63 protein-coding genes (1 of these 63 cut by a window edge) are annotated in these 56,674 nt (G+C 73.1%); 60 read left to right on the plus strand and 3 right to left on the minus strand.

The genetic code is table 11. The features are described 5' to 3' along the window. The first annotated feature begins 374 nt into the window (after positions 1-374). The 45 genes from rplJ to ACRYM0_RS02310 all read left to right on the plus strand — a co-directional run bounded on the left by rplJ (position 375) and on the right by ACRYM0_RS02310 (position 37,503). Positions 375-938, plus strand: a complete 564-nt coding sequence (rplJ, locus tag ACRYM0_RS02090; RefSeq protein ID WP_432496529.1) for a 50S ribosomal protein L10 — start codon at positions 375-377, stop codon at positions 936-938. A 71-nt stretch (positions 939-1,009) separates the two neighbouring features. Then, positions 1,010-1,396, plus strand: coding sequence for a 50S ribosomal protein L7/L12 (gene rplL, locus ACRYM0_RS02095; RefSeq protein WP_432501658.1), 387 nt, complete (start codon positions 1,010-1,012; stop codon positions 1,394-1,396). Positions 1,397-1,789: 393 nt separating this feature from the next. After that, positions 1,790-5,275, plus strand: coding sequence for a DNA-directed RNA polymerase subunit beta (gene rpoB / locus ACRYM0_RS02100; protein WP_432501660.1), 3,486 nt, complete (start codon positions 1,790-1,792; stop codon positions 5,273-5,275). A 106-nt stretch (positions 5,276-5,381) separates the two neighbouring features. Beyond that, complete coding sequence (locus ACRYM0_RS02105; RefSeq protein WP_432501662.1) at positions 5,382-9,263, plus strand: DNA-directed RNA polymerase subunit beta'; 3,882 nt, start codon at positions 5,382-5,384, stop codon at positions 9,261-9,263. A gap of 274 nt (positions 9,264-9,537) precedes the next feature. Beyond that, complete coding sequence (rpsL, locus tag ACRYM0_RS02110; protein ID WP_012084987.1) at positions 9,538-9,912, plus strand: 30S ribosomal protein S12; 375 nt, start codon at positions 9,538-9,540, stop codon at positions 9,910-9,912. Next, positions 9,912-10,382, plus strand: coding sequence for a 30S ribosomal protein S7 (gene rpsG, locus ACRYM0_RS02115; protein ID WP_432483624.1), 471 nt, complete (start codon positions 9,912-9,914; stop codon positions 10,380-10,382). Before rpsL ends, rpsG begins: the two co-directional genes overlap by 1 nt. Positions 10,383-10,438: 56 nt before the next feature. Continuing rightward, complete coding sequence (gene fusA / locus ACRYM0_RS02120; RefSeq protein ID WP_432501664.1) at positions 10,439-12,541, plus strand: elongation factor G; 2,103 nt, start codon at positions 10,439-10,441, stop codon at positions 12,539-12,541. A gap of 134 nt (positions 12,542-12,675) precedes the next feature. Continuing rightward, on the plus strand, positions 12,676-13,869 hold the full coding sequence (gene tuf, locus ACRYM0_RS02125) for an elongation factor Tu (protein WP_432496520.1): 1,194 nt from the start codon (positions 12,676-12,678) through the stop codon (positions 13,867-13,869). Between the two features lie 433 nt (positions 13,870-14,302). Beyond that, complete coding sequence (gene rpsJ, locus ACRYM0_RS02130) at positions 14,303-14,611, plus strand: 30S ribosomal protein S10 (RefSeq protein WP_012084982.1); 309 nt, start codon at positions 14,303-14,305, stop codon at positions 14,609-14,611. A gap of 13 nt (positions 14,612-14,624) precedes the next feature. Further along, entirely contained in the window at positions 14,625-15,284 is a 660-nt protein-coding gene (gene rplC / locus ACRYM0_RS02135) for a 50S ribosomal protein L3 (RefSeq protein ID WP_432501666.1), read from the plus strand. A gap of 4 nt (positions 15,285-15,288) precedes the next feature. Next, positions 15,289-15,984 (plus strand): 50S ribosomal protein L4, encoded by a 696-nt coding sequence (gene rplD / locus ACRYM0_RS02140; RefSeq protein WP_432501668.1) that lies wholly within the window; start codon positions 15,289-15,291, stop codon positions 15,982-15,984. Beyond that, on the plus strand, positions 15,981-16,292 hold the full coding sequence (gene rplW, locus ACRYM0_RS02145; protein ID WP_432496513.1) for a 50S ribosomal protein L23: 312 nt from the start codon (positions 15,981-15,983) through the stop codon (positions 16,290-16,292). Before rplD ends, rplW begins: the two co-directional genes overlap by 4 nt. A gap of 55 nt (positions 16,293-16,347) precedes the next feature. Continuing rightward, the gene (rplB, locus tag ACRYM0_RS02150; protein WP_432483613.1) at positions 16,348-17,184 is read left to right on the plus strand and encodes a 50S ribosomal protein L2; all 837 of its coding nucleotides are present in this window, start codon (positions 16,348-16,350) and stop codon (positions 17,182-17,184) included. A gap of 18 nt (positions 17,185-17,202) precedes the next feature. Continuing rightward, entirely contained in the window at positions 17,203-17,484 is a 282-nt protein-coding gene (gene rpsS / locus ACRYM0_RS02155; RefSeq protein ID WP_432501671.1) for a 30S ribosomal protein S19, read from the plus strand. A gap of 53 nt (positions 17,485-17,537) precedes the next feature. Then, positions 17,538-17,918, plus strand: coding sequence for a 50S ribosomal protein L22 (gene rplV / locus ACRYM0_RS02160; protein ID WP_432496509.1), 381 nt, complete (start codon positions 17,538-17,540; stop codon positions 17,916-17,918). Next, positions 17,918-18,769: a 30S ribosomal protein S3 gene (gene rpsC / locus ACRYM0_RS02165; RefSeq protein WP_432501673.1), complete on the plus strand. Its 852-nt coding sequence runs from the start codon at positions 17,918-17,920 to the stop codon at positions 18,767-18,769. The genes rplV and rpsC overlap by 1 nt, the downstream gene beginning before the upstream one ends. Positions 18,770-18,772: 3 nt before the next feature. Further along, on the plus strand, positions 18,773-19,189 hold the full coding sequence (gene rplP / locus ACRYM0_RS02170; protein ID WP_166609820.1) for a 50S ribosomal protein L16: 417 nt from the start codon (positions 18,773-18,775) through the stop codon (positions 19,187-19,189). Then, positions 19,189-19,437, plus strand: a complete 249-nt coding sequence (gene rpmC, locus ACRYM0_RS02175) for a 50S ribosomal protein L29 (protein WP_432496500.1) — start codon at positions 19,189-19,191, stop codon at positions 19,435-19,437. The genes rplP and rpmC overlap by 1 nt, the downstream gene beginning before the upstream one ends. Continuing rightward, a complete protein-coding gene (gene rpsQ / locus ACRYM0_RS02180) occupies positions 19,434-19,715 on the plus strand; it encodes a 30S ribosomal protein S17 (RefSeq protein ID WP_432501676.1) in 282 nt (93 codons plus the stop codon). Before rpmC ends, rpsQ begins: the two co-directional genes overlap by 4 nt. Positions 19,716-19,824: 109 nt before the next feature. Next, positions 19,825-20,196 carry a 50S ribosomal protein L14 gene (gene rplN, locus ACRYM0_RS02185; protein ID WP_432496496.1) on the plus strand — a complete coding sequence of 124 codons (372 nt, stop codon included), beginning with the start codon at positions 19,825-19,827 and terminating at the stop codon, positions 20,194-20,196. A 3-nt stretch (positions 20,197-20,199) separates the two neighbouring features. Continuing rightward, on the plus strand, positions 20,200-20,571 hold the full coding sequence (rplX, locus tag ACRYM0_RS02190; RefSeq protein WP_432501678.1) for a 50S ribosomal protein L24: 372 nt from the start codon (positions 20,200-20,202) through the stop codon (positions 20,569-20,571). Beyond that, positions 20,571-21,140, plus strand: a complete 570-nt coding sequence (gene rplE / locus ACRYM0_RS02195; protein ID WP_432496492.1) for a 50S ribosomal protein L5 — start codon at positions 20,571-20,573, stop codon at positions 21,138-21,140. The genes rplX and rplE overlap by 1 nt, the downstream gene beginning before the upstream one ends. A gap of 2 nt (positions 21,141-21,142) precedes the next feature. Further along, positions 21,143-21,328, plus strand: coding sequence for a type Z 30S ribosomal protein S14 (locus ACRYM0_RS02200; RefSeq protein WP_369055792.1), 186 nt, complete (start codon positions 21,143-21,145; stop codon positions 21,326-21,328). Positions 21,329-21,410: 82 nt separating this feature from the next. Next, entirely contained in the window at positions 21,411-21,809 is a 399-nt protein-coding gene (gene rpsH, locus ACRYM0_RS02205; protein ID WP_432483598.1) for a 30S ribosomal protein S8, read from the plus strand. Between the two features lie 13 nt (positions 21,810-21,822). Beyond that, positions 21,823-22,362 carry a 50S ribosomal protein L6 gene (gene rplF, locus ACRYM0_RS02210; RefSeq protein WP_432501680.1) on the plus strand — a complete coding sequence of 180 codons (540 nt, stop codon included), beginning with the start codon at positions 21,823-21,825 and terminating at the stop codon, positions 22,360-22,362. Positions 22,363-22,364: 2 nt separating this feature from the next. Then, complete coding sequence (rplR, locus tag ACRYM0_RS02215) at positions 22,365-22,742, plus strand: 50S ribosomal protein L18 (protein ID WP_432496533.1); 378 nt, start codon at positions 22,365-22,367, stop codon at positions 22,740-22,742. A gap of 34 nt (positions 22,743-22,776) precedes the next feature. Beyond that, on the plus strand, positions 22,777-23,421 hold the full coding sequence (gene rpsE, locus ACRYM0_RS02220; protein WP_432501683.1) for a 30S ribosomal protein S5: 645 nt from the start codon (positions 22,777-22,779) through the stop codon (positions 23,419-23,421). Then, positions 23,421-23,603: a 50S ribosomal protein L30 gene (gene rpmD, locus ACRYM0_RS02225; protein WP_432501685.1), complete on the plus strand. Its 183-nt coding sequence runs from the start codon at positions 23,421-23,423 to the stop codon at positions 23,601-23,603. Before rpsE ends, rpmD begins: the two co-directional genes overlap by 1 nt. A 1-nt stretch (position 23,604) precedes the next feature. Next, positions 23,605-24,066, plus strand: coding sequence for a 50S ribosomal protein L15 (gene rplO, locus ACRYM0_RS02230; protein WP_432501687.1), 462 nt, complete (start codon positions 23,605-23,607; stop codon positions 24,064-24,066). Positions 24,067-24,266: 200 nt separating this feature from the next. Next, positions 24,267-25,568, plus strand: coding sequence for a preprotein translocase subunit SecY (gene secY, locus ACRYM0_RS02235; RefSeq protein WP_432501690.1), 1,302 nt, complete (start codon positions 24,267-24,269; stop codon positions 25,566-25,568). After that, on the plus strand, positions 25,565-26,140 hold the full coding sequence (locus ACRYM0_RS02240) for an adenylate kinase (protein ID WP_432501692.1): 576 nt from the start codon (positions 25,565-25,567) through the stop codon (positions 26,138-26,140). The genes secY and ACRYM0_RS02240 overlap by 4 nt, the downstream gene beginning before the upstream one ends. A gap of 9 nt (positions 26,141-26,149) precedes the next feature. Further along, positions 26,150-26,962 carry a type I methionyl aminopeptidase gene (gene map / locus ACRYM0_RS02245; protein WP_432501694.1) on the plus strand — a complete coding sequence of 271 codons (813 nt, stop codon included), beginning with the start codon at positions 26,150-26,152 and terminating at the stop codon, positions 26,960-26,962. A gap of 172 nt (positions 26,963-27,134) precedes the next feature. Beyond that, positions 27,135-27,356, plus strand: a complete 222-nt coding sequence (gene infA, locus ACRYM0_RS02250) for a translation initiation factor IF-1 (protein ID WP_012084955.1) — start codon at positions 27,135-27,137, stop codon at positions 27,354-27,356. Between the two features lie 73 nt (positions 27,357-27,429). Continuing rightward, a complete protein-coding gene (gene rpmJ, locus ACRYM0_RS02255) occupies positions 27,430-27,543 on the plus strand; it encodes a 50S ribosomal protein L36 (protein WP_012084954.1) in 114 nt (37 codons plus the stop codon). Positions 27,544-27,715: 172 nt separating this feature from the next. After that, on the plus strand, positions 27,716-28,096 hold the full coding sequence (rpsM, locus tag ACRYM0_RS02260; RefSeq protein WP_432501696.1) for a 30S ribosomal protein S13: 381 nt from the start codon (positions 27,716-27,718) through the stop codon (positions 28,094-28,096). Between the two features lie 90 nt (positions 28,097-28,186). After that, positions 28,187-28,594, plus strand: coding sequence for a 30S ribosomal protein S11 (gene rpsK, locus ACRYM0_RS02265; protein WP_106209584.1), 408 nt, complete (start codon positions 28,187-28,189; stop codon positions 28,592-28,594). 158 nt (positions 28,595-28,752) lie between these two features. Next, positions 28,753-29,766, plus strand: coding sequence for a DNA-directed RNA polymerase subunit alpha (locus ACRYM0_RS02270; protein WP_432501698.1), 1,014 nt, complete (start codon positions 28,753-28,755; stop codon positions 29,764-29,766). 60 nt (positions 29,767-29,826) lie between these two features. Then, on the plus strand, positions 29,827-30,465 hold the full coding sequence (gene rplQ, locus ACRYM0_RS02275; RefSeq protein ID WP_432501701.1) for a 50S ribosomal protein L17: 639 nt from the start codon (positions 29,827-29,829) through the stop codon (positions 30,463-30,465). An 80-nt stretch (positions 30,466-30,545) separates the two neighbouring features. Next, positions 30,546-31,454: a tRNA pseudouridine(38-40) synthase TruA gene (gene truA / locus ACRYM0_RS02280; protein ID WP_432501703.1), complete on the plus strand. Its 909-nt coding sequence runs from the start codon at positions 30,546-30,548 to the stop codon at positions 31,452-31,454. A 63-nt stretch (positions 31,455-31,517) separates the two neighbouring features. Beyond that, positions 31,518-32,000 carry a SixA phosphatase family protein gene (locus tag ACRYM0_RS02285; RefSeq protein ID WP_432501705.1) on the plus strand — a complete coding sequence of 161 codons (483 nt, stop codon included), beginning with the start codon at positions 31,518-31,520 and terminating at the stop codon, positions 31,998-32,000. Between the two features lie 78 nt (positions 32,001-32,078). After that, the gene (locus ACRYM0_RS02290; protein ID WP_432501706.1) at positions 32,079-33,761 is read left to right on the plus strand and encodes an ABC-F family ATP-binding cassette domain-containing protein; all 1,683 of its coding nucleotides are present in this window, start codon (positions 32,079-32,081) and stop codon (positions 33,759-33,761) included. A gap of 165 nt (positions 33,762-33,926) precedes the next feature. After that, positions 33,927-34,370: a 50S ribosomal protein L13 gene (gene rplM / locus ACRYM0_RS02295; RefSeq protein ID WP_432501708.1), complete on the plus strand. Its 444-nt coding sequence runs from the start codon at positions 33,927-33,929 to the stop codon at positions 34,368-34,370. A gap of 35 nt (positions 34,371-34,405) precedes the next feature. After that, complete coding sequence (gene rpsI, locus ACRYM0_RS02300; RefSeq protein WP_432501709.1) at positions 34,406-34,903, plus strand: 30S ribosomal protein S9; 498 nt, start codon at positions 34,406-34,408, stop codon at positions 34,901-34,903. A gap of 112 nt (positions 34,904-35,015) precedes the next feature. Continuing rightward, positions 35,016-36,371, plus strand: a complete 1,356-nt coding sequence (gene glmM / locus ACRYM0_RS02305) for a phosphoglucosamine mutase (protein ID WP_432501711.1) — start codon at positions 35,016-35,018, stop codon at positions 36,369-36,371. A 79-nt stretch (positions 36,372-36,450) separates the two neighbouring features. Next, entirely contained in the window at positions 36,451-37,503 is a 1,053-nt protein-coding gene (locus ACRYM0_RS02310; RefSeq protein WP_432501713.1) for a GNAT family N-acetyltransferase, read from the plus strand. A gap of 9 nt (positions 37,504-37,512) precedes the next feature. Here ACRYM0_RS02310 and coaA read toward each other — a convergent pair whose 3' ends face one another. Further along, on the minus strand, positions 37,513-38,496 hold the full coding sequence (gene coaA / locus ACRYM0_RS02315; RefSeq protein WP_432501801.1) for a type I pantothenate kinase: 984 nt from the start codon (positions 38,494-38,496) through the stop codon (positions 37,513-37,515). Positions 38,497-38,653: 157 nt separating this feature from the next. Here coaA and glmS point away from each other — a divergent pair, with 157 nt between their 5' ends. The 9 genes from glmS (at position 38,654) to rimI (ending at position 48,174) form a co-directional block, all read left to right on the plus strand. Continuing rightward, the gene (gene glmS, locus ACRYM0_RS02320; RefSeq protein ID WP_432501716.1) at positions 38,654-40,522 is read left to right on the plus strand and encodes a glutamine--fructose-6-phosphate transaminase (isomerizing); all 1,869 of its coding nucleotides are present in this window, start codon (positions 38,654-38,656) and stop codon (positions 40,520-40,522) included. Positions 40,523-40,589: 67 nt separating this feature from the next. Continuing rightward, positions 40,590-40,943, plus strand: coding sequence for a holo-ACP synthase (locus ACRYM0_RS02325; RefSeq protein ID WP_432501718.1), 354 nt, complete (start codon positions 40,590-40,592; stop codon positions 40,941-40,943). Positions 40,944-41,031: 88 nt separating this feature from the next. Beyond that, entirely contained in the window at positions 41,032-42,513 is a 1,482-nt protein-coding gene (locus ACRYM0_RS02330; RefSeq protein ID WP_432501721.1) for an NAD(P)H-hydrate epimerase, read from the plus strand. Between the two features lie 62 nt (positions 42,514-42,575). Then, positions 42,576-43,820, plus strand: coding sequence for an alanine racemase (gene alr, locus ACRYM0_RS02335; RefSeq protein ID WP_432501723.1), 1,245 nt, complete (start codon positions 42,576-42,578; stop codon positions 43,818-43,820). Then, positions 43,817-44,854, plus strand: a complete 1,038-nt coding sequence (locus tag ACRYM0_RS02340) for an alpha/beta fold hydrolase (protein WP_432501726.1) — start codon at positions 43,817-43,819, stop codon at positions 44,852-44,854. Before alr ends, ACRYM0_RS02340 begins: the two co-directional genes overlap by 4 nt. Next, a complete protein-coding gene (tsaE, locus tag ACRYM0_RS02345) occupies positions 44,851-45,378 on the plus strand; it encodes a tRNA (adenosine(37)-N6)-threonylcarbamoyltransferase complex ATPase subunit type 1 TsaE (RefSeq protein ID WP_432501729.1) in 528 nt (175 codons plus the stop codon). The genes ACRYM0_RS02340 and tsaE overlap by 4 nt, the downstream gene beginning before the upstream one ends. A gap of 10 nt (positions 45,379-45,388) precedes the next feature. Beyond that, complete coding sequence (gene tsaB / locus ACRYM0_RS02350; RefSeq protein ID WP_432501731.1) at positions 45,389-46,066, plus strand: tRNA (adenosine(37)-N6)-threonylcarbamoyltransferase complex dimerization subunit type 1 TsaB; 678 nt, start codon at positions 45,389-45,391, stop codon at positions 46,064-46,066. Positions 46,067-46,219: 153 nt separating this feature from the next. Further along, complete coding sequence (locus ACRYM0_RS02355; protein WP_432501733.1) at positions 46,220-47,716, plus strand: GntP family permease; 1,497 nt, start codon at positions 46,220-46,222, stop codon at positions 47,714-47,716. Next, complete coding sequence (gene rimI, locus ACRYM0_RS02360) at positions 47,713-48,174, plus strand: ribosomal protein S18-alanine N-acetyltransferase (protein ID WP_432501734.1); 462 nt, start codon at positions 47,713-47,715, stop codon at positions 48,172-48,174. The genes ACRYM0_RS02355 and rimI overlap by 4 nt, the downstream gene beginning before the upstream one ends. 4 nt (positions 48,175-48,178) lie before the next feature. Here the strand turns inward: rimI and ACRYM0_RS02365 are convergent, their stop codons facing one another. Beyond that, positions 48,179-49,360, minus strand: a complete 1,182-nt coding sequence (locus tag ACRYM0_RS02365) for a THUMP-like domain-containing protein (RefSeq protein ID WP_432501736.1) — start codon at positions 49,358-49,360, stop codon at positions 48,179-48,181. A 237-nt stretch (positions 49,361-49,597) separates the two neighbouring features. Between ACRYM0_RS02365 and groES the strand changes: the two genes are divergently transcribed. Continuing rightward, a complete protein-coding gene (gene groES / locus ACRYM0_RS02370) occupies positions 49,598-49,894 on the plus strand; it encodes a co-chaperone GroES (protein WP_166615173.1) in 297 nt (98 codons plus the stop codon). Between the two features lie 93 nt (positions 49,895-49,987). Continuing rightward, entirely contained in the window at positions 49,988-51,604 is a 1,617-nt protein-coding gene (groL, locus tag ACRYM0_RS02375) for a chaperonin GroEL (RefSeq protein ID WP_432501739.1), read from the plus strand. A 200-nt stretch (positions 51,605-51,804) separates the two neighbouring features. On the opposite strand, the gene ACRYM0_RS02380 is transcribed toward groL, so the two are convergent. After that, positions 51,805-52,107: a WhiB family transcriptional regulator gene (locus ACRYM0_RS02380; protein ID WP_432501741.1), complete on the minus strand. Its 303-nt coding sequence runs from the start codon at positions 52,105-52,107 to the stop codon at positions 51,805-51,807. Positions 52,108-52,499: 392 nt separating this feature from the next. Between ACRYM0_RS02380 and ACRYM0_RS02385 the strand changes: the two genes are divergently transcribed. From ACRYM0_RS02385 to ACRYM0_RS02400, 4 genes are all read left to right on the plus strand, one after another. Then, positions 52,500-53,549 carry a MerR family transcriptional regulator gene (locus tag ACRYM0_RS02385; protein WP_432501803.1) on the plus strand — a complete coding sequence of 350 codons (1,050 nt, stop codon included), beginning with the start codon at positions 52,500-52,502 and terminating at the stop codon, positions 53,547-53,549. 151 nt (positions 53,550-53,700) lie between these two features. Next, positions 53,701-54,312 (plus strand): response regulator transcription factor, encoded by a 612-nt coding sequence (locus ACRYM0_RS02390; RefSeq protein ID WP_432493995.1) that lies wholly within the window; start codon positions 53,701-53,703, stop codon positions 54,310-54,312. A gap of 4 nt (positions 54,313-54,316) precedes the next feature. Then, positions 54,317-55,114: an RNA polymerase sigma factor ShbA gene (gene shbA, locus ACRYM0_RS02395; protein ID WP_432501743.1), complete on the plus strand. Its 798-nt coding sequence runs from the start codon at positions 54,317-54,319 to the stop codon at positions 55,112-55,114. Further along, on the plus strand, positions 55,111-56,674 hold the 5' portion of the coding sequence (locus ACRYM0_RS02400) for a hypothetical protein (RefSeq protein WP_432501745.1). Its footprint extends 101 nt past the window's final position; only the first 1,564 of its 1,665 coding nucleotides appear in the window; the start codon lies at positions 55,111-55,113; its stop codon lies beyond the right edge, outside the window. Before shbA ends, ACRYM0_RS02400 begins: the two co-directional genes overlap by 4 nt.

The raw sequence follows: 56,674 nt of genomic DNA on the forward strand, positions 1-56,674 counted from the left end.
CGCCCCGGGCGCCCCCCCCCCGCCGCGCGGCCCCCCCCCCCCCCCCCGCGCCCCCCCCGCCCCCCCCCCCCCCCGCGGGGGGGGCGGCCCCCCCCCGCCCCCCCCCCCCCACGTCGCGTCCGGGGGCGGGCGCCGCGTGGTCGGGGCACTCCTGTGCGGCGTGTAGGCTTGACGGGTACCGAAGACCGCCGGTCGCCGCCCGCTCCGCACGGAGGGGTGGCAGAAGGTCCCGCTCGCGGACGACCTGCGCAGGTGTGCACGTGCTTCAGCTCGGGCCCGACGAGGGCCCGGCCCGACGCCCCGCGCTCCTGCGCCGGGGCGTTTCTCGCGTTCAGGGCCGGCCGGCTCCCCGAGACAACGGAAGGAGGGCACACATGGCACGGGCAGACAAGGCAGCGGCCGTGAAGGAGATCACGACGCTGTTCAACGAGTCCACCGCCGCGGTGCTCACCGAGTACCGGGGGTTGACCGTCTCGCAGCTCACGCAGCTGCGCCGGTCGCTGGGTCCTGACACGACCTACGCGGTCCTGAAGAACACGCTCGCCACCATCGCGGCGAAGGAGGCCGGTGTCACGGCCTTCGAGGGGCAGCTCGTCGGCCCCTCCGCGATCGCCTTCGTCTCCGGTGACCCGGTCGAGGCGGCCAAGGGCCTGCGTGACTTCGCCAGGGCGAACCCCCAGCTCATCGTCAAGGGCGGACTGCTCGAAGGGCGCGCGATCAGCGCGGCCGACGTCACCGCCCTCGCCGACCTCGAGTCCCGCGAGGTGCTCCTCGCGAAGGTCGCGGGCGTCCTCAAGGCGTCCCAGGCCAAGGCCGCGGCCCTGTTCCAGGCGCCGCTGTCGAAGACCGTCCGCACCGTGGAAGCGCTGCGGGAGAAGCAGGCCGCGGGCTCGCCCGCGCCGGTCGAGGCCCCCGAGGCCGAGACCGCCGACGCCTGAGCACCGCCCAGCGCGACCCCGCTCCGCGGGCCGACCGCGGAACCACCCCAGACACAGGAAGGACCGCCACCATGGCGAAGCTCAGCACCGACGAGCTGCTCGACGCGTTCAAGGAGCTCACCCTCATCGAGCTCTCCGACTTCGTGAAGAAGTTCGAGGAGACCTTCGACGTCACCGCGGCCGCCCCCGTGGCCGTCGCCGCCGGTGGCCCGGTCGGCGGCGCGCCCGCCGAGGCCGCCGAGGAGCAGTCCGAGTTCGACGTCATCCTCGAGTCCGCCGGCGACAAGAAGATCGGCGTCATCAAGGAGGTCCGCGGCCTGACCTCCCTGGGCCTCAAGGAGGCCAAGGACCTCGTCGACGGCGCCCCCAAGCCCGTCCTCGAGAAGGTCAACAAGGAGACCGCGGACAAGGCCAAGGCCGCCCTCGAGGGCGCCGGCGCCACCGTCACCCTCAAGTGACCCCCTCCCGGGCCTGAACCGGCCCGGGACACCGCCGCGAGGGGTGGCCGGACACGCGTCCGGCCGCCCCTCGTGCGTTCCGCCGGCGCTCGTGGCGCGCCGGGGCCGCGACACGCCCTCCACAGCACGGCCGATCGCCTTGACGCGGAGGCTGCGGGGGACCATCCTCGTCAGCGGTTGTCATCACGTTCCGGTCCGCCCGACACCGACGTCGCCCGGGCTCGAGCGCCGGCGTCGACTGGGCCCCCGCAAGGGGGTGGACAGTCGCGCCTTCACGGGGTACCTTGATGTTTTGCGCTGCCTTCAGTCATATGGCCGGTCGTCGACCAGTGGGACGACCGAGCGGGGCAGGTCAGCGCGTGTCACGTTCGCAGGCCCGTGGAAGGACCCCTCTTGGCCGCCTCGCGCACAGCGTCCGCACCAGGCAACAGCTCTGCTCTGACCGTCTCCGGGCGGTACTCCTTCGGCAAGATCCGCGAACCCCTTGAGGTCCCCGACCTCCTGGCGCTGCAGACCGACAGCTTCGACTGGCTGCTCGGCAACAAGCGCTGGCAGGACCGCGTCGCCGCCTCCCGCGAGGGTGGCCTGGACGTGCCGATGACCTCGGGGCTGGAGGAGATCTTCGAGGAGATCTCCCCGATCGAGGACTTCTCCGGCTCCATGTCGCTGTCGTTCCGCGACCACCGCTTCGAGCCCCCCAAGTACTCCCTGGACGACTGCAAGGAGCGCGACCTCACCTACGCCGCTCCGCTGTTCGTCACCGCGGAGTTCATCAACGGCAACACCGGTGAGATCAAGAGCCAGACGGTCTTCATGGGCGACTTCCCGCTCATGACCGACCGCGGCACGTTCGTGATCAACGGCACCGAGCGCGTCGTCGTCTCCCAGCTGGTCCGCTCCCCGGGCGTCTACTTCGAGCGCGTGCCGGACAAGACCTCCGACCGCGACACCTGGACCGCCAAGGTCATCCCGTCGCGCGGTGCGTGGCTCGAGTTCGAGATCGACAAGCGCGACACCGTCGGCGTGCGCATCGACCGCAAGCGCAAGCAGTCGGTCACCGTGCTGCTCAAGGCCCTCGGCTGGAGCGAGTCGCAGATCCGCGAGGAGTTCGCGGACTACGAGCCGATGATCGCCACGCTGGAGAAGGACCACACCGCCGGCGTCGAGGACGCCCTGCTCGACATCTACCGCAAGCTGCGCCCGGGCGAGCCGCCGACGCAGGAGGCCGCGCGCAACCTGCTCGACAACCTCTACTTCAACCCCAAGCGCTACGACCTCGCGAAGGTCGGCCGCTACAAGGTGAACAAGAAGCTGGGCATGGAGGAGCCGCTGAGCAGCAGCGTCCTCTCCGTCGACGACATCGTCCGCACGATCAAGTTCCTGGTGCGCCTGCACGCCGGTGAGACCGCCATGCCGGGCGTCAAGAACGGCCAGCCCGTCGACGTGCGCGTCGAGGTCGACGACATCGACCACTTCGGCAACCGCCGCCTGCGCAGCGTCGGCGAGCTCATCCAGAACCAGGTCCGCACGGGCCTGTCCCGGATGGAGCGCGTCGTGCGCGAGCGCATGACGACGCAGGACGTCGAGGCGATCACGCCGCAGACGCTCATCAACATCCGTCCCGTCGTGGCCTCCATCAAGGAGTTCTTCGGGACGAGCCAGCTGTCGCAGTTCATGGACCAGACCAACCCGCTGGCCGGCCTGACCCACAAGCGCCGCCTGTCGGCGCTGGGCCCGGGCGGTCTGGCCCGCGACCGCGCCGGCATGGAGGTCCGCGACGTCCACCCGTCGCACTACGGCCGCATGTGCCCGATCGAGACCCCCGAGGGCCCGAACATCGGCCTCATCGGCTCGCTGTCGTCGTACGGGCGCATCAACCCGTTCGGCTTCATCGAGACGCCGTACCGCAAGATCGTCGACGGTGTCGTCTCCGACGAGGTCGAGTACCTGACGGCCGACGAGGAGGACGCCTTCGTCATCGCGCAGGCGAACGCCCCGCTGAACCCGGACGGCACCTTCGCCGAGGCCCGCGTGCTGGTGCGCGCCAAGGGCGGCGAGACGGAGTTCGTCCCGCGCGCCGAGGTCGACTACATGGACGTCGCGGCGCGGCAGATGGTCTCCGTCGCCACCGCCATGATCCCGTTCCTGGAGCACGACGACGCCAACCGCGCGCTCATGGGCTCCAACATGCAGCGCCAGGCGGTGCCGCTGGTCAAGACCGAGGCCCCGCTGGTCGGCACCGGCATGGAGTTCCGCGCCGCCGTCGACGCCGGTGACGTGGTCGTGGCCGAGAAGGCCGGCGTGGCCACCGAGGTGTCCGCGGACGCGGTGACCACGAGCAACGACGACGGCACCACGACCACCTACCGGGTGGCCAAGTTCCGCCGCTCGAACCACGGCACCGCGTACAACCAGCGCGTCGTCATCGGCGAGGGCGACCGCGTCGAGGTCGGCACCGTGCTGGCCGACGGCCCGTCGACCGACGGCGGCGAGATGGCGCTGGGCCGCAACCTGCTCGTGGCGTTCATGCCGTGGGAGGGCCACAACTACGAGGACGCGATCATCCTGTCGCAGCGCCTCGTGCAGGACGACGTCCTGTCCTCGATCCACATCGAGGAGCACGAGGTCGACGCCCGCGACACCAAGCTGGGGCCGGAGGAGATCACCCGCGACATCCCCAACGTCGCGGAGGACGTGCTCGCCGACCTCGACGAGCGCGGCATCATCCGCATCGGTGCCGAGGTGCGCGACGGCGACCTGCTGGTCGGCAAGGTCACGCCCAAGGGCGAGACGGAGCTGACCCCGGAGGAGCGCCTGCTGCGCGCCATCTTCGGCGAGAAGGCCCGCGAGGTGCGCGACACCTCCCTGAAGGTGCCCCACGGCGAGACCGGCACGGTCATCGGCGTGAAGGTCTTCGACCGGGACGAGGGCGACGAGCTGCCCCCGGGCGTGAACCAGCTGGTGCGCGTCTACGTCGCGAACAAGCGCAAGATCACCGACGGTGACAAGCTCGCCGGCCGCCACGGCAACAAGGGCGTGATCTCCAAGATCCTGCCCGTGGAGGACATGCCGTTCCTCGAGGACGGCACCCCGGTCGACGTCATCCTCAACCCGCTCGGCGTCCCCAGCCGCATGAACGTCGGCCAGGTCCTGGAGCTGCACCTGGGCTGGATCGCCTCGCGCGGCTGGCAGATCGAGGGCGAGCCGGACTGGGCGAAGCTCATCCCCGAGGAGATCCGCGAGGCGCCCGCCGGCTCGCGCATCGCCTCGCCGGTCTTCGACGGTGCGCGCGAGGAGGAGATCACCGGGCTGCTCAGCTCGACGACCCCCACCCGCGACGGCGACCGCCTCGTGCAGGGCGACGGCAAGGCGCGCCTGTTCGACGGCCGCTCCGGGGAGCCGTTCCCGGACCCGGTCTCGGTCGGCTACATGTACATCCTGAAGCTGCACCACCTGGTCGACGACAAGATCCACGCCCGCTCGACCGGCCCGTACTCCATGATCACGCAGCAGCCGCTGGGTGGCAAGGCGCAGTTCGGCGGTCAGCGCTTCGGCGAGATGGAGGTCTGGGCCCTGGAGGCCTACGGCGCCGCCTACGCCCTGCAGGAACTCCTGACCATCAAGTCCGACGACGTGCTCGGGCGCGTGAAGGTCTACGAGGCGATCGTCAAGGGCGAGAACATCCCCGAGCCCGGAATCCCCGAGTCCTTCAAGGTGCTCATCAAGGAGATGCAGTCGCTCTGCCTGAACGTGGAGGTGCTCTCCTCCGACGGCATGGCCATCGAGATGCGCGACAGCGACGAGGACGTCTTCCGGGCGGCCGAGGAGCTGGGCATCGACCTGGCTCGGCGCGAGCCGAGCAGCGTCGAAGAGGTCTGACGGGTGCGGGCCGGGGGAGTGCCCCCGGCCCGCCGCCGCCGGCCAACGGGACCGCTGAGTCCCACGGATCAGTCAGACCTCAGGAAACGACAGAAAGAAGATCACGTTGCTCGACGTCAACTTCTTCGACGAGCTGCGCATCGGGCTGGCCACCGCGGACGACATCCGCACGTGGTCGCACGGTGAGGTCAAGAAGCCGGAGACCATCAACTACCGCACCCTGAAGCCGGAGAAGGACGGGCTCTTCTGCGAGAAGATCTTCGGTCCCACCCGGGACTGGGAGTGCTACTGCGGCAAGTACAAGCGCGTCCGCTTCAAGGGCATCATCTGCGAGCGCTGCGGCGTGGAGGTCACGCGCGCCAAGGTGCGCCGTGAGCGGATGGGCCACATCGAGCTGGCCGCGCCCGTCACGCACATCTGGTACTTCAAGGGCGTCCCGAGCCGCCTGGGCTACCTGCTGGACCTGGCGCCCAAGGACCTCGAGAAGGTCATCTACTTCGCCGCCTACATGATCACCTGGGTCGACGAGGAGGCGCGCCAGCGCGACCACTCCTCGCTCGAGGCCCAGATCGAGGTCGAGAAGCGCGAGGTGGAGAATCGTCGCGACGCCGACGTGGACGCCCGCGCCAAGACCCTGGAGACCGACCTCGCCGAGCTCGAGGCCGAGGGGGCCAAGTCCGACGTGCGCCGCAAGGTGCGCGAGTCGGCCGAGCGCGAGATGGCGCAGATCCGCCGTCGCGCCGACGCCGAGATCGACCGCCTGACCGCGGTCTGGGACCGCTTCCGCAACCTCAAGGTCCAGGACCTCGAGGGTGACGAGGTGCTCTACCGCGCCATGCGCGAGCGCTTCGGCATGTACTTCGAGGGCGGCATGGGTGCTGCGGCGCTGCAGAAGCGCCTGCAGAGCTTCGACCTGGAGGCCGAGGCCGAGTCGCTGCGCGAGACGATCGCCACGGGCAAGGGGCAGCGCAAGACGCGCGCGCTCAAGCGCCTGAAGGTCGTCTCCGCGTTCCTCACCACCCGCAACTCGCCCGAGGGCATGGTCCTGGACTGCGTCCCGGTCATCCCGCCGGACCTGCGGCCGATGGTGCAGCTCGACGGTGGCCGCTTCGCCACCAGCGACCTGAACGACCTGTACCGCCGGGTCATCAACCGCAACAACCGGCTCAAGCGCCTGCTGGACCTCGGGGCTCCCGAGATCATCGTGAACAACGAGAAGCGGATGCTGCAGGAGGCCGTCGACGCGCTGTTCGACAACGGCCGCCGCGGCCGGCCGGTGACGGGCCCGGGCAACCGCCCGCTGAAGTCGCTGTCCGACATGCTCAAGGGCAAGCAGGGCCGGTTCCGCCAGAACCTGCTCGGCAAGCGCGTGGACTACTCGGGCCGTTCGGTCATCGTCGTCGGCCCGCAGCTGAAGCTGCACCAGTGCGGCCTGCCCAAGCAGATGGCGCTGGAGCTGTTCAAGCCCTTCGTCATGAAGCGGCTCGTGGACCTCTCGCACGCGCAGAACATCAAGTCGGCCAAGCGCATGGTCGAGCGCGCCCGCCCGGTGGTCTGGGACGTCCTGTCCGAGGTCATCACCGAGCACCCGGTGCTGCTCAACCGCGCGCCCACGCTGCACCGCCTGGGCATCCAGGCCTTCGAGCCGCAGCTGGTCGAGGGCAAGGCCATCCAGATCCACCCGCTCGTCTGCACCGCGTTCAACGCGGACTTCGACGGCGACCAGATGGCCGTGCACGTGCCGCTGAGCGCGGAGGCGCAGGCCGAGGCCCGCATCCTCATGCTCTCCAGCAACAACATCCTCAAGCCGGCGGACGGCCGCCCGGTGACCATGCCCACCCAGGACATGATCATCGGCATCTACCACCTCACCGCCGACCGGGACGACGTCGACGGCGTGGGCCGGCAGTTCTCCTCGCTGGCCGAGGCGATCATGGCCTTCGACGCCAAGCAGATGAACCTGAACGCCAAGGTCAGGATCCGTCTGTCGGGTGTCGTGCCCACGCCCGACATGACGCTGCCCGAGGGCTGGCAGCCCGGTGACGACCTCGTCGTCGACACCACCCTGGGCCGCGCGCTGTTCAACGAGGCGCTGCCGGTGGACTACGAGTACGTCAACGCGGTCGTGGACAAGAAGCGCCTGTCGGCCATCGTCAACGACCTCGCCGAGCGCTACCCGAAGGTCCAGGTGGCGGCGACGCTGGACGCCCTGAAGGAGGCCGGTTTCCACTGGGCCACCCGCTCGGGCACCACCGTGGCGATCTCCGACGTGATCACCCCGCCCAACAAGCAGGCGATCCTCGAGACCTACGAGGCCAAGGCGGAGAAGGTCCAGCAGCAGTACGAGCGCGGTCTGATCACCGACGACGAGCGCCGTCAGGAGCTCATCGAGATCTGGACCCAGGCCACGAACGACGTCGCCAAGGACCTCGAGCAGGCGATGCCGACGCACAACACGATCCACCGCATGGTGAGCTCGGGTGCGCGAGGCAACTGGATGCAGATGCGTCAGCTCGCCGGCATGCGCGGTCTGATGGCGAACCCGAAGGGCGAGATCATCCCCCGCCCGGTCAAGGCCTCGTTCCGCGAGGGCCTGACCGTGGGTGAGTTCTTCATCACCACGCACGGTGCCCGCAAGGGCCTGGCCGACACCGCGCTGCGCACCGCCGACTCCGGCTACCTCACCCGTCGCCTCGTCGACGTCTCCCAGGACGTCATCGTGCGCGAGGAGGACTGCGGCACCCGCCGCGGCCTGGAGATGCCGATCGCGGAGCGCAACACCGACGGCTCGCTGCGGCGTCACGACGACGTCGAGACCAGCGTGTACGCCCGCACCCTCGCCACCGACGTCCTGGTGGACGGCGAGGTGGCCCTGGCCGCCGGCGCGGACCTCGGCGACGTCGTCATCGACGAGCTGGTCGGTCGCGGCGTGGAGTCGGTGAAGGTCCGCTCGGTGCTCACCTGCGAGTCCCGGGTCGGCACCTGTGCCCGCTGCTACGGCCGCTCGCTGGCCAGCGGCAAGCTCGTCGACATCGGCGAGGCCGTCGGCATCGTCGCGGCCCAGTCGATCGGCGAGCCCGGCACGCAGCTGACGATGCGCACCTTCCACACCGGTGGTGCCGCCTCGGAGTCCGGCGACATCACGCACGGCCTGCCGCGCGTGGTGGAGCTGTTCGAGGCGCGCACCCCCAAGGGCAACGCCCCGATCACCGAGTCGGCCGGCCGCGTCCGCGTGGACGACACCGACAAGGGCCGCTCCATCGTCGTCGTGCCCGACGACGGTGGCGAAGAGGTCGCCTACCCGGTCACCCGCCGCCAGCGCCTGCTGGTGGAGGACGGCCAGCACGTCGAGGTCGGGCAGAAGCTCGTCCAGGGCGCGGTCGACCCCAAGCAGATCCTGCGCATCCTCGGTCCGCGCCGGGTGCAGATGCACCTGGTCGACGAGGTGCAGGAGGTCTACCGCTCCCAGGGCGTGTCGATCCACGACAAGCACATCGAGGTCATCGTCCGCCAGATGCTCAAGCGGGTGACGATCATCGAGCAGAACGGCTCCGAGCTGCTGCCCGGTGAGCTGGTGGAGCGTGCTCGCTTCGAGGAGGAGAACCGCCGGGTCATGGCGGAGGGCGGCCAGCCGTCCTCCGGCCGCCCGGAGCTGATGGGCATCACGAAGGCGTCGCTCGCGACGGACTCGTGGCTGTCGGCGGCCTCCTTCCAGGAGACGACGCGCGTGCTGACCAACGCGGCCATGGAGGGCAAGAGCGACCCGCTCCTGGGCCTCAAGGAGAACGTCATCATCGGCAAGCTCATCCCGGCCGGCACGGGGCTGCCCCGCTACCGCAACGTCCGGGTGGAGCCGACCGAGGAGGCCAAGGCGCAGATGTACTCGGTGCCGGGCTACGACGAGGTCGACTACGCCCAGTTCGGCGTGGGCTCCGGCCAGGCCGTGCCGCTGGAGGAGTTCGACTACGGCAGCAGCGACTACCGCTGACGCCACCGGCGCCGCCCCGCTCTCCCGCTCCCGGTGGGGGAGCGGGGCGGCGCCCCGCCGGGGCTCGTTTTGACCCCCAGTTTTGCGGCGGGTAGGCTCGTGTGCGCTTGACACGAGCGTGCCTGCGATCAGGTGACACGACGTCACCGGCTCGGGCCCTCACCGAACGACACGCCCGACCTCGTGGGTCGGCGGCGGGTCGAGCGCCGGCTCACGACGAGCAGCGCGTCCCGAGCAGTACAGCCGACGAACGAGATCGACAGACGGAGACAGGGTGCCCACCATCCAGCAGCTGGTCCGCAAGGGCCGGGAGGACAAGGTCGTCAAGACCAAGACGCCCGCCCTCAAGGGCAGCCCGCAGCGCCGTGGCGTGTGCACGCGCGTGTACACGACCACCCCGAAGAAGCCGAACTCCGCGCTGCGCAAGGTCGCGCGCGTGAAGCTCACGAGCGGCATCGAGGTGACCGCCTACATCCCCGGTGTCGGGCACAACCTCCAGGAGCACTCGATGGTCCTGGTCCGCGGCGGCCGGGTGAAGGACCTCCCCGGTGTCCGCTACAAGATCGTCCGCGGTTCGCTCGACACGCAGGGCGTGAAGAACCGCAAGCAGGCGCGCAGCCGCTACGGCGCGAAGAAGGAGAAGAGCTGATGCCGCGCAAGGGCCCCGCCCCCAAGCGTCCCCTCGTGGTGGACCCCGTCTACCAGTCCCCGCTGGTGACGCAGCTCGTCAACAAGATCCTCCTGGACGGCAAGAAGTCCGTCGCGGAGTCGATCGTCTACGGCGCCCTCGAGGGTGCCCGCGACAAGACCGGCGGCGACCCCGTCGTCGTCCTCAAGCGTGCGCTGGACAACGTCAAGCCGGCCCTCGAGGTGCGTTCGCGCCGCGTCGGCGGTTCGACCTACCAGGTCCCGATCGAGGTGCGGCCCAGCCGCTCCACCACGCTGGCCCTGCGCTGGCTGGTCGGGTACGCCCGTCAGCGTCGTGAGAAGACGATGACCGAGCGCCTGCTCAACGAGATCCTCGACGCCTCGAACGGCCTCGGTGCCGCGGTGAAGCGCCGCGAGGACACCCACAAGATGGCCGAGTCGAACCGGGCCTTCGCGCACTACCGCTGGTGACCCCAGCGGTTCCTCGCCGACTCACCCCCTCGATCCCAGGGAAGAGGCAGTAAACCGTGGCACAGGACGTGCTGACGGACCTCACCAAGGTCCGCAACATCGGCATCATGGCCCACATCGACGCCGGCAAGACCACGACCACCGAGCGGATCCTCTTCTACACGGGGATCAACTACAAGATCGGTGAGGTCCACGACGGCGCGGCCACGATGGACTGGATGGAGCAGGAGCAGGAGCGGGGGATCACCATCACCTCCGCCGCCACCACCTGCTTCTGGGAAGGCACCCAGATCAACATCATCGACACGCCCGGCCACGTCGACTTCACGGTCGAGGTCGAGCGGTCGCTGCGCGTCCTCGACGGTGCGGTCGCCGTCTTCGACGGCAAGGAGGGTGTCGAGCCCCAGTCCGAGACGGTGTGGCGGCAGGCGGACAAGTACGACGTCCCCCGCATCTGCTTCGTCAACAAGATGGACAAGCTCGGTGCCGACTTCTTCTTCACCGTGAGGACGATCACCGATCGCCTGGGCGCCGAGCCCCTCGTGATGCAGATCCCGATCGGCGCGGAGAACGACTTCCAGGGCGTCATCGACCTGGTCTACATGCGCTCCCTGACCTGGAGCGCGGACGCGGCCAAGGGCGAGGCGTACGAGAAGGGGCCGATCCCGGCGGAGCTGCAGGCGCAGGCCGACGAGTACCGCCAGAAGCTCGTCGAGCGCGTCGCGGAGACCGACGAGGCCCTGCTGGAGAAGTACCTCGGCGGTGAGGACCTCACCCCGGAGGAGATCAAGACCGCCGTCCGGAAGCTGACGATCAACAGCGAGGTCTACCCGGTCTTCTGCGGGTCCGCGTTCAAGAACAAGGGCGTGCAGCCCATGCTCGACGCGGTCCTCGACTACCTGCCCTCGCCGCTGGACGTCAAGCCCATGGTGGGTCACAAGGTCGGCGACGAGTCGGTCGAGATCGTCCGCAAGCCGGACGTGGAGGAGCCCTTCTCGGCCCTCGCCTTCAAGATCGCGGCGCACCCGTTCTTCGGCAAGCTCACCTACGTGCGCGTGTACTCCGGGCGCATCGCCGCCGGCTCGCAGGTCGTGAACTCGACCAAGGGCAAGAAGGAGCGCATCGGGAAGCTCTTCCAGATGCACTCCAACAAGGAGAACCCGGTCGACGAGGCGCGTGCGGGCCACATCTACGCGATGATCGGCCTGAAGGAGACCACGACCGGCGACACGCTGTCCGACCCGGCGCAGCAGGTCGTCCTCGAGTCGATGACCTTCCCCGAGCCCGTCATCTCCGTGGCCATCGAGCCCAAGACGAAGGGCGACCAGGAGAAGCTGGGCACCGCGATCCAGCGCCTGGCCGAGGAGGACCCCACCTTCCAGGTCGAGCTCGACCAGGAGACCGGTCAGACCATCATCAAGGGGATGGGCGAGCTGCACCTCGACATCCTCGTCGACCGCATGAAGCGCGAGTTCAAGGTCGAGGCGAACGTCGGCAAGCCGCAGGTCGCCTACCGCGAGACCATCCGCCGCGCGGTCGAGAAGATGGACTACACCCACAAGAAGCAGACGGGTGGGTCCGGGCAGTACGCGAAGGTCCAGGTCACCATCGAGCCGCTGGACACCTCCGACGGGGAGTTCTACGAGTTCGAGAACAAGGTCACCGGTGGTCGCGTGCCGCGCGAGTACATCCCCTCGGTGGACGCCGGCATCCAGGACGCCATGCAGCTCGGCGTCGTGGCGGGCTACCCGCTGGTGGGCATCAAGGCCAGCCTCCTCGACGGTGCGGCGCACGACGTCGACTCCTCCGAGATGGCGTTCAAGATCGCCGGTTCGATGGTCCTCAAGGAGGCCGTCAAGCGGGCGGACCCGGTGCTGCTCGAGCCCGTCATGGCCGTCGAGGTGCGTACGCCCGCGGACTACATGGGTGACGTCATCGGCGACTTGAACTCCCGCCGTGGGCAGATCGAGTCCATGGAGGACGTCAGCGGGGCCAAGCTGGTCAAGGCGACCGTCCCGCTGTCGGAGATGTTCGGCTACGTCGGCGACCTCCGGTCGAAGACGCAGGGCCGTGCGGTCTACTCGATGCAGTTCTCGAACTACTCCGAGGTGCCCCGGAACGTGGCCGAGGAGATCGTGAAGAAGGTCCGCGGGGAGTAACCACCCCGGGAGCCGGTGGGGGGTCCACACCCCCGCCGGCACGACGTCGGTCACCGGACACGGTCGGCCGGCCACACACCCACCCGCCCGATCCTCGGGTCGGGGAAGAAGCGACAGTCCGAGGAGGACCCCCAGTGGCGAAGGCGAAGTTCGAGCGGACTAAGCCGCACGTCAACATCGGCACGATCGGTCACATCGACCACGGGAAGACGACGCTGACGGCGGCGATCACCCGCGTGCTGCACGACAAGTACCCGGACCTCAACCAGGCCTCGGCGTTCGACCAGATCGACAAGGCCCCTGAAGAGCGTCAGCGCGGCATCACGATCTCGATCGCGCACGTCGAGTACCAGACCGAGGCGCGCCACTACGCGCACGTCGACTGCCCGGGTCACGCGGACTACATCAAGAACATGATCACCGGTGCGGCGCAGATGGACGGCGCCATCCTGGTGGTCGCGGCCACCGACGGCCCGATGCCGCAGACGAAGGAGCACGTCATCCTGGCCCGCCAGGTCGGCGTCCCCTACATCGTCGTGGCGCTGAACAAGGCCGACATGGTCGAGGACGAGGAGCTCCTCGAGCTCGTCGAGATGGAGGTGCGCGAGCTCCTCTCCAGCTACGAGTTCCCCGGTGACGACGTCCCCGTCGTGCGGGTCTCCGCGCTGAAGGCCCTCGAGGGCGACGCCGAGTGGGGCGACAAGCTCATGGAGCTCATGAACGCGGTCGACACCGCGATCCCCGAGCCCGAGCGTGCGATCGACCAGCCGTTCCTCATGCCGATCGAGGACGTCTTCACGATCACCGGTCGCGGCACCGTGGTGACCGGCCGCATCGAGCGCGGTGTGCTGAACGTCAACCAGGAGGTCGAGGTCGTCGGCATCAAGCCGACCTCGACCAAGACCACCGTGACCAGCATCGAGATGTTCAACAAGATGCTGGACAGCGGCCAGGCCGGCGACAACGCCGCCCTGCTGCTGCGCGGTCTCAAGCGTGACGACGTCGAGCGCGGCCAGGTCGTGGTCAAGCCCGGCAGCATCACGCCGCACACGGAGTTCGAGGGCCAGGCCTACATCCTGTCCAAGGACGAGGGTGGCCGTCACACGCCCTTCTACAACAACTACCGTCCGCAGTTCTACTTCCGGACGACCGACGTCACCGGCGTCGTCTCGCTGCCCGAGGGCACCGAGATGGTCATGCCCGGTGACAACACCGAGATGAAGGTCGACCTCATCCAGCCCATCGCGATGGAAGAGGGCCTGAAGTTCGCGATCCGCGAGGGTGGCCGCACCGTCGGCGCCGGGCGGGTCACGAAGATCATCAAGTGAGCTGAACCGGCGGGGGAGCGCGCTCTCCCGCCGGGTCGCTCCGCGCGGAGGGGCGGGTCCACCTGGACCAGCCCCTCCGTCGTGGGGGCGCCGCTGAGCGCGGTCGCCCCCTGTCATCCGAGCGCGCGGCCTCGATTCGCCAAGGTGGGGTGCTGTCTGGCAGACTATCGGGGTTGCTGTGCCGCCGCGGGGAGATCCCGCCCGGTGGCCGGCGGCCGCGAACGTCGAACGTCTCGTACGGGCGGCGGACGGTCAACCTGAACAGGACGACCGCCGTGGGTGACCACGGCTAGGGACCACACCGGGCAACCGGGCGAGGGTGCAGAACGTGCGAGAGCGCGACACGCCCGACCTCGGGGGTCGGGGCTCCACCGGGAGCCCCGCGCCGCGCGCGAGTCAGTAGCGGTACGAAGAGAGAGAGTCAGACGACGCCATGGCGGGACAGAAGATCCGCATCAGGCTCAAGGCCTACGACCACGAGGTCATCGACAGCTCGGCGCGCAAGATCGTCGACACGGTGACCCGTACCGGCGCTTCCGTCGCCGGCCCCGTGCCGCTGCCGACCGAGAAGAACGTCTACTGCGTGATCCGCTCGCCGCACAAGTACAAGGACAGCCGCGAGCACTTCGAGATGCGCACGCACAAGCGCCTCATCGACATCATCGACCCCACGCCGAAGACCGTCGACTCGCTCATGCGGCTCGACCTCCCGGCCGGTGTCGACATCGAGATCAAGCTCTGAGGGACTGCACACGATGAGCGACAGGCAAGTGCGAGGGGTGCTCGGCACCAAGCTCGGCATGACGCAGCTGTGGGACGAGGCCAACCGCCTCATCCCCGTCACGGTCGTCAAGGTCGAGCCCAACGTCGTGACCCAGGTCCGCACCACTACCACCGACGGCTACGAGGCCGTCCAGCTCGCCGCCACGGCGATCCCGCAGCGCAAGGCGAACAAGCCGGCTGCCGGGCACTTCGCCAAGGCCGGGGTGGCGCCGCGCCGCCACCTGGTCGAGCTGCGCACCGCGGACGCCGCGTCCTACGAGCCCGGCCAGGAGGTCACGGCCGAGGTCTTCGACGCCGGCGCGACCGTCGACGTGGTCGGCACGACCAAGGGCAAGGGCTTCGCCGGCGTCATGAAGCGTCACGGCTTCGCCGGTGTCAGCGCCTCCCACGGTTCGCACCGCAACCACCGCAAGCCGGGGTCCATCGGTGGCTGCGCCACCCCGGGCCGCGTCTTCAAGGGCATGCGCATGGCCGGCCGCATGGGCGCCGTGCGACAGACCACCCAGAACCTGACCGTGCACGCCGTCGACGCGGAGAGGGGCCTGCTGCTCATCACGGGCGCCGTCCCCGGCCCCCGCGGTGGCGTCGTGCTCGTCAAGACCGCCGCCAAGGCGCGCGTGAAGGAGGCCTGAGCAGATGACCGCGACGACTGAGGCCATCACCGTCCCGCTGCGCACCGCCGACGGCGGCACCAACGGCACCGTCGAGCTGCCCGCGGCGGACTTCGGCCGCCAGGTGAACGTCCCGCTGATCCACCAGGTGGTCACGGCGCAGCTGGCCGCCGCGCGCCAGGGCACCCACGCCACCAAGACCCGCGGCGACGTCCGCGGCGGTGGCAAGAAGCCCTACAAGCAGAAGGGCACCGGTCGTGCCCGCCAGGGTTCGCTGCGCGCCCCGCAGTTCACCGGTGGTGGCACCGTCCACGGCCCGCAGCCGCGCGACTACGCCCAGCGCACCCCCAAGAAGATGAAGGCCGCCGCCCTGCGCGGTGCCCTCTCCGACCGGGTGCGTCACGAGCGTCTCCACGTCGTGGAGGGGCTGACCATCGGCGAGGCCCCCTCGACGAAGACCGCGGTGAAGCTGCTCGCGGCCCTCTCCGAGCGCCGCAACGTGCTGGTCGTCCTCACCCGTGAGGACGAGGTGGCGGTCAAGAGCCTGCGCAACATCTCCGGCGTGCACGTCCTGCCCGCGGACCAGCTCAACACCTACGACGTCGTCAAGAGCGACGACGTGGTCTTCACCCGCGCGGCGCTCGACGCCTTCGTCGCGGGGCCGTCCAAGGGTCGCAGCGCGACCGCGGTGGCGGCGGAGTCGGAAGGGAGCACCCTGTGAGCGCGCTCGGCGGAACCCAGAAGGACCCGCGCGACATCCTCATCGCCCCGGTCGTCTCGGAGAAGAGCTACGGGCTCATCGACGAGGGCAAGTACACGTTCCTCGTGGACCCCGGAGCGAACAAGACCGAGATCAAGATGGCGGTCGAGAGCGTGTTCGGCGTGAAGGTCTCGGCGGTGAACACCGCGAACCGGCAGGGCAAGAGCCGGCGCACCCGGTACGGCACCGGGAAGCGCAAGGACACCAAGCGGGCCATCGTGACGTTGCGCGAGGGCACGATCGACATCTTCGGCGGCTCGGTCGCCTGAGCCCCAGGGCTCGCACGACTGCCGTAGACACCTTCGAACCCGAGGAACCGACGCAATGGGAATCCGCAAGTACAAGCCGACGACGCCGGGCCGCCGCGGCTCGTCCGTCGCCGACTTCGTCGAGGTCACGCGGAGCGAGCCGGAGAAGTCGCTCGTCCGCCCGCTGACCAAGTCCGGTGGCCGCAACTCCACGGGGCGCATCACGACCCGCCACATCGGTGGTGGGCACAAGCGCGCCTACCGCGTCATCGACTTCCGTCGTGACGACAAGGACGGCGTGCCGGCCAAGGTCGCGCACATCGAGTACGACCCCAACCGCACGGCGCGCATCGCGCTGCTGCACTACGTGGACGGCGAGAAGCGCTACATCATCGCGCCGACCCGCCTGAAGCAGGGCGACCGGATCGAGAACGGCCCCACGGCCGACATCAAGCCCGGCAACAACCTGCCGCTGCGCAACATCCCGGTCGGCACCGTGATCCACGCGATCGAGCTGCGTCCCGGCGGCGGCGCCAAGATCGCCCGCTCGGCCGGCGCCAGCGTGCAGCTGGTGGCCCGCGAGGGCCGCTTCGCCCAGCTGCGCATGCCCTCCGGCGAGATCCGCAACGTCGACGTCCGCTGCCGCGCGACGATCGGCGAGGTCGGCAACGCCGAGCAGTCGAACATCAACTGGGGCAAGGCGGGCCGCATGCGCTGGAAGGGCAAGCGCCCGACCGTCCGCGGTGTCGCCATGAACCCGATCGACCACCCGCACGGTGGTGGTGAGGGCAAGACGTCCGGTGGCCGTCACCCCGTCAGCCCCTGGGGTCAGCCTGAGGGCCGCACGCGGCGTCCGGGCAAGGAGAGCGACAAGCTCATCGTCCGTCGCCGCCGCACCGGCAAGAAGCGCTGATAGGGAGTCCAGGCCACCATGCCTCGCAGTTTGAAGAAGGGCCCGTTCATCGACGACCACCTTCAGAAGAAGGTGGACGTCCAGAACGAGGCCGGCACGCACAACGTCATCCGTACCTGGTCCCGCCGTTCGGTCATCACGCCGGACTTCCTGGGCCACACGTTCGCGGTGCACGACGGCCGCAAGCACGTCCCCGTCTTCGTCACCGAGTCGATGGTGGGGCACAAGCTCGGCGAGTTCGCGCCCACGCGCACGTTCAAGGGCCACGAGAAGGACGACCGCAAGGGCCGTCGCCGCTGAGCCTCGGCTCAGCGCAGCGACGTCACAGACTGAGACCAGAAGGCAGGACAGGGATGGAAGCCAAGGCGCAGACGCGGTACCTCCGCGTCACGCCCCAGAAGGCGCGCCGAGTCGTCGACCTCGTCCGGGGCAAGCAGGCCAACGAGGCCGTCGCCGTGCTCTCGTTCGCCCCGCAGTCGGCGGCCGAACCGGTGCGCAAGCTCGTCGAGAGCGCGATCGCGAACGCGAAGTTCCTCGCGGACAAGCACTCGGAGGCGTTCGACCCGGCCGACTACGTGGTGAAGGCGATCCACGTCGACGAGGGCCCCACCATGAAGCGCTTCCGTCCCCGCGCCCAGGGCCGCGCGGGACGCATCCTGAAGCGCACGAGCCACATCACGGTGGTCGTCGCACCCGCCGTGCCCGGCGCCAAGAAGACGAGGAGGACCCGCTAGTGGGACAGAAGGTCAACCCGCACGGGTTCCGACTGGGCATCACCACCGACCACAAGAGCCGCTGGTTCGCGGACTCCACCAAGACGGGTCAGCGCTACGCCGACTACGTCAAGGAGGACGTCGCGATCCGCCGCCTCATGTCCAAGGGCATGGAGCGGGCCGGCATCTCCAAGGTGGAGATCGAGCGCACCCGCGACCGCGTGCGCGTTGACATCCACACCGCCCGGCCGGGCATCGTCATCGGCCGGCGCGGCGCGGAGGCCGACCGCATCCGCGGTGAGCTGGAGAAGCTGACCGGCAAGCAGGTGCAGCTGAACATCCTCGAGGTCAAGAACCCCGAGGTGGACGCCCAGCTCGTCGCGCAGGGCATCGCGGAGCAGCTCGCCAGCCGCGTCTCCTTCCGCCGCGCCATGCGCAAGGGCATGCAGACGTCCCTGCGCTCCGGCGCCAAGGGCATCCGCGTGCAGTGCGCCGGCCGCCTGGGCGGCGCCGAGATGAGCCGCTCGGAGTTCTACCGCGAGGGTCGTGTGCCGCTGCACACGCTGCGCGCGAACATCGACTACGGCTTCTACGAGGCCCGCACGACCTTCGGCCGCATCGGCGTGAAGGTCTGGATCTACCACGGTGACGTCACCAGCCGTGAGCTCGCCCAGTCGCAGGCCGCTGCCCCGCGCGCTCCGCGTCGCGGTGAGCGCAGCGACCGCGGTGAGCGCGGCGGCCGTCGTCCCCGTCCCGCGCAGGACGCGGCCAGTGCTCCCGTGGCCGAGGCCGCGGGCGGTGGCAGCACCTCGACCGGGACCGCCGCGGCCGAGCCGGTCATCGGCAAGGGCAGCAACGGAACGGAGGCCTGAGTCGTGCTCATCCCACGGCGAGTCAAGCACCGCAAGCAGCACCACCCCACGCGTCGGGGTGCGGCCAGCGGCGGCACCCGCGTGACGTTCGGCGAGTACGGGATCATGGCCGTCGAGGGCGGTTACGTGACCAACCGGCAGATCGAGTCGGCCCGTATCGCCATCACCCGCCACATCCGCCGTGGCGGCAAGGTCTGGATCAACATCTACCCGGACCGGCCGCTGACGAAGAAGCCCGCCGAGACCCGCATGGGTTCCGGCAAGGGCTCGCCGGAGTGGTGGATCGCGAACGTGAAGCCGGGAAGGGTCATGTTCGAGTTGTCGTTCCCCAATGAGAAGGTCGCTGCGGAAGCGCTCACCCGCGCCATCCACAAGCTTCCGGTGAAGTGCAAGATCGTGCGCCGCGAGGGTGGTGAGTGATGGCCATCGGGACCAAGGGGCTGAGCCCCGACGAGCTGCGTGACTTCGACGACGCGAAGCTCGTCGAGGAGCTCAAGAAGGCCAAGGAAGAGCTGTTCAACCTGCGCTTCCAGTCCGCGACCGGGCAGCTGGAGAACAACTCCCGGCTGCGGGCCGTCAAGCGGGACATCTCCCGCATCTACACGACGATGCGTGAGCGCGAGCTCGGCATCACCGAGGCGCCGATCACGAAGGAGGCTGCGGAGTGAGCGAGCAGACCGCCGCCGCGACGAGCGAGCGCGGCTACCGCAAGACCCGCCGCGGCTACGTCGTCAGCGACAAGATGCAGAAGACCGTCGTGGTCGAGGTCGAGGACCGCGTGAAGCACCCGCTCTACGCCAAGGTCATCCGCCGCACCACCAAGGTCAAGGCGCACGACGAGGCCTCGGTCGCCGGCGTGGGGGACCTCGTCCTCATCGCCGAGACCCGGCCGCTGTCGGCCACCAAGCGCTGGCGCGTCGTCGAGGTCCTCGAGCGCGCCAAGTGACCTCGGGCGGAGCGCCGTCGCGCACCGCCCCCCGTACCCCATGTCCGTTCCGCCAGGCTCGACCCCCCCTCGCGGGGCGTCGAGAACCGGCGCGACGAAGGAGTAGAGAGTGATCCAGCAGGAGTCGCGGCTCAAGGTCGCCGACAACACGGGTGCCAAGGAGATCCTGTGCATCCGCGTGCTCGGTGGCTCCGGCCGCCGCTACGCGGGCATCGGTGACGTGATCGTGGCCACGGTCAAGGACGCGATCCCCGGCAGCAACGTGAAGAAGGGCGACGTGGTCAAGGCCGTCGTCGTCCGCACCAAGAAGGAGCGCCGTCGCGCCGACGGCTCCTACATCCGCTTCGACGAGAACGCCGCGGTCATCCTCCGGGCTGACGGTGGCGACCCGCGCGGCACCCGCATCTTCGGGCCCGTCGGGCGTGAACTGCGCGAGAAGAAGTTCATGCGCATCATCTCTCTGGCTCCGGAGGTGCTCTGACCCATGGGGAAGATCCGCATCAAGAAGGGTGACCTCGTCCAGGTCGTCACCCGCGTGCGCGGGCGTCGCGAGGAAGACGGCACCAAGACCTCCGACCTCGGCAAGCAGGGCAAGGTCCTGGAGGTCTTCGCCGACACGCAGCGCGTGCTCGTCGAGGGCGTCAACCAGATGAAGCGCCACACGAAGGCCCGTCCGGGTGTGGCCGGCGGCATCGAGGTCCGTGAGGCCCCGATCCACATCAGCAACGTGCAGCTGGTCGACCCGGAGACGGGCAAGCCGACCCGGGTGGGCATCCGCACCGAGCAGGTCGAGCGCGACGGCCGGACCAAGACGAACCGCATCCGTGTCGCCAAGCGTTCCGGCAAGGACATCTGATGACTACTGAGACCGAGACCCGGGCGCTGCCGCGCCTGAAGCAGCGCTACCGCGACGAGATCAAGGGTCAGCTGCACGAGCAGTTCTCCTACGGCAACGTCATGCAGATCCCCGGCCTGGTCAAGGTCGTGGTGAACATGGGTGTCGGTGAGGCCGCTCGCGACTCCAAGCTGATCGACGGCGCCGTGCGCGACCTCGCGACCATCACCGGCCAGAAGCCGCAGGTGACCCGGGCGCGCAAGTCCATCGCCCAGTTCAAGCTCCGCGAGGGCATGCCGATCGGCGCGCACACCACGCTGCGCGGCGACCGCATGTGGGAGTTCCTGGACCGTCTGCTGTCGCTGGCGCTGCCGCGCATCCGCGACTTCCGCGGGCTCTCGCCCAAGCAGTTCGACGGGAACGGCAACTACACCTTCGGGCTCACCGAGCAGTCCATGTTCCACGAGATCGACCAGGACAAGATCGACCGCGTCCGCGGCATGGACATCACGGTCGTGACGACGGCGAAGACCGACGAGGAGGGCCGGGCGCTGCTGCGCGCGCTGGGCTTCCCGTTCAAGGAGAACTGACCGTGGCGAAGACCGCTCTCGTTACCAAGGCCGCGCGCAAGCCCAAGTTCGCTGTTCGCGCCTACACCCGTTGCCAGCGCTGCGGCCGGCCCCACGCCGTGTTCCGCAAGTTCGGCATCTGCCGCATCTGCCTGCGGGAGATGGCGCACCGTGGCGAGCTGCCCGGTGTGACCAAGAGCAGCTGGTGACCTCCAACATCACGACGACGCCGCAGGTCCGCACCGCGCTTCGCGGTGCGGAAACCCCGGCGAGGAAGGGCGGACGAGCCCGATGACGATGACCGACCCCATCGCAGACATGTTGACGCGTCTGCGCAACGCCAACTCGGCGTACCACGACACGGTCTCCATGCCGTACAGCAAGCTCAAGTCCCACATCGCCGAGATCCTCCAGGCCGAGGGCTACATCGCCTCCTGGTCCGTCGAGGACGCCGAGGTGGGCAAGAAGCTGACGCTGAACCTGAAGTTCGGCCCCAACCGCGAGCGCTCGATCGCCGGCCTGCGCCGCGTCAGCAAGCCGGGGCTGCGGGTGTACGCGAAGTCGACCAACCTGCCCCGCGTGCTCGGTGGCCTCGGCGTGGCGATCCTGTCCACGTCCTCGGGGCTGCTGACCGACAAGCAGGCCAACAAGAAGGGCGTGGGTGGGGAAGTCCTCGCCTACGTCTGGTGAGGGAGGAGGACTCATGTCGCGCATCGGTCGACTCCCGATCCCCGTCCCCGCGGGCGTGGACGTGACCATCGACGGCCCCGCCGTCACGGTCAAGGGCCCCAAGGGCACGCTGACGCACACCGTCGCCTCGCCGATCTCGGTGGAGCGCACGGACGAGGGCACGCTGCAGGTGGTGCGCCCGGACGACGAGCGCACCTCGCGCTCGCTCCACGGCCTGACCCGCACGCTGCTGGCCAACATGGTCCAGGGCGTGACGCAGGGCTACGAGAAGAAGCTCGAGATCGTCGGCACCGGTTACCGCGTGACGGCGAGGGGCTCGGACCTCGAGTTCGCCCTGGGCTTCAGCCACCCGGTCGTCATCAAGGCGCCGGACGGCATCAGCTTCGCCGTCGAGAACAACACCCGCTTCTCGGTGTCCGGCATCGACAAGCAGCAGGTCGGCGAGGTCGCTGCCAACATCCGCAAGCTGCGCAAGCCCGACCCCTACAAGGGCAAGGGCGTTCGCTACGCCGGCGAGCAGATCCGGCGCAAGGTCGGAAAGGCTGGTAAGTGACGATGGCTCTCTCCACCCAGCGCACCCAGAAGGGCAAGGCGGCCGGTCTCAAGCGCCGTCACACCCGCGTGCGCAAGAAGGTCGTGGGCACCGCAGCGCGCCCGCGCCTCGTCGTCACCCGGTCGTCCCGGCACGTCTTCGTCCAGGTCATCGACGACGCGGCGGGTCACACCCTCGCGTCGGCCTCGACCATGGAGGCGGACCTGCGCGCGAGCGGCGACGACAAGTCGGCCAAGGCGAAGGCCGTCGGCGTCCTCGTCGGCGAGCGGGCCAAGGCGGCCGGCATCGAGGCCGTGGTCTTCGACCGCGGCGGCAACCGCTACGCCGGGCGCGTGGCGGCCATCGCCGACGGCGCCCGCGAGGCCGGTCTCGCCCTGTGATGACCCGAACTGTCGATGAGATGAGGAACGTCTGATGCCTGGACCCCAGCGCCGAGGCGCCGGCGCCGGTGCGGCCGGCGGCGGCGACAACCGTGGCAACGACCGTCGCGACCGTCGCGACGGCGGCCGCGACCAGCGCGGACGGGGTGACGCGGGTGACCGCGGCAACTTCGTCGAGCGCGTGGTGACGATCAACCGCGTGGCCAAGGTCGTCAAGGGCGGCCGCCGCTTCAGCTTCACGGCCCTCGTGGTCGTGGGTGACGGCGACGGCACCGTCGGTGTCGGCTACGGCAAGGCCAAGGAGGTGCCCGCGGCGATCGCCAAGGGCGTCGAGGAGGCCAAGAAGAACTTCTTCCGCGTGCCCCGCATCCAGGGCACCATCCCGCACCCCATCCAGGGCGAGAAGGCGGCCGGCGTGGTCATGCTGCGCCCGGCCTCGCCGGGTACCGGTGTCATCGCCGGTGGTCCGGTGCGCGCCGTGCTGGAGTGCGCGGGTGTCCACGACGTGCTGTCGAAGTCGCTCGGCTCCGACAACGCGATCAACATCGTCCACGCGACCATCGAGGCCCTGCGCGGCCTGGAGCGTCCGGAGCAGGTCGCGGCGCGCCGCGGTCTGCCCGTGGACCACGTCACGCCGGCTGCGCTGCTGCGCGCCCAGGCCGCGGGGGTGACCGCCTGATGGGCCGCATCAAGGTCACCCAGGTCAAGTCCGGCATCGGTGGCAAGCAGAACCAGCGGGAGACCCTGCGCAGCCTCGGGCTGCACAAGATCGGGCAGAGCGTCGTCAAGGACGACAAGCCCGAGTTCCGCGGCATGGCCAACACGGTGGCGCACCTCGTGACCGTCGAGGAGGTTGACTGACATGGCGAACCAGCCGGGCGAGCACGTCCTGAAGCTGCACCACCTGCGCCCCGCCCCGGGCGCGAAGACGGCCAAGACCCGCGTCGGACGCGGTGAGGCCAGCAAGGGCAAGACCGCCGGTCGCGGCACAAAGGGCACCAAGGCCCGCTACTCGGTGCCCGAGGCCTTCGAGGGCGGCCAGATGCCCCTGCACATGCGCCTGCCGAAGCTGCGCGGGTTCAAGAACCCGTTCCGCGTCGAGTACCAGGTCGTCAACCTCGACAAGCTGACCGCGCTCTACCCCGAGGGTGGCGTCGTCACGGTCGAGGACCTGGTCGCGAAGGGCGCCGTCCGCAAGGGCCAGCCCGTCAAGGTCCTCGGCACCGGTGAGGTGACCGTGGCCCTGCAGGTGAGCGCGGACAAGTTCTCCACCTCGGCCGCCGAGAAGATCGCGGCGGCCGGCGGGACGACGACCACGGTCTGAGTCCCCTCAGCTCCACCAGCGCACGGCGGTAGCGGCGAGTGATCGCCCGCTACCGCCGTGTGCGCGTTGTGGGGGACTGTAGGGTGCTCCGGGGGAGACCTCCGCAGCGTGCTGCGCGTCCGCCCCGCAGGTCCTCCGCAAGTCCGTCCTCGAAGTCCACCCGCCGCGCCCCCGGGGCAGCGGTGGCGCAGGAGGTTCACGTGCTCACCGCATTGGCCCGGGCGTTCCGCACGCCGGACCTGCGCCGCAAGCTGCTGTTCACGCTCGGCATCATCGTGCTCGTCCGCGTCGGCTCCTTCGTGCCGACCCCGGGCGTGGACTACTCCGCGGTGCAGCAGTGCATCGCGCTGGCCGAGTCCGGCAACGACCTGCTCGGCCTGGTCAACCTCTTCTCCGGCGGCGCGCTGCTGCAGCTGAGCATCTTCGCGCTCGGGATCATGCCGTACATCACGGCGAGCATCATCATCCAGCTGCTCACCGTCGTGATCCCCCGCTTCGAGGCGCTGAAGAAGGAGGGCCAGCAGGGCACGACCAAGCTGACCCAGTACACGCGCTACCTGACCATCGCGCTGGCCGTGCTGCAGTCGACGACCTACGTGACGATCGCGCGCGACCCCTCGCGGCTCTTCGGCACCGCCTGCAACGCCGAGGTGGTCCCCGACCAGAGCATCCCGGTCATCGTCCTCATGGTGATGACCATGACCGCCGGCACCGGGCTGATCATGTGGCTGGGGGAGCTGGTCACCGAGCGGGGCGTCGGCAACGGCATGTCCCTGCTCATCTTCACCCAGATCGCCGCCGGCTTCCCCACGTCGCTGTGGAGCATCCAGCGCGAGCGCGGCACCCTGACCTTCGCCGCCGTCCTGCTCATGGGCCTGGTCGTGGTCGCCGCCGTCGTCGCCGTCGAGCAGTCCCAGCGGCGCGTGCCGGTGCAGTACGCCAAGCGCATGATCGGTCGGCGCGTGTACGGCGGGAGCTCCACGTACATCCCGCTGAAGGTCAACATGGCCGGCGTCATCCCGATCATCTTCGCCTCGTCGCTGCTGTACCTGCCGGCGCTGGTGGGGCAGTTCAGCGACCAGAGCGCGGGCTGGGTCGTGTGGATCAACGCGCACCTGGTCACCGGCGACCACCCGATCTACATGGCCGCCTACTTCCTGCTCATCGTCTTCTTCGCGTACTTCTACGTCGCGATCACGTTCAACCCGGACGAGGTCGCCGAGAACATGCGCAAGTACGGCGGCTTCATCCCCGGCGTGCGCGCCGGCCGGCCGACCGCCGAGTACCTCGACTACATCCTCACGCGCATCACCCTGCCAGGCTCGCTGTACCTGGGGCTCGTCTCGCTGCTTCCCCTGATCGCACTGGTGGCGTTCAATGCCAACGCGAACTTCCCCTTCGGGGGCACGTCGATCCTGATCATCGTCGGGGTGGGCCTCGAGACGGTGAAGCAGATCGAGTCCCAGCTCCAGCAGCGCAACTACGAAGGGTTCTTGCGATGACTCGTCTCGTCCTCCTCGGTCCGCCCGGTGCCGGCAAGGGCACCCAGGCCAAGCTCCTGTCCGAGCGGCTGGGCGTCCCGGCCATCTCGACGGGCGACATCTTCCGCGCCAACGTCGCGCAGGGCACCGAGCTCGGCGTGGCCGCGAAGGAGTACCTGGACGCGGGCAAGTACGTGCCCGACTCGGTGACGAACGAGATGGTCCGCGACCGCCTCGCGCAGCCGGACGCCGCCGGGGGCTTCATCCTGGACGGGTACCCGCGCACCGCCGACCAGGTGCGCGAGCTCGAGGACATGCTCGCGGCCGCCGGCGCCAAGCTGGACCGCGTCCTGGAGATCACCGCCGACACCGACGAGCTCGTGCGCCGGCTGACCCGGCGAGCCTCCATCGAGGGGCGCAGCGACGACACCGAGGACGTCATCCGCACCCGCCAGGAGGTGTACGCCGAGCAGACCGCCCCGCTGGTGGCGCTCTACTCCGAGCGGGGCCTGCTGCGCAGCGTGGACGGCCTGGGCGAGGTGCCCGAGGTGACCGCCCGCCTGCTGGACGCCCTCGCCTCCGACGCCGGCTGAGGGGCCGCCTTGTTCGGGCGCGAGCGCATCGAGGTCAAGACGCCGGAGCAGGTCGTCGCCATGCGCCGGGCGGGGCTGCTGACGCACGCGGCCCTGGAGAGCGCCCGGGCCGCGTTGCGGCCGGGCATCACGACGCGGGAGCTGGACGCCGTCGCCGCGGAGGTCATCCGGGCCGGCGGGGGCACCTCCAACTTCCTCGGCTACCACGGCTACCCGGCGACGCTGTGCATCTCCGTGAACCAGGTCGTGGTCCACGGCATCCCCGGCGACCAGGTGCTCGCCGAGGGCGACGTGGTCTCGATCGACGGCGGGGCGATCGTCGACGGCTGGCACGGGGACTCGGCCTTCACCGCGATCGTGGGCGAGCCCGCCGACCCCGCGGACGTGGAGCTCGTGGAGACCACCCGCAGGGCCCTGTGGGCCGGCATCGCCGCGCTGGACCGCCGGGGGCGCGTCGGGGACGTCGGGGCCGCGGTGGAGGACGCCGTCGACGGCCGCTTCGGCATCGTCGACGGGTACACCGGCCACGGCATCGGCACGGCCATGCACATGGCGCCGGAGGTGCTCAACTACCGGGTCCGCGAGCGCGGCCCCAAGGTCCGCCCGGGCATGTGCCTGGCGGTGGAGCCGATGTGCACCCGCGGGGGCGTCGAGACCGACGTGCTCGCCGACGAGTGGACCGTGGTGACCTCCGACGGTTCCCGGGCCGCGCACTGGGAGCACACCGTGGCCGTCATGGAGGAGGGCCTGTGGGTGCTCACCGCTCCGGACGGGGGAGCCTCCGAGCTGCTCCCGCTGGGCATCCACGTGCCTCAGTCGTGAGGCGCTAGTGGTTGCGGTGCAGCGCATCCCACCCACCGGCTGTCGCGGATTTCCTCTGCGGCACGCCGTGGACTAAGCTTGACCGTCGGTTCGCCATGCCCTCGTCCCGGAGCCTCGGGCCTGGGTGGAGCGGGCGGACACTGAACCGACACTTGATGGAAAAGCGGAGGACATGCCGAAGAAGGACGGCGTCATCGAGATCGAAGGCACCGTGATCGAAGCCCTGCCGAACGCGATGTTCCGCGTGGAGCTCAGCAACGGTCACAAGGTGCTCGCCCACATCTCGGGGAAGATGCGGCAGCACTACATCCGCATCCTCCCGGAGGACCGGGTGGTCGTCGAGCTCAGCCCCTACGACCTGTCCCGCGGGCGCATCGTCTACCGCTACAAGTGACCCCCCCACTGGCCGCCGGCCGTACTCCCGCCACGCCCGTGGCCGGGGTCAGGTCTGCACGACCGGAGACACGATGAAGGTCAAGCCGAGCGTCAAGAAGATCTGCGACAAGTGCAAGGTGATCCGCCGTCACGGCCGGGTCATGATCATCTGCGAGAACCTGCGCCACAAGCAGCGCCAGGGCTGATCGCAGCACCCCCGCCGCCGGGCCACGCAGCCGGCGGCACCCATCGCAGCACCAGCTCGTCCCGGTGGACCACCGGGACGGGCGACACCCCCGGTCGGAGGCCGGGGACCCGCCCGAGGAAGGTGGGAGCGGTGCTGCGTCAGACCTCCGCGACAGAAGAGGGACCACCCACATGGCACGCCTCGTCGGCGTCGACCTCCCCCGCGAGAAGCGGCTGGAGATCGCGCTCACGTACATCTACGGCGTCGGGCGCACCCGCGCCAAGGAGACGCTGACCGCCACCGGCGTCAGCCCGGACGTCCGCGTCCGCGACCTGTCGGACGACGAGCTCGTCGCGCTGCGCGACCACATCGAGGGCAACTACCGCGTCGAGGGTGACCTCCGCCGCGAGGTGGCCGCCGACATCCGCCGCAAGGTCGAGATCGGCACCTACCAGGGTCTTCGGCACCGCCGCGGCCTGCCCGTCCGCGGGCAGCGCACCAAGACCAACGCCCGCACCCGCAAGGGCCCCAAGCGCACCGTGGCCGGCAAGAAGAAGGCCGGTCGCAAGTAAGCAGTGCGCGGCCCTCCGGGTCGCCTCGCGGACCGTCCACCGGTTCGCCCTCGAACTCACTCGTCGCAGTCCACCAGGAGTCCGGACACCATGCCTCCCAAGAGCCGCCAGGCCACGGCGACGCGCAAGCCGCGTCGCAAGGAGAAGAAGAACGTCGCGCACGGCCACGCGCACATCAAGAGCACGTTCAACAACACGATCGTCTCGATCACCGACCCCACCGGTGCGGTGATCGCCTGGGCCTCCGCCGGCCAGGTCGGTTTCAAGGGGTCGCGCAAGTCCACCCCGTTCGCCGCGCAGATGGCGGCCGAGGCCGCCGCCCGCCGGGCCCAGGAGCACGGCATGCGCAAGGTCGACGTCTTCGTCAAGGGTCCCGGCTCCGGCCGCGAGACCGCGATCCGCTCCCTGCAGGCCACCGGCCTGGAGGTCGGCGCGATCCAGGACGTCACCCCCAGCCCGCACAACGGCTGCCGGCCCCCGAAGCGCCGGCGCGTCTGACCCGGTGACGACGCCGGCCGCACCCCCGGGGTGCGGCCGGCGTCCCGCCGACCGGCAGGTACCGGTCGAGCCAGAGCCAGAGCCAGACCCCGTCGGTGGACCGATGCTGACGGGCGTGCGGGGCGTCATATGGCGGACGCCCGCGGGAAGGAACCTCCGTGCTGATCGCACAGCGCCCCACCCTGACCGAAGACGTCGTCGACGAGTACCGCTCGCGCTTCGTCATCGAGCCCCTCGAGCCCGGTTTCGGGTACACCCTCGGCAACTCGCTGCGCCGGACCCTGCTGTCCTCCATCCCGGGGGCGGCCGTGACGAGCCTGCGCATCGACGGCGTCCTGCACGAGTTCACCAGCGTGCCGGGGGTCAAGGAGGACGTCACCGAGATCGTCCTCAACGTCAAGAACCTCGTGGTCTCCTCGGAGCACGACGAGCCCGTCGTGATGTACCTGCGCAAGCAGGGGCCCGGCGCCGTGACCGCCGCCGACATCGCGCCGCCGGCGGGTGTCGAGGTGCACAACCCCGACCTGCACATCGCCACCCTGAACGGCAAGGGCAAGCTCGAGATGGAGCTGACGGTCGAGCGCGGCCGCGGCTACGTCTCGGCGGCGCAGAACAAGTCCGGCGAGCAGGAGATCGGCCGCATCCCGGTCGACTCCATCTACTCGCCCGTGCTGAAGGTGACGTACAAGGTCGAGGCCACCCGCGTCGAGCAGCGGACCGACTTCGACCGCCTCGTCGTCGACGTCGAGACCAAGCACGCCATCACCCCCCGCGACGCCGTCGCCTCCGCCGGCAAGACGCTCGTGGAGCTGTTCGGCCTGGCCCGGGAGCTCAACGTCGAGGCCGAGGGCATCGACATGGGCCCCTCGCCCACCGACGCCGCGCTCGCCGCCGACCTCGCGCTGGAGATCGAGGCGCTGGACCTGACGGTCCGCTCCTACAACTGCCTCAAGCGCGAGGGCATCCACACCGTCGGCGAACTGGTCTCGCGCAGCGAGGCCGACCTGCTCGACATCCGCAACTTCGGGCAGAAGTCCATCGACGAGGTGAAGGCCAAGCTGGCCGGCATGGGCCTGCACCTCAAGGACTCCCCGCCCGGGTTCGACCCGAGCACCGCCGTCAACGACTTCGAGGAGGACGACTCGTCCTTCGCCGAGGACGAGCAGCTCTGACCGTCCGCTGACCGTCACCCCGCACCGGGGTGACGGAGACCTTCGAGGAGATCGACAACCATGCCCACCCCCACCAAGGGTCCGCGGCTCGGCGGCGGGCCGGCCCACGAGAAGCTCATCCTCGCCAACCTGGCGACCTCGCTCTTCGAGCACCGCAGCATCACCACGACCGAGGCCAAGGCCCGCCGCCTGCGCCCGTTCGCGGAGAAGCTGATCACCTTCGCCAAGAAGGGCGACCTCGCGTCGCGCCGCCAGGTGATGAAGACGGTGCGCGACAAGTCCGTCGTGCACTTCCTCTTCACCGAGATCGGCCCGGCCATGGCCGAGCGCCAGGGCGGCTACACCCGCATCGTCAAGATCGGCCCCCGCAAGGGCGACAACGCCCCCATGGCGGTCATCCAGCTCGTCATGGAGCCGGTCAGCGCGAAGCAGGCCACCGTGCGCGAGGCCGAGCGGGCCGCCGCCGGTGCCGCTGCGGCCTCCTCGGCCGCCGCGGTCGCCGCCGACGCCGAGGCGGGCGCCGCCGCGGCGGAGGAGCCGGTCGAGCCCGGCAGCGTCGACCAGCCCGACACCCTGCCCGAGGGCGACACCGCCGACACCGGCGTCGAGCTCGACGCCGCCGAGGCGGACCCGGCCGACGAGACCACCGGCACCACGCCGGTGACCGACACCGAGGGCACCACCGAGGACAAGGCCTGAGCGCCACCCCCTCGAGCACCGGCGAGCCCGCCCTCCCCACCGGGGAGGGCGGGCTCGACCGCTCCACGGCCCCGGACGCCGTGCGCGGCGGCACCACCGCGGCGGCGGTGCGGCTGCGCCTGGACCTGGGCTACGACGGCGCCGGCTTCGCCGGCTGGGCCGAGCAGCCCGGCCTGCGCACCGTGCAGGGGGAGCTGACCGCCGCCCTGGGCCGGGTGCTGCGGCTGGAGCCGGCCCCGCGCCTGACCGTCGCCGGACGCACCGACTCCGGGGTGCACGCGAGCGGCCAGGTGGCCCACGTGGACGTCCCGGCCGAGGCGCTGGCGGCCGCGCCCGGCCGTTCCGGTTCCACGCCCGAGGAGGCGCTGCTGCGGCGCCTGGCGGGGGTGCTGCCCGCCGACGTCCGCGTGCACGCGGTCCGCCGGGCCCCGGACGGCTTCGACGCCCGCTTCTCCGCGTCGCGCCGCCGGTACGCCTACCGCGTCAGCGACCACCCCGCCGGGGTGCCGCCGCTGCGCCGCCACGACGTGCTGGGGCACCGCCGCCCCCTGGACGTGGCCGCCATGGACGCCGCCTCGCGCGCCCTGGTGGGGCTGCACGACTTCGCCGCCTACTGCAAGCCCCGCCAGGGCGCCACCACCGTGCGCACGCTCCTGGCCTACTCCTGGCGGCGCGAGGAGGCGGGCCCCGACGCCGGGCTGCTCGTGGCCGACGTGCGGGCGGACGCCTTCTGCCACTCCATGGTGCGGGCCCTGGTGGGCGCGGCGCTGGCCGTGGGGGAGGGACGGCGCGACGCCGACTGGCCCGCGCACGTGCTGCTGCGCGGGCTGCGCGACCCCGCCGTGGCCGTCGTGCCCCCGCACGGGCTGTGCCTGGAGGAGGTCGTCTACCCGCCCGACGCCGACCTCGCCGCCCGGGCCCGGCAGGCGCGCGCCGTGCGCCCGCCGCTGCCGCCGCGCCCCGGTGGGCCCGGCGCGCCGGCGCGCTGAAGCGCTCCCGCGGGGGGCGGGGGTGCCTGCCGCCGGCGCGCAGCGGTGGGGCAGGCTTGCGCCGTGCCCACGCTCGTCCTCGTCCGCCACGCCAAGGCGGACACGCCCCTCGGTCTGCAGGACATCGCCCGCCCCCTCACCGAGCGGGGCCGCGCCGATGCGGCCGCCGCCGGCCGCTGGCTGTCCGAGCACGTCGCCGCCCCCGACCTGCTGGTGACCTCGCCCGCGCGGCGCACCGAGGAGACCACCGCCCGCCTGCTGGACGCCTGGGGCGTCGAGCCCGCGGTCGTCGACGAGGAGCGCGTCTACGAGGCCTCCGTCGGCGACCTGCTGCGCCTGGTGCGCGGGCTGGACACCGACCGCCCCGAGGCCGTCGTCGTCCTCGTGGGGCACAACCCGGGCCTCAGCGACCTCGCCGAGGTCCTCACCGGGCAGGTGCAGCAGCTGCGCACCGCGGGCATCGCCGTGCTGGACGTGTCGGGCGAGTGGGCCGACGCGGACAGCACCGGCTGCGTGCTGCGCGCGGTGCACACCGCCCGGGCGTAGCCACCGCCCGGGCCGACGCCCGCGGCGGGCCCGGGAAACCGGGCGCGTCCCGGCTCGGGGCCGGGGCAGACTGCCCCCGTGGGTCACGTCGACGTCCAGGCCGTCAGTCACGAGCTGCCCGACGGGCGGCCGCTGCTGAACGAGGTGTCCTTCCGCGTCGCCGACGGGACCACCACCGCGCTGGTGGGTCCCAACGGCACAGGCAAGACGACGCTGCTGCGGCTGATCGCCGGTGACGAGCCGGTGCAGGCCGGGGCCGTGGCGCGCAGCGGCGGGCTGGGCGTCATGCGGCAGTTCGTGGGCTCGGTCCGGGACGGCACCACCGTCGGCGAGCTGCTGGTCTCGGTGGCCCCGCCGCAGCTGCGCCGGGCCGCCGAGGCCCTGGACGCCGCCGAGCTGGCGATGCTGGAGACCGACGCGGAGCGCGAGCAGATGCGCTACGCGCAGGCCATCGCGGACTACGCCGACGCCGGCGGCTACGACGCCGAGGTCGGCTGGGACGAGTGCGCCACCGCCGCCCTGGGCGTCGGCTTCGAGGCCTGCCGGCACCGGCTGGTGCGCACCCTGTCCGGCGGGGAGCAGAAGCGCCTGGTGCTGGAGGCGCTCCTGCGCGGTCCCGACGAGGTGCTGCTGCTGGACGAGCCGGACAACTACCTGGACGTGCCCGGCAAGCGCTGGCTGGAGGAGCAGCTGCGCGCCACCGGCAAGTCGGTGCTGCTGGTCAGCCACGACCGCCAGCTGCTGTCCGCGGCGGCGGACCGCATCGTGACGCTGGAGCCGGGGGCCCTCGGCGCGGTCTCGTGGGTGCACGGCGGGTCCTTCGCCACCTACGGCGAGGCGCGCGCCGCGCGGGGGGAGCGGCTGGAGGAGCTGCGCAGGCGCTGGGACGAGGAGCGCGTGAAGCTGCGGGCGCTCGTGGTGACCCTGCGCGAGAGGTCGAAGTTCAACGACGGCATGGCCTCGCGCTACGCCGCTGCGCAGACGCGGCTGGCGCGGTTCGAGGAGGCCGGCCCGCCGCAGGCGCCGCCGGCCGTCCAGGACGTGCGGATGCGGCTGCGCGGCGGGCGCACCGGCAAGCGCGCGGTGGTCTGCGAGCGGCTGGGGCTGACGGGCCTGATGCAGCCGTTCGACGCCGAGCTGCACCTGGGCGACCGCGTCGCCGTCCTGGGCTCCAACGGCTCGGGCAAGTCGCACTTCCTGCGGCTGCTGGCCGCCGGCGGCTCCGACCCGGACGCCGAGCACGCGCCCGTCGACGAGCAGGCCGTCGCACCCGTGCCGCACACCGGCACGGTGCGGCTGGGCGCGCGGGTGCGGCCGGGCTGGTTCGCGCAGACGCACGAGCAGCCGGCCCTGGTGGGCCGCTCCCTGCTGGACGTGCTGCACCGCGGCACCGCGCACCGCGCCGGGCTGGACCGCGAGGCGGCCTCGCGGGCCCTGGACCGCTACGGGCTGGCGGCGGCCGCCGAGCAGCGCTTCGAGCACCTCTCCGGCGGGCAGCAGGCTCGCCTGCAGATCCTGCTGCTGGAGCTCTCGGGCGCCACGCTGCTGCTGCTGGACGAGCCGACGGACAACCTGGACCTGCACTCGGCGGAGGCCCTGGAGCAGGCGCTGGGCGCGTTCGAGGGCACGGTGGTGGCCGTCACGCACGACCGCTGGTTCGCCCGCGGCTTCGACCGCTTCCTCGTCTTCGGCGCCGACGGCAGGGTCACCGAGAGCAGCGAGCCGGTGTGGGACGTGGCCCGGGTGGCGCGGGCGCGCTGAGCCGCCCGGACCCGCGCCACGCAGCCGTTTTGACCCTTCGGCTCATCGCCGGGTAACGTCATGGGTCGTTGTGCCCACGCAGTGCCTGTCAGCCCGGTTCCCGGAGCCGGCGGCCCCGAGCGCGGGCCCGTTCCGCAACTGTTCTCGAGGAGATGGGCAAGCCCCGTGCGCACGTTCACCCCGAAGCCCGGCGACATCGACCGCCGCTGGCTCGTCATCGACGCGGAGGACGTGGTCCTGGGTCGCCTGGCGTCTCAGACCGCCGTGCTCCTCCGCGGCAAGCACAAGCCGACCTTCGCGCCGCACGTCGACGGCGGCGACTACGTCGTCATCGTCAACGCCGCGAAGGTGGCCCTGACGGGCTCCAAGCGCGACCAGAAGATCGCGTACCGGCACTCCGGCTACCCGGGCGGCCTGAAGGCCACCGGTTACACCGAGCTGCTGGAGAAGAACCCCGAGAAGGCCGTCGAGAAGGCCATCCGCGGGATGCTGCCCAAGAACTCGCTGGGACGGCAGATGCTGGCCAAGCTCAAGGTCTACGCCGGCCCGGAGCACCCCCACGCGGCGCAGCAGCCGCAGCCCTTCGAGCTGACCCAGGTCGCGCAGTGAGCACTGCGCCCACTGCGAACTGACTGAGGAGAACCGTGGCCGAGTACACCACCGAGACCGTCGACGACATCACCGAGACCGACGAGTTCACCGGCACCTACACCAGCGAGTCCGCGCAGCCGCAGACCGGCGGCAGCAGCGTGATCGCCCCCAGCGGGGCCACCGGCCGCCGCAAGGAGGCCGTCGCGCGCGTGCGCATCGTCCCCGGCTCCGGCAAGTGGACGATCAACGGCCGTGAGCTGGACAGCTACTTCCCGAACAAGGTGCACCAGCAGCTCGTCAACGAGCCGTTCCGCGTCACCGCGCTCGAGGGGTCCTTCGACGTGATCGCCCGCATCCACGGCGGGGGTTCCTCCGGTCAGGCCGGCGCGCTGCGCCTCGGCGTGGCCCGGGCCCTGAACGCGGTGGACCTGGAGGCGAACCGCCCGGCGCTGAAGAAGGCCGGGTTCCTGACCCGCGACCCGCGCGCCATCGAGCGCAAGAAGGCCGGTCTGAAGAAGGCCCGCAAGGCGCCGCAGTTCAGCAAGCGCTGATCCGCGCCCGCTGCGGCGGGCACGAACGCACGAACACCGCACGGCCCCGGGGTACACGCCCCGGGGCCGTCGTGGTGTCAGGAAGCATTGGACCGAGTGGGGGACGGGCGCAGTGGGACGGCTCTTCGGCACCGACGGGGTGCGTGGTCTGGCGAACGTCGACCTGACGGCGGACATGGCGCTGGGGTTGTCGGTCGCTGCCGCCACCGTGCTCGCCGAGCCCGGCGGTGGGGCCCACCCGCGCGCCCTCGTGGCCCGCGACCCGCGCGTGTCCGGGCAGTTCCTGTCCGCGGCCGTCGTGGCCGGCCTGGCCAGCGCCGGGGTGGACGTGCTCGACGTGGGGGTCGTGCCGACCCCGGCGCTGGCGCACCTGGTCGGCGAGTCCGGCGCCGACTTCGGCGTCATGCTGTCCGCCTCGCACAACCCCATGCCCGACAACGGCCTGAAGATCTTCGCCCGCGGCGGCACCAAGCTGCCCGACGAGGTCGAGGACGCCGTCGAGCGCGAGTTCCGCTCCGGCGCGGGGCGCCGCCCCACCGGTGCGGCCGTGGGCCGCGTGCACTCCGGCCCGGACGTCGAGCAGGACGCCGCCGACACCTACGCCGCGCACCTGCTGTCCACCCTGCCGAACCGGCTGGACGGCCTGCACGTGGTGGTGGACTGCGCCAACGGCGCGGCCAGCGCCATCGCCCCGCGGGTGCTCGCCGAGGCCGGCGCCCGCGTCACCACGCTGTTCGCGCACCCCGACGGGCTGAACATCAACGACGGCTGCGGTTCCACCCACCTGGGCCCGCTCACCGAGGCCGTGCTCGCCCACGGCGCCGACGTCGGCATCGCCCACGACGGCGACGCCGACCGGTGCCTGGCCGTGGACGCCGCCGGGCACGTCGTCGACGGCGACCAGATCCTCGCGGTGCTGGCCCTGGCGCTGCGCGACCGCGGCGAGCTGCGCGAATCCACCCTCGTGGCCACCGTGATGAGCAACCTGGGCCTGCGCCTGGCCATGCGCCGCGAGGGCGTGCGCATGGTGGAGACGGCCGTCGGGGACCGCTACGTGCTGGAGGCCCTGGGAGCCGGTGGCTGGAGCATCGGCGGCGAGCAGAGCGGCCACGTGGTGCTGCCCGCGCACGCCACCACGGGCGACGGCGTCCTGACCGCCCTGCACCTGCTGGCGCGGGTGACGGGCACCGGTCGCTCCCTGGCCGACCTGGCGAGCGTCGTGCAGCGGCTGCCGCAGGTGCTCGTCAACGTGCGCGGGGTGGACAAGTCCCGCGCCGGTGCCGACGAGGAGCTGCGCGACGCCGTCGCGGCGGCCGAGGCGGAGCTGGGGGAGACCGGCCGGGTGCTGCTGCGCCCCAGCGGCACCGAGCCGCTGGTGCGGGTCATGGTCGAGGCCGCGCACACCGCGCACGCCCAGGAGATCGCCGACCGCCTCGCCGGGGTCGTGCAGCGGCGACTGGCCCTCTGAGGCGCCGGCGGGCGGCGACCCCCGCCCGGCCGGCGAAAACCCCTCGACGGTGCGGCCCGCGCACCGGCTCACTGGTGCCGTGCGCATCGCGACGACCTGCACCGACGACCCGCACCGCGGCGCGTGGGCCGCGGAGCACTTCGACGACTGGTACGCGGCGCTGGCCGCCGGCGAGTCCCACGGCCGCGCGGACCCGGCGCTGTGGCCGCCCGGGGAACGGCGCGCCCAGCTCGAGCACGGCACCGTCGACGAGCGCATCCACCTGCTGCTGGCCCGCGGCGCGGACGGCACCCCGCTGGGCGCGGGCGAGGTGTGGCTGCCCGTGCACGACAACCTCCACCTCGCGCTCGTCGACGTCGCCGTGCCGGTGCAGCACCGCCGCCGCGGGGTGGGCACCGCCCTGCTGCGCGCGGCGCTGGACGTGGCCGGGACCGCCGGGCGCACCCGCGTCCGTTCGACCACCGAGCGGCCCGTGGGCGTCGCCGCCGGCGACTGGCCGGGCTCGGCGGCCGCGGCCGCGTGGGGCCTGCCCGTGGCGCAGGTGGCGGCCCGGCGCCAGCTGCTGCTGCCGCCGGCGCCGGGACTGCTGCGGGAGCTGGAGCGCACCGCCGCTGCGCGCGCGACGGGGTACGCGGTGCGGACCTGGAGCGGGCCGGTCGCGCAGGCCGACGTCGACGCGCTCGCGCACCTCGCCTCGCGGATGAGCACCGACGCCCCGCAGGGCGAGCTGAGCACCGCCCCGGAGGTGTGGGACGCCGAGCGGGTGCGCGCCGGCGAGGCCCTGCGCGTGGCGCAGGGCCGCCGGTGGTGGACGGCGCTCGCCGTGGCCCCGGACGGCGGACCCGCCGGGTACACGGTCCTGGTCTGCTCCCGCCACGAGCCCCGGCGGCTGCTGCAGCACGACACCCTGGTGGTGCGCGAGCACCGCGGGCACCGGCTGGGGCTGCTGCTGAAGGTGGCGTGCCTGCGCGCGGCGCTGCGCGACGTGCCCGCCGCCGAGCGGGTCACCACCTGGAACGCGGTGGAGAACGCGCCGGTGATCGCCGTCAACGAGGCGATGGGCTTCCGCTGCGACGAGGTCGTCGAGGAGCTGGAGGCGCCGATCGAGCGGGTCCGCGCAGCGCTGGGGTGACGCCGTCGTTCAGATCTTGCGCAGCCGCACCTGCTGCACGGCGTGGTCGGGGCCCTTGCGCAGCACGCACGTGGCGCGGCCCCGCGTGGGACGCACGTTGCCCACCAGGTTCGGTTCGTTGATGTCCGCCCAGATCTGCTCCGCCCGCGCCACCGCCTCCTCGTCGCTGAGCTCGGCGTAGCGGCGGAAGTACGACTGCGGCCGGTTGAACGCGGTGCGGCGCAGCTCCAGGAAGCGGGAGACGTACCAGGAGCGCACGTCGTCGGTGCGGGCGTCCACGTACAGGGAGAAGTCGAAGTAGTCGCTCACGGCCACGCCCTGCGTGCCGTCGGCGCGGACCCGCGCCGGCTGCAGCACGTTCAGGCCCTCCACGATGAGCACGTCGGGGCGGCGCACCACGATCTCCTCGCCGGGCACGATGTCGTACGTCAGGTGCGAGTACACCGGCGCACGCACCTCCGCGGCCCCCGACTTCACGCCCGAGACGAACCGCAGCAGCGCCCTGCGGTCGTAGGACTCCGGGAACCCCTTGCGGTGCAGCAGGCCGCGCCGCTCCAGCTCCGCGTTCGGCAGCAGGAACCCGTCGGTGGTCACCAGCTCGACGTGCGGCGTCTCGGGCCAGTGGGACAGCAGCTCGCGCAGCACGCGCGCCGTGGTGGACTTGCCCACCGCGACGGAACCGGCCACGCCGACCACGAACGGGGTGCGCCGGGCGCGCTCGCCGAGGAACGTCGACGTCGCCGCGTGCAGGCTGCCCGTGGCGCGCTCGTACAGCGTCAGCAGCCGCGACAGCGGCAGGTACACCTCCTCCACCTCGCGCAGGTCGACCCGGTCGCCCAGGCCGCGCAGCCGCGCCACGTCCTCGGCGGTCAGGGTCAGGGGGGTCGAGGCCCGCAGGCGGCTCCACTCGCCGCGGTCCAGCACGACGTACGGAGAGGCTTCGCGGGAGGGGTCGGGCGCGGCCGGCGGCTTCGCCGACGACGTCCCGGGCAGGGGTCCGGCCGTGCTCACCGGCGGCACGGTACCCGTTGCCGGTCGTGGCCCCGGCGCTCCACCCGGTCCGGGGGTGCCCCCGGACGGGTGGAGTCGCACAGCGCGTGCACACCGAGCTCCCGGTCCGGGCCGGGAACGGACCGTACGCTTGCGAACCATGTGCGGCATCGTGGGCTACGTCGGGCGACCCGGGACAACGGGCGCGGGGGAGGACGGCGCCGCCGTCGTCCTGGAGGGGCTGCGGCGGCTGGAGTACCGCGGGTACGACTCGGCGGGCATCGCCGTCGTGACCGGCGCGGGGGTCGACGTGCGCAAGCGCGCCGGCAAGCTCGCCAACCTCGTCGAGCTGCTCGACGCCGACCCGCTGCCGGCGGCGGGCACCGCGATCGGGCACACCCGCTGGGCCACCCACGGCGGCCCCACCGACGCCAACGCGCACCCGCACGTCGACGGCACCGGCCGCGTCGCGGTGATCCACAACGGCATCGTCGAGAACTTCGCGGTGCTGCGCGCCGAGCTGGTCGAGGCGGGCGTGGAGTTCACCAGCGAGACCGACACCGAGGTCGTCGCGCACCTGCTCGGCGCCGAGCACGAGCGCACCAGCGACCTCACCGAGGCGATGCGCGCGGTGTGCGCCCGGCTCGAGGGCGCCTTCACGCTGCTGGCCGTGCACGCCGACACCCCCGGCGTCATCGTCGGCGCGCGCCGCAACTCCCCGCTGGTCGTCGGGCTGGGCGAGGGCGCGAACTACCTCGGCTCGGACGTGGCGGCGTTCATCGCGCACACGCGCGAGGCGCTGGAGCTGGGCCAGGACCAGGTCGTCACCATCACCCCCGAGCGCGTGGACGTCGTCGGCTTCGACGGCACCCCCGCGCAGGGGCGGCGCTTCCACGTCGACTGGGACGCCTCGGCCGCGGAGAAGGGCGGTTTCCCCAGCTTCATGGCCAAGGAGATCCACGACCAGCCGCAGGCCATCGCGGACACCCTGCTGGGGCGCACCGACACCACCGGCCGCCTGCAGCTGGACGAGATGAAGATCTCCGAGGCGGAGCTGCGCAGCGTCGACAAGATCGTCGTCGTCGCCTGCGGCACCGCCGCCTACGCCGGGCAGGTCGCCAAGTACGCGATCGAGCACTGGTGCCGCATCCCCGTGGAGGTGGAGCTCGCCCACGAGTTCCGCTACCGCGACCCCGTGGTCTCCGAGCGCACGCTCGTCGTGGCGATCTCGCAGTCCGGCGAGACCATGGACACGATCATGGCGGTGCGCCACGCCCGCGAGCAGGGCGCCAAGGTGCTCGCGATCTGCAACACCAACGGCTCCACGATCCCCCGCGAGTCCGACGCCGCGCTGTACACGCACGCCGGCCCGGAGATCGCGGTGGCCTCCACCAAGGCGTTCCTCGCGCAGATCACCGCCTGCTACCTGCTGGGGCTGTACCTGGCGCAGCTGCGGGGCAACAAGTTCGCCGACGAGGTCGCCGAGGTGCTCGAGCAGCTGCACGAGGTCCCCGGGCAGGTGCGCCAGGTCCTCGACGGCCTGGAGCAGGTGCGCGACATCGCCCGGTCCATGGCCGACACCCGCTCGGTGCTGTTCCTGGGCCGGCACGTGGGCTACCCGGTGGCGATGGAGGGAGCGCTCAAGCTCAAGGAGCTGGCGTACATCCACGCCGAGGGGTTCGCCGCCGGCGAGCTCAAGCACGGCCCCATCGCCCTGGTCGAGCCCGGCCAGCCGGTGTTCGTCGTGGTGCCCAGCCCGCGCGGGCGCGACTCCCTGCACGCCAAGGTCGTCTCCAACATCCAGGAGGTGCGCGCCCGCGGCGCCCGCACCCTCGTCATCGCCGAGCAGGGCGACACCGACGTCGAGCCGTTCGCCGACGTCGTCATCCGCGTACCGCGCACGTCCACGCTGCTGTCCCCGCTGCTGGCCGTGGTGCCGCTGCAGGTGTTCGCGTGCGAGCTCGCCACCGCCAAGGGCCTGGACGTCGACCAGCCGCGCAACCTCGCCAAGTCCGTCACCGTCGAGTGAGGTGACCCCGCCGCGTGCGGCCCGGACCCCGCGTGGGACCGTGGCCGCCTCGCGGAGGGGGTGGGGCGTGATCGTCGGAGTGGGCATCGACGTCGTCGACATCGCGCGGTTCGTGCGCCAGGTCCAGCGGACGCCGCGGCTGCTGGACCGGTTGTTCGGCGACGGGGAGCGCGGCCTGCCCGCCGAGTCCCTCGCCGCGCGCTTCGCCGCCAAGGAGGCCGTCGCCAAGTCGCTCGGCGCCCCCGTCGGGCTGGTGTGGCGCGACGTCGTCGTCGAGCGCGAGGACGGCCACCGCCCCGAGATCGTCGTGCGCGGCAGCGCCGAGCGCATCGCCCGCGAGGCCGGGGTGGCGCGCTTCCACCTGTCCCTGTCGCACGACGCCGGCATCGCCACCGCCATGGTCGTCGCCGAGGGCGTCTGACGCTCGCCCGAGCGCGGTCGAGGCCCCGCTGGGCCGTCCGGGGAGCCGTCGGCGAGCGCCCGGCGCCCGGCGGTGCCAGGGTCGGGACGTGATCGAAGCGCACGCCACCGCCGACGTCCGCGCCGCTGAACGCACCGTGATGGCCACCGTGCCCGAGGGCACCCTCATGCAGCGCGCCGCCACCGCCCTGGACGCCGAGTGCGCCGCCGTGCTGCGCGCCGCCACCGGCCGCGTCACCGGCCGGCGCGTCGTCGTCCTCGCCGGCGCCGGCGACAACGGCGGCGACGCCCTGTTCGCCGCCGCCCGCCTCGCCGGGCGCGGCGCCGGCGTCCTCGTCCTCACCACCGCCGACGCCGCCCACCCCGCGGGCCTGGCCGCCGCGCTGGCCGCCGGTGCGCGCGTGCGCCCCTTCGGCGACGACGGCCCCGCCGCCTGCCGCGCCGCGGACCTCCTGCTCGACGGCGTCGCCGGCATCGGCGGGCGCGGCGGGCTGCGCGCCCCCCTGGACGAGCTGCCCGCGGCGCTGGCCGGTGCCGGCGACGACGGGCCCGTCGTCGTGGCCGTCGACGTGCCCAGCGGGCTGGACGCCGACCGCGGCGCCGTGGAGGGCGACGTCCTCGACGCGGACGTCACCGTCACCTTCGGCACCGCGAAGCCGGCGCACCTGCTGGCCCCCGCCGCCGCCCGCTGCGGGCGCGTCGTCGTCGCCGACATCGGGGTGCGCGAGCAGCTGCCGGCCCCCGCGGTGCGCCGCGTCGAGCCCGCCGACGTCGCCGCCCGCTGGCGCCGCCCCGGTCCCGGTGACGACAAGTACTCCCGCGGTGTCGTCGGCGTCGTCGCCGGCGGCCCCGACTACACCGGCGCCGCCCTGCTGGCCGTGGACGCCGCCGTGCGCGCGGGGGCCGGCATGGTGCGCTACCTGGGCCCGGAGCACCCCGCGGAGCTGGTGCGCCACCACCGTCCCGAGGCCGTCGTCGGGCCCGGGCGCGTGCAGGCGTGGGTGCTGGGCCCCGGCGTCTCCCCGGACGACGCCGAGCAGCAGGCCCGCGTGCGCGAGGCCCTGGCCTCCGGCGAGCCCGCCGTCGTCGACGCCGGCGCCCTCGCCGGGCTGCCCGAGGGGCTGGGCCCGCAGCACGTCCTGACCCCGCACGCCGGGGAGCTGTCCCGCCTGCTCGGCGTGCTCGGCGAGGACGCGCCGCGCGCCGCCGTGGAGGCCGACCCGCTGCCGCACGCGCGCCGCGCCGCCGCCGCCACCGGCGCCACCGTGCTGCTCAAGGGTGCCGTCACCACCGTCGCCGGCCCGGACGGGCGTGTGCTCACCGCCGCCGCGGCCCCCGCGTGGTTGGCCACCGCGGGGGCGGGGGACGTGCTCGCCGGGGTGCTCGGCGCCGCCCTGGCCTCGCGGGCCGACGACCTCGCGCGGGACCCGGCGCTGGCCGCGGAGGTCGCCGCCGACGCCGCCGTGCTGCACGGCTGGGCCGCCGAGCTGGCCAGCGCGGGCGGGCCGCTGAGCGCCCTGGACGTCGCCGAGGCGGTGCCGGCGGCGCTGACGTCGCTGCCCGGCTGGTAGGCGGGCGCGGTGGCCGCCGTGGTGGGGGAGGGAGGGCCCGGCCCGCCGGGTACCGTCGGAGCGTGGGCTCACCCGTGGACGAGGCCGTGGACCCGGCCGCCGCACCCGCTCGCCGCACCCCGCCCGAGCCGTCGCCGGGCCTGCCGGCCGAGGCCGTCGTCGACCTGGACGCGATCGCCGGCAACGCCGCCGTCCTGCGCGGGCGGCTGGGGTCGGCGCAGCTCATGGCCGTGGTCAAGGCCGACGGGTACGGGCACGGCGCCGTCCCCGCGGCCCGGGCGGCGCTCGCCGGCGGTGCGACCTGGCTGGGCGTGGCGCACGTGCACGAGGCCCTGGCGCTGCGGCGGGCGGGTGTCACCGCCCCCGTGCTGGCGTGGCTGCTCACCCCCGGCCTGGACCTGACCGCGGCGGTGGCGGCGGACGTGGACCTGTCGGTGGCCGCGCCGTGGGCGCTGGCGGAGGTCGTGGCCGCCGCGCGCGCCACCGGGCGCACCGCCGGCGTGCACCTGGAGCTGGACACCGGCATGTCCCGCGGGGGCGCCTCCCCGGCGCAGTGGGCGGACCTGCTGGACGCGGTCGCCGCGCACGTGGCGGAGGGCTCGGTCCGGGTGCGCGGCACCTGGGCGCACTTCGCCTCCGCCGACGCCCCCGGGGACGCCTCCGTGGACGCGCAGCTGGACGCCTTCACCGGCGCCGTCGCCGTCGCCCGCACCCGCGGGATCGACCCCGGCCTGCTGCACCACGCGAACTCCCCGGCGGCGCTGTTCGACCCGCGCGCCCGCTTCGACCTGGCCCGGTGCGGCATCGCCCTGTACGGGGTCAGCCCCGCCCCGCACGTGGCGTCCTCCGCGCGGCTGGGGCTGGTGCCGGCGATGACGCTGACGGCGCGGCTGGCGCACGTGCGCCCGGTGCCGGCCGGTGCGGGCGTCTCCTACGGCATGACCCACCGCACCCCCCGGGCCACCACGCTGGGCCTGGTGCCCGTGGGGTACGGCGACGGGCTGCCGCGGCACGCCTCCTCGCACCCCGGCGGCGGCGGGTCGGTGCTGGTGGCCGGGCGGCGCAGGCCGGTGCTGGGGAGGGTGTGCATGGACCAGGTGGTCGTCGACCTCGGCGGCGAGACGCCGGCGCCGGGGGAGCCGGTGGTGCTCTTCGGGGCGGGGGAGGCCGCGGGCCGGCCGGCGGAGCCGACGGCGCAGGACTGGGCCGAGGCCGCCGGCACCATCGCGTACGAGGTCGTCACGCGCATCGGCCCGCGGGTGCCGCGTCGCTGGACGGGGCGCGCGGGCACCGGGGACGCGGCGTGAGGGTCGCCGGGGCGCTGCGCCCGCGCCGGGGGGCGGCGCCCGTGCGCGAGGAGCTGCAGCCGCTGGTGGGGGAACCGGTGGAGGTGGTCACCGACGACGGCGCCCGCCTGCACGTGGAGGTCGACCCCGCCGACGCGGCCGCGCCGGGGGCGCCGACCGTCGTGCTGCTGCACGGCTACGGGCTGTCGGCCGACGCCTGGCACTTCCAGCGCCTGGCGCTGCGCGGCCGCCACCGCCTCGTGCTGCCCGAGCACCGCGGCCACGGCCGCTCCACCCGGGGCCCGGCCGGGCCGGTGGCGGTGGCGCGGCTGGCCGACGACCTGGGGCAGGTCCTGGACGTGGTCGCGCCCACCGGCCCACTGGCGCTCGTGGGCCACTCCCTCGGCGGCATGACGATCATGGAGCTGGCGGTGCGCCGGCCGGACCTGCTCGAGCGCACCCGCGCGGTCGGCCTGATCGCCACCAGCTCCGGCGGGCTGGCCGCCTTCGACCACGGCCTGCCGCTGCTGGGCCGGCACCTGGTGCGCTGGGCCGAGCAGGCGCTGCAGCGCACGGCGGAGCGCGCCGACGTCCTCGAGCGCAGCCGCCGGCGGGCCGCGGACGTGGAGCAGCGCCTGGTGTCGCACTGGTCGTTCGCCTCCCCGGTGTCCCCGGAGGTGGAGCGGCTGGCCGCGCGCATGATGGCCGCCACCTCGGTGGGCACCATCGCCGACCTGCTGCCGGCCTTCGGGACCCTCGACGAGAGCGAGGCGCTGACGGCGCTGGCCGGGCGGGCGGTGCTGGTGATCGCCGCCGAGCGGGACCTCATGACGCCCGCGGCGCACGGGCACACCATCGCCGACGCGGTCCCCGGTGCCGAGCACGTGCTGGTGCGGCAGGCGGGGCACCTGGTGATGCTCGAGCACCCCGCGGTGGTCACCGCCCGGCTGGAGCGGCTGCTGGCGCGCGCCGCCGGGGACGGCCGCCCCGGCGCGGGCCACGAGGTGGTCCTGCCGGTCGCCGCCCGCACGCGCGCCCGGCGGGGGCGGCGGTGAGCGCGTCGCTGGAACTGGAACTGGCCACCGAGCAGGCCACCGGGGAGTTCGGCCGGCGCCTGGGGGCGCTGCTGCGCGCCGGGGACCTGGTGGTCCTGTCCGGGGACGTGGGGGCGGGCAAGACGACGATGACGCGCGGGCTGGCCGAGGGGCTGGGCGTGCGCGGGCCGGTGACGTCCCCCACGTTCGTCATCGCGCGGGTGCACCCCTCGCTGGTCGGCGGCCCGCCGCTGGTGCACGTGGACGCCTACCGGGTCGGTTCGCTGGCCGAGGTCGACGACCTGGACCTGGACGCCGACGCCGACGAGGCCGTCACCGTCGTTGAGTGGGGAGCCGGGCTGGTGGAGGACCTCGCCGGGCAGCGGCTGGAGGTGCACCTGGAGCGACCGCACGGCGCGGCGCCGGCGGGGGGCTCCGGTGAGGTGCCGGTGGAGCCGCGCACCGCGCGCGTGCTCGCGATCGGCGAGCGCTGGGCGGGCGTGGACCTGGCCGGTGCCCTGGGGGCCCCGGCCGGCACGTCCTAAGCTGCCCGGCGTGCTGCTGCTCGCCCTGGACACCGCCACCGACGGGGTCGCCGTGGCGCTGCACGACGGCACCCGCGTGCTGGACGCCCGCCGCGCCGGCGACGCCCGCCACCACAACGAGGTCCTCGTCCCCACGATCGCCGAGGCGCTGGACGCCGCCGGTCGCGAGCGCGGCGAGGTCACCGACGTCGCGGTGGGCGTGGGGCCGGGCCCGTTCACGGGGTTGCGGGTGGGGCTGGTCACCGCCCGCACCCTGGCGCTGGCGTGGGGCGCGGCGTTGCACGGGGTGTGCTCGCTGGACGCGCTGGCCGCGCAGGCCCTCGCGCAGGGCGCGGTGCCCGCGGAGGGGGAGTTCCTCGTCGCGACCGACGCCCGCCGGCGCGAGGTGCACACGGCCCGCTACCGCGGCGGGGGCGGCCGCCCGGTGCGCCTGGCCGGCCCGGACGTGGTGGCGCCCTCGGCGGTGCAGCGCGACGGGCTGACCGTGGTGGGGCGCGGTGCCGCCCTGTACCCCGACGCGCTCGGACCGGCCGGCCCGCTGGCGGACGTCGACGCGGGGTTCCTCGCCCAGGTGGCCGTCGACGCGCTCGCCGGGCGCGGCGGGCCGGGGCTGCTGCCGGCCGAGCCGCTGTACCTGCGGCGGCCGGACGCCACCGAACCGGGGGCCCGCAAGCGCGTCACCGCGTGAGCGGGTGCCCGGCCCGGCCGACGCGCCGGTGATCCACAGCGGTTGACACCGCCCGGAGGAGTGGGAGGGTGTGATCGCCGCCGCGACCCGTCGGCGGCCCGCCCGACCCGGCACCGCCCCAAGGACAGCGCCGTCCCCGTTCCCGGAGGCCCCATGGACGCCGTCGAACCCGCCTACGGCACCGGCACGCTGCTGCTCATCGCAGCAGGTGCCGTGGCCGTGCTCCTGCTGCTCATCATCAAGTTCAAGCTGCACGCCTTCCCCGCCCTCGTGCTCGTCAGCGTGCTGACGGCCGTGGCGACCGGGATCGCCCCCGGCGACATCATGGACACCCTGAGCACCGGTTTCGGCGGCACGCTCGCCAGCGTCGCGCTGCTCGTCGGGTTCGGCGTCATCATCGGCCGGCTGCTGGAGGTGACCGGGGGCGCGAAGGTGCTCGCCGACACCCTGATCGCCCGCTTCGGGGAGAAGCGCGCCCCGCTGGCCCTGGGTGTCGCCTCGCTGATCTTCGGCTTCCCGATCTTCTTCGACGCCGGGTTCGTCGTCTTCCTGCCGATCATCTTCTCCGTGGCGCGGCGCTTCGGCGGGTCGGTGCTGCGCTACGCGCTGCCCGCGGCCGGCGCCTTCGCGATCATGCACGCGTTCGTCCCGCCGCACCCCGGGCCGGTCGCCGCGGCCGAGCTGCTGGGGCTGGGCACGAACATCGGCCTGCTCATCATCGTCGGCTTCGTGCTGGCCGTGCCCACGTGGTTCGTCTCCTGCTACCTGTTCGGGGTGTGGGCCGGCACCCGCACGGACGTGCCGCTGCCGGCGGAGTGGGCCGGTCGCGCCGCGAAGGCCGGCGGGGACCACGGCACCAACCGCGAGTCGTCCACCGGTGCGGGCAGCGGCAGCGCGGCGGGGGCGGTCGGCGACGCCCGCGCCGGTGAGCCCGACGCCGGCGGGGACGAGGGCCTGCCGGGCCCGCCGCCGTCGTTCGGCACCGTCCTGCTCCTGCTGCTGCTCCCGCTGGTGCTGATCTTCCTGAACACCGGCTTGAACACGCTGGCCACGGCGGGCAGCGTCGACGGCGACGCCGGCTGGGTGCAGGCGCTGCGCCTGATCGGGCAGACGCCCATCGCGCTGCTCATCGCGGTGCTCGCCGCGATGGTCGTCCTGGGGCGCGGGCGCTTCGACAAGGGCGCAGTGGAGGACCTCGCCAACGGCGCGCTCGGCCCGGTCTGCGCGATCATCCTCATCACCGGCGCCGGCGGCATGTTCGGCTACGTGCTGCGCACCAGCGGCATCGGCGGCGCGCTGGCCGACACCCTGGAGGCCGCCGGCCTGCCGATCATCCTGGCCGCGTTCATCATCTCCCTGGGCCTGCGCGTGGCGCAGGGCTCGGCCACGGTGGCGCTGACGACGACGGCCGGGCTCATCGCCCCGGCCGTGCAGGGCGCGGGCCTGTCGTCGCTCGACCTGTGCTTCGTCGTCATCGCCGTCGCCGCCGGCGCGACGGCCCTGAGCCACGTCAACGACTCCGGCTTCTGGCTGGTGGGGCGCTTCCTCGGCATGGACGTGCCCACGACGCTGCGCACCTGGACCGTGATGGAGACGCTCATCGGCGTCGTCGGCTTCCTGCTGGCGTGGCTGGGGTACGTGCTCCTGTGACGACCGTGCTCGCGCCGGGTGTGGTGCCGGCACCGATGCGCTGGTGGCACGTGGCGGACGTGCAGCGCCTGGAGGCCGACCTGTTCGGGCCCACCGCCTGGTCGGTGGAGACGTTCTGGGGCGAGCTGGCGGCCCCGGGTCGCACCTACCTCGTCGCGCTGGAGGGCGAGGAGGTGGTCGGCTACGCCGGGCTCGTGGTCTCCGGCGCCGACGCCGACGTGCAGACCATCGGCGTGGCGCGCAGCGCGCAGGGCCGGGGCCTGGGCCGGGCGCTGCTGCGCGAGCTGCTGGTGGCGGCGCGCGCCGGCGGCGCCACGCACGTGCTGCTGGAGGTGCGGGCCGACAACGAGCCCGCGCAGGCGCTGTACCGCAGCGAGGGGTTCGAGCAGATCGCCCGCCGGGCGCGCTACTACCAGCCCGGCGGGGTCGACGCCCTGGTGATGCGCACGCGGGTGTGAACCCTCAGCCCGCCGGTTCCACGACGAGCACCGACTGCCTGCCGGCCACCCGCGTCAGCACCACGGTGGCCGGCGTCGAGCCCTTCAGGGCGAGCTGGCGGCGCAGCACGTCCGGGTCCACCGCGGTGCCGCGCTTCTTCACCGTCAGCGGGCCGACGTCGCGCTCGCGCAGGTAGCGCCGCAGCGGCTTGAGCCCGAAGGGCAGCACGTCGAGCACCGCGTAGGACCGGGCGAACGGCGTGCTCGCCGGGGCGTCGGTGGTGACGTAGGCGATGGTCTCGTCCACCAGGCGCCCGCCGAGCAGCCGCGCGACCGCGCCGACCAGGCCGGCGCGCACGACGGCGCCGTCGGGCTCGTGCAGGTGGGCGCCGACGGCGCCGACGGCGGGGACGGGGTTGTCGCCGTCGTCCAGCTCGAAGCGCTCGCCGGCGCGCAGCACGAGGGCGCTGCGCGCCACGCCCGGCCGCGCCAGCGGCCCGCACCACAGCGCCGCCTCCACCACGTCGCCGTCCACGGACGTCCACCGCGCCTCCGCGCCGGCGGGCACCAGCTCGTGCGGCAGGCCGGGGGCGAGCTTGGCGCCGGTGGCCGGCACCCGCGCGGCGGTGGCCAGCACGAACGACAGCGGCGGTGAGGTGGCCTCGGGGTCGAACAGCCGCCGCCCGCCGGCGGTGCGCCGGGCCGGGTCGAACCAGGCCCCGTCGCCGGGCCCGAGCTCGTCGACGACGCCGGCCGTGACATCGGCGCAGCGGACCTGCGCGCGCCCGGCGAGGTTGGCCGCGGCCACCGCGGCGGTGCCGGGGTCGGCGTCCACGGCGAGCACGTCCAGGCCCGCGTCGGCCAGGGCGAGGGCGTCGGCGCCGATGCCGCAGCCGAGGTCGGCCACCCGCCGCACCCCGGCGCCGGCGAAGCGGCGGGCGTGCTCGGCGGCCACGACGGCGCGGGTGGCCTGCTCCACCCCGGCGGCGGTGAGCAGCAGGCCGTGCGCGCGCGGGCCGAGCTTGGCGGCGGCGCGCTCGCGCAGCCGCGCCTGCGTCATGGCCAGGGCCACCAGGGCGCTCTCGTGGCCCTCGCGGCGCAGCCGCTGCCCCAGCACCAGGGGGTCGGCCGGGCCTGCGGCGGCGATCAGGTCCAGCAGGGCGCGCCCGGCGGGGGAGGTCAGCGCGGCGACGTCGGCGGGGTCCACCCGCCCGACTGTGCCAGCACCCCACCCGCGCGGTCGCGCGAGCGGGGGCGCTCCCTGGCACTCGGGCAGTGGGAGTGCTAACTTCTGTCGCAGCGTCGGTGGCACTCCCCCGAAGGGAGTGCCAGCACGCGAGACGGTGCCGCCCGGCACCCGCGACGACGGGCGGGCACCACCCTCGCAGCCGACCCACCAGTACGCCAGATCCGTACCGAGTACGCAGAAGGGGAGGGCCGCTCAGTGTCGGTCTCCATCACTCCGCTCGAGGACCGCATCGTCGTCAAGCCGCTCGACGCGGAGCAGACGACCGCTTCCGGTCTGGTCATCCCGGACACCGCCAAGGAGAAGCCCCAGGAGGGCGAGGTCCTGGCCGTGGGTCCGGGTCGCGTCGACGACAACGGCAACCGCGTCCCCGTCGACGTCTCCGTCGGCGACAAGGTCATCTACTCCAAGTACGGCGGCACCGAGGTGAAGTACGGCGGCGACGAGCTGCTGATCCTCTCGGCGCGCGACGTCCTCGCCAAGGTCGCCAAGTAAGCAGCAGCAGGACCTGACGCCCCGGGCGCCCGGCGACACCGGGCGGCCGGGGCGTCCGCCGTTGCCGCCAAGAGATCTGGAAGGAACACGCACATGGCCAAGCAGCTCTCGTTCAACGAGGACGCCCGCCGCTCCCTGGAGCGCGGCGTGGACGCCCTCGCCAACGCCGTCAAGGTGACCCTGGGGCCCCGTGGCCGCAACGTCGTCATCGACAAGAAGTGGGGTGCGCCGACGATCACGAACGACGGCGTCACCATCGCCCGCGAGGTCGAGCTCGAGGACCCGTACGAGAACCTCGGCGCGCAGCTCGCCAAGGAGGTCGCCACCAAGACCAACGACGTCGCCGGTGACGGCACCACCACCGCGACCGTGCTGGCGCAGGCGATGGTCCACGAGGGCCTGCGCAACGTGGCGGCCGGTGCGGCGCCGTCCGCCCTCAAGCGCGGCATCGACGCGGCCGTCGAGGCCGTGAGCGACGAGCTGCTCAAGCTCGCCCGCGACGTCGACGGCAAGGGCGACATCGCCCACGTCGCCACGATCTCCGCGCAGGACCCAGCCGTCGGCGACCTGCTCGCCGACGCCTTCGACAAGGTCGGCAAGGACGGCGTCATCACGGTCGAGGAGTCCTCCACGACCGCGCTGGAGCTGGACTTCACCGAGGGCATGCAGTTCGACAAGGGCTACATCTCGCCCTACTTCGTGACCGACGCCGAGCGCCAGGAGGCGGTGCTGGAGGACGCGTACGTCCTCGTGCACCAGGGCAAGATCTCCACGGTCACCGAGCTGCTGCCGCTGCTGGAGAAGGTCCTGAAGACCTCCAAGCCGCTGCTGATCATCGCCGAGGACGTCGACGGCGAGGCGCTGTCCACCCTCGTGGTCAACAAGATCCGCGGCACCTTCAACGCCGTCGCGGTGAAGGCCCCCGGCTTCGGCGACCGCCGCAAGGCCATCCTGGGCGACATCGCCACCCTCACCGGCGGCCAGGTCGTCGCCGAGGAGGTCGGCCTCAAGCTCGACCAGGTCGACCTGGACGTGCTGGGCACCGCCCGCCGCATCGTCGTCACCAAGGACGACACCACGATCGTCGAGGGCGCCGGCGCGTCCGAGGACGTCGCGGGCCGCGTGGCGCAGATCAAGGCCGAGATCGAGCGCACCGACTCCGACTGGGACCGCGAGAAGCTCCAGGAGCGCCTCGCGAAGCTGGCCGGCGGCGTGGTCGTCGTCAAGGTCGGCGCGCACACCGAGGTGGAGCTCAAGGAGAAGAAGCACCGCATCGAGGACGCCGTCTCCGCGACGCGCGCCGCGATCGAGGAGGGCATCGTCGCCGGCGGCGGCAGCGCCCTGACCCACGCGGTGCGGGTCCTCGAGGGCGGCCTGGGCAAGGAGGGCGACGAGGCCACCGGCGTGAAGCTGGTGCACCGCGCCGCCACCGAGCCGCTGCGCTGGATCGCCGAGAACGCCGGTCACGAGGGCTACGTCGTGGTCGAGAAGGTGCGCGACCTCGAGCCCGGCAACGGCCTGAACGCCGCCACCGGCGAGTACGTGGACCTGCTGGCCGCGGGCGTCATCGACCCGGTCAAGGTGACCCGCTCGGCGCTGGTCAACGCCGCGTCGATCGCCTCGATGGTCCTGACCACCGACACCCTCGTGGTGGACAAGAAGGAGGAGGAGCCGGCGGCCGCCGGCCACGGTCACGGCCACGGCCACTGACCCCTCCGCACGACGAGAGGCCCGGTCCCCCAGGGGGGCCGGGCCTCTTCGCGTCCCCGCCGGTGCTGCGGGGAGCGCTCGCTCGTCGTGCTCGTGCTGCTCGTCCTGCTGCGCTGCTCGTCGTGGCGCGCCGCGCACCGCACCACACCGTGCGCGGGTGCGCCGTTCGACGCCGGCGGGCCCCCGCCCGCCGGCCGGGGTCAGCTGGCGATGCGCAGGGTGCGGCGGCGCTCGGTGGCGTAGATGGCCTCGCGGTCGTCCTCGGTCAGGCCGCCCCACACGCCGTAGGGCTCGCGCACCTTCAGGGCGTGCTTGCGGCACTCCTCGATGACGGGGCACCCGGCGCACACGGCCTGCGCGGCGGCGTCGCGGTTGCGGCGGGCCGGGCCGCGCTCGCCCTCGGGGTGGAAGAACAGGTCCGGGTCGGCGTCGCGGCAGGAGCCGATGAGCTGCCACTCCCAGATGTCGGCGACGGGTCCGGGGAGGCGGGAGATCTCGGCCATGGTGCGCTCCTAGGGGAGGGTGCTGGGGGCCACCGCGGGGCGGTGGATCTTGCTGACGAGGTAGGACGCTACAACCGCGTCAGAAGTTGTTCAAGGCCCTGGCGAAGAGTTGTTCAGAGGTAGTGCAAGTGACCTGCGACACATCGACCCGCCCCGGGGGGCCGGTGGGCGACCGCACCGTGCACAACCGGTGAACATCCCTGTGAACAACTTCCGGGACGGCGACCGCTCGTGGTCTGACCTGCGGTGAACAACGTTGAACAACTTCTCCGCCCCGGGCGTGGGTCGCCGCGCCGCGTCCCGCCGGGTGAGTGGCGGCACCGGCGCCCTCGCGGGAGGATCCGGGGGTGTCCTCGTCGCCCCAGGGGTCCACCGCACCGCCGGCCCCGCGCATGACCCTCACCGTCGCCGCCGTCGCGCGCCGGCTCGGGGTCGCCCCCGCGACGCTGCGCACCTGGGACCGCCGCTACGGGCTGGGGCCCTCCGAGCACACCGCCGGGGCCCACCGCCGCTACTCCTCCACCGACCTGGCCCGCCTGGTGGTCATGCGCCGCCTCACCCTCGAGGGCGTGGCGCCCGCCGAGGCCGCCGCCATCGCCGCGACCACCGCCGTCGCCGACGGCGGCTTCGCCCTCGCCAGCGTCTCCACCATCCCCGCCGCCGTCATCGAGGCCGCCGTCACCGACGCCGCCGCCATCGCCGGGGCCGAGGACGCGGCCGGCAGCACCGCTGCGGACCCCCTCGCCGGCCTGCCCGCGGCGCGCGAGGGCTCCCCCGGGACCGTCCGGGGACGAGCGGGCGCGCCGGGCCCCGCGAGCGGCGCGGACCCCGCCGGCGAGGAGGACGCCCTCGACGACGACCCCGACGACGAGGGCGCCGACGACGGGGCCACCGGGGTCCCGCGCAGCCCGGGGGAGCTGCAGGACTGGGCCGTGCAGAGCCTGGCGGACCGCTTCGCCGAGGAGGTCCGCAACCGCGGTGCCGCGTCCGCCTGGGACGCCGTCCTCGGCCCAGCGCTCGCCACCGACGACGCCGCGCTGCACGAGGCCGTGGCCAGGGCCCTGGCCGTGCTGCCCACGCGCGCCGGCGAGCGCGCCGTCGTGCTCGCCGGCGCCGACCCGGCCCCGCGCGGGCCCCTGCTGCTGGCCGCGGCCGCCGCGCTGGCCGAGGCGGGGGCGGGTGCCCGCTCCGTCGGCGACGGCGTGCCGGTGCGGGTGCTCGCCGCGGCGGTGCGGCGCACGCGCCCCCCCGCGGTCCTCCTGCACGCCCAGCGGGCGCGCGGACCCGCCGACGTCGCCGCGCTCGACGCGCTGCTGGCCGTGCGGCCGGCGCCGCTGGTGGTGCTCAGCGGGCCGGGCTGGCCGGAGTCGGTGCAGGGCTGCGAGCGCGCCACGTCGCTGGCCGACGCGGTGCGCCGGTGCGTGCGCGCCGTGCGCGCCTGACGTCCGCGCCGGCGCCGCGGTCCGGGTCCCGCGCACCGCGGGGCTCAGGTGCGCGCGGCCGCGTGCCGATGCCTTCCCCGAGGCTCGCTCGGTGCGGGTCCCACGGGTCCACGGAAGGACCCGTTCCACCCGTACAGGGAAGAGGCAAGTGGTGGCTACGGTCCTGGTCTGCGATGACCTCCCGCTGGCCCGGGAGGCGATGCGGCGCATGGTCGCCGCGGTCCCGGGTGTGACTCGCGTCGTGGGTGCCGCCTCCGGTGAGGAGGCGCTGACGCGCTGGCCCGTCGAACGGCCCTCGCTCGTCATCATGGACGTGCGCATGCCCGGCATCGGGGGCGTGGAGGCGGCCCGCCGCCTGCTCGCCCGCCACCCGGAGGCGAACGTCCTGATGGCCACGATGGCCGAGGACGGCGACGGCGTCGCCCGGGCCGTGGCCTCCGGCGCTCGCGGCTACGTCGTCAAGGACGTCTCCCGCGAGGAGCTGGCCACCGCGGTGCTCCAGGCGCTGCAGGACGTCTCGCGCCGCCGTGGCGGTGGCCGCACCCGCACGGTGCTGTCCGGCCGTGCGCCGGTGCTGACCGAGCGCGAGGGCCAGGTCCTGGTCGGCATGAGCCGCGGCCGCAGCAACGCCGAGATCGGCCGGGAGCTGTTCCTGTCGGAGGACACCGTCAAGACGCACGCCCGCCGGCTGTTCCGCAAGCTCGAGGCGGCGGACCGCGCGCAGGCGGTGGCTGTGGGATTCCGCTGGGGTCTCGTACGGTAGGCGCGTGAGCCCTGGGGGCGAGGAGGCCGGTGGACCGGCCGGGACGGACGCCGCGCGGCGCGCCGGCCCCGGCGCTGCCGTCGCCCCCGACCCCGTGGACGTGCGCACGGGTCCCGCGGTCCTCGACGGCGACGACCCGGCAGCGCACGACCCGGGGGTGCACGGCCCGGGGGTGCGCGCCGACGGCGGTGGTGTAACGGCCGGGGTCGTCCCCGCGATGAGCAGGGTGGATGCCGGGGGGCTCCAGGAACTGGCGGCGCGCGCCCTGTCGGGGGAGCAGGGCGCCGTCGCCGACCTCCTGGCAGCGGTTCGCCGCCTCGTCCACCGCTACTGCCGGGCCAGGCTCGGGCGCATGCCCGGGGCTGATCACGCCGCCGAGGACGCGGCACAGGAGGTCTGCATCGCCGTGCTGACGGCACTGCCCCGCTACAAGGACACCGGACGCCCGTTCGAGGCGTTCGTGTACCGCATCGCGGCCAACAAGGTCGCCGACGCGCAGCGGGCCGCGTACCGGGCTCCCGTGCCCACCGACGAGGTCCCGGACTCGGCCGCCGCCGAGCCGGGTCCGGAGCAGCTGGCCCTGGACGCGTTCGACGCCGAGACCGTCGGGCGCCTGCTGGACACCCTGCCGCCCAAGCTGCGGGAGATCCTCACGCTGCGCGTGGGCGCGGGCATGTCCGCGGAGGAGACCGGCCGTGCCCTGGACATGACGGCCGGTGCGGTGCGCGTGGCCCAGCACCGTGCGGTGCAGAAGCTGCGCAAGACCGCGCTGGCCGACGGCTCGCTGCGGGTGACGTCGTGAGCGGCGAGGACCGCGGGCACCTGCGGGGCGGCCCGGAGGAGCTGCCGACGGTCCCGGACCTGCTCGCCACCGACGCGCTGCTGGACCGCCTGGGTTCCCACCGCGCCACCGGCGCCGACCTGGACGACACCGTCGCGCGGCTGCTGGACGCCTACGCGCTGCACGCCGACCCGCTGACCGCGGGCGCGCGCCCGCTGGAGCTGCCGGTGCCCGTGGAGCACGCGGGCGAGGGCGCGCGCGGCGCCTCCCCGGCCGTCCCCGCACCCCGCGTGCTGGTGGCGCGACGACGGACCCTGGAGCGCCTGGGCCGCGGCACCGCCGCCGCCTGCGCGGTGCTGGCCCTGCTGGGCGGCACCGCCGCGGCGGCCGCGACGAGCGGCGGCACGGCCCCCGGGTCCGCCGCCGAGGTGACCAGCCCGATCTTCGCCGGTGGGCCCGCGTGGTTCCCCGACAGCGTCTGGGAGGTGTTCGGAGGCACGGTCGAGCAGCGCGTGGAACGCCAGCTGGAGCAGGCCCGCGCCGCCGCGTCCTCCGGCGAGCACGAGGAGGCGGTCGAGCGCGTCGACCGCGTCCTGGCGAGCCTGAGCGCCGCCCAGGGCGACTCGCCGCTGGTGCGCACCGTGCGCAGCGCCCGGGAGGAGCTGGAGGAGCTGCGCCGGCAGGTCGCCGCGCAGGAGCTCGTGACCGCCCCGGTGGCCACCACGCCCCCGGACCCCCGGACGCTGCCCGGCCTGGTCGACGCCTCGACCCCCTCGGTGGAGGCCTCCCCGCGCTGGGTGGCGCCGATGGTGCCCCCGGCGAGCTCGTCGCCGTCGGTCCCGACCAGCCCGTCGGTCCCGACCAGCCCGTCGGTCCCGACCAGCCCGTCGGTCCCGACCAGCCCGTCGGTCCCCACCAGCCCGTCGGCCCCCGCGCAGGGAGGCGCGCAGACCCCCGGCGCGGGAACGGGCACCCCCGCACCGCGCCCCTCGACGGGCACGGGCACACCGGCGCCCAGCACCCCGGCACCCTCCACGGGCGGGTCGTCCGGGGGTTCTCCCGGCGCTTCCCCGAGCGTTCCCGCCGAGCCCGGCGGGCCGGCGGCCGACCCGTCGTCCCCGAGCGTGCCGGCCGAGCCGACGGACGCGCCCGCGCAGCCGTCGGACCCGGCCGAGCCGGTGCCGAGCGAGGAGCCCGCCGGCGGCGGGGCCCCCACCGAGCCCGTGGGCACGACCGCGCCGTCCGACCCGGTCGCGCCGTCCGACCCGGTCGCGCCGTCCGACCCGGTCGCGCCGTCCGCCCCGGGCACCGCCACGGGGGAGCCGTCGGGTGAGGCGGAGCGGACCGCGGCCGGCGAGGAGCAGGACGCGGGTGCCGCCGACCCCACCGACCCCGTCGGCCTCGTGCCGCCCGTCCCGCCCTCGTCGCCCGTCGGCTCGCCGGAGCCGTCGCCGGGGGTGGACGCCGTGCCCGAGCCGGTGCCGTCGCCGTCGCCCCAGCCGTCGCCCCAGCCGTCGCCGTCGCCCCAGCCGTCGCCGTCGCCCGAGGCCTCGCCCGAGGCCTCCCCCCGGCCGGAGGACG

The organism is Kineococcus arenarius subsp. arenarius (genome assembly GCF_050871845.1).
Taxonomy (GTDB): domain Bacteria; phylum Actinomycetota; class Actinomycetes; order Actinomycetales; family Kineococcaceae; genus Kineococcus.

Bases quoted from the DNA above. Each gene is read 5' to 3' on its own strand.
- groL (WP_432501739.1), top strand. From the start codon at position 49,988: ATGGCCAAGCAGCTCTCGTTCAACGAGGACGCCCGCCGCTCCCTGGAG.
- rplV (WP_432496509.1), top strand. From the start codon at position 17,538: ATGGAAGCCAAGGCGCAGACGCGGTACCTCCGCGTCACGCCCCAGAAG.
- rplJ (WP_432496529.1), top strand. From the start codon at position 375: ATGGCACGGGCAGACAAGGCAGCGGCCGTGAAGGAGATCACGACGCTG.
- rpmD (WP_432501685.1), top strand. From the start codon at position 23,421: ATGGGCCGCATCAAGGTCACCCAGGTCAAGTCCGGCATCGGTGGCAAG.
- rpsM (WP_432501696.1), top strand. From the start codon at position 27,716: ATGGCACGCCTCGTCGGCGTCGACCTCCCCCGCGAGAAGCGGCTGGAG.
- rplE (WP_432496492.1), top strand. From the start codon at position 20,571: ATGACTACTGAGACCGAGACCCGGGCGCTGCCGCGCCTGAAGCAGCGC.
- rpsK (WP_106209584.1), top strand. From the start codon at position 28,187: ATGCCTCCCAAGAGCCGCCAGGCCACGGCGACGCGCAAGCCGCGTCGC.
- rpsJ (WP_012084982.1), top strand. From the start codon at position 14,303: ATGGCGGGACAGAAGATCCGCATCAGGCTCAAGGCCTACGACCACGAG.
- rplD (WP_432501668.1), top strand. From the start codon at position 15,289: ATGACCGCGACGACTGAGGCCATCACCGTCCCGCTGCGCACCGCCGAC.
- rplQ (WP_432501701.1), top strand. From the start codon at position 29,827: ATGCCCACCCCCACCAAGGGTCCGCGGCTCGGCGGCGGGCCGGCCCAC.
- rplR (WP_432496533.1), top strand. From the start codon at position 22,365: ATGGCTCTCTCCACCCAGCGCACCCAGAAGGGCAAGGCGGCCGGTCTC.
- rpsH (WP_432483598.1), top strand. From the start codon at position 21,411: ATGACGATGACCGACCCCATCGCAGACATGTTGACGCGTCTGCGCAAC.
- ACRYM0_RS02380 (WP_432501741.1), bottom strand. From the start codon at position 52,107: ATGGCCGAGATCTCCCGCCTCCCCGGACCCGTCGCCGACATCTGGGAG.
- ACRYM0_RS02385 (WP_432501803.1), top strand. From the start codon at position 52,500: ATGACCCTCACCGTCGCCGCCGTCGCGCGCCGGCTCGGGGTCGCCCCC.
- rplO (WP_432501687.1), top strand. From the start codon at position 23,605: ATGGCGAACCAGCCGGGCGAGCACGTCCTGAAGCTGCACCACCTGCGC.
- glmS (WP_432501716.1), top strand. From the start codon at position 38,654: ATGTGCGGCATCGTGGGCTACGTCGGGCGACCCGGGACAACGGGCGCG.
- infA (WP_012084955.1), top strand. From the start codon at position 27,135: ATGCCGAAGAAGGACGGCGTCATCGAGATCGAAGGCACCGTGATCGAA.
- rpsE (WP_432501683.1), top strand. From the start codon at position 22,777: ATGCCTGGACCCCAGCGCCGAGGCGCCGGCGCCGGTGCGGCCGGCGGC.
- ACRYM0_RS02240 (WP_432501692.1), top strand. From the start codon at position 25,565: ATGACTCGTCTCGTCCTCCTCGGTCCGCCCGGTGCCGGCAAGGGCACC.
- rpmC (WP_432496500.1), top strand. From the start codon at position 19,189: ATGGCCATCGGGACCAAGGGGCTGAGCCCCGACGAGCTGCGTGACTTC.
- rpsG (WP_432483624.1), top strand. From the start codon at position 9,912: ATGCCGCGCAAGGGCCCCGCCCCCAAGCGTCCCCTCGTGGTGGACCCC.
- rplC (WP_432501666.1), top strand. From the start codon at position 14,625: ATGAGCGACAGGCAAGTGCGAGGGGTGCTCGGCACCAAGCTCGGCATG.
- rplB (WP_432483613.1), top strand. From the start codon at position 16,348: ATGGGAATCCGCAAGTACAAGCCGACGACGCCGGGCCGCCGCGGCTCG.
- rplF (WP_432501680.1), top strand. From the start codon at position 21,823: ATGTCGCGCATCGGTCGACTCCCGATCCCCGTCCCCGCGGGCGTGGAC.
- rplL (WP_432501658.1), top strand. From the start codon at position 1,010: ATGGCGAAGCTCAGCACCGACGAGCTGCTCGACGCGTTCAAGGAGCTC.
- rpmJ (WP_012084954.1), top strand. From the start codon at position 27,430: ATGAAGGTCAAGCCGAGCGTCAAGAAGATCTGCGACAAGTGCAAGGTG.
- rpsS (WP_432501671.1), top strand. From the start codon at position 17,203: ATGCCTCGCAGTTTGAAGAAGGGCCCGTTCATCGACGACCACCTTCAG.
- rplX (WP_432501678.1), top strand. From the start codon at position 20,200: ATGGGGAAGATCCGCATCAAGAAGGGTGACCTCGTCCAGGTCGTCACC.
- ACRYM0_RS02355 (WP_432501733.1), top strand. From the start codon at position 46,220: ATGGACGCCGTCGAACCCGCCTACGGCACCGGCACGCTGCTGCTCATC.